This window comes from Gottfriedia sp. NPDC056225, from assembly GCF_042267765.1.
Classification (GTDB): Bacteria; Bacillota; Bacilli; order Bacillales; family Bacillaceae_G; genus Gottfriedia.
Genome location: NZ_JBHJTJ010000007.1, coordinates 57,672 through 115,342, shown reverse-complemented (window position 1 = coordinate 115,342; position 57,671 = coordinate 57,672). Strand labels below are relative to the sequence as shown.

55 protein-coding genes and 1 riboswitch (1 of these 56 only partly in view) are annotated in these 57,671 nt (G+C 32.6%); of the genes, 49 read left to right on the top strand and 6 right to left on the bottom strand.

Annotated elements, in window-relative coordinates:
* Nucleotides 1-30 precede the first annotated feature (30 nt).
* The 26 genes from ACFCYN_RS07560 (at nucleotide 31) to ACFCYN_RS07435 (ending at nucleotide 31,938) form a co-directional block, all read left to right on the top strand.
* The gene (locus tag ACFCYN_RS07560) at nucleotides 31-1,128 is read left to right on the top strand and encodes a BMP family lipoprotein (protein WP_375948546.1); all 1,098 of its coding nucleotides are present in this window, start codon (nucleotides 31-33) and stop codon (nucleotides 1,126-1,128) included.
* A 267-nt stretch (nucleotides 1,129-1,395) separates the two neighbouring features.
* Nucleotides 1,396-2,919, top strand: coding sequence for an ABC transporter ATP-binding protein (locus ACFCYN_RS07555; protein WP_172445218.1), 1,524 nt, complete (start codon nucleotides 1,396-1,398; stop codon nucleotides 2,917-2,919).
* Nucleotides 2,916-3,983, top strand: coding sequence for an ABC transporter permease (locus ACFCYN_RS07550; RefSeq protein ID WP_375948501.1), 1,068 nt, complete (start codon nucleotides 2,916-2,918; stop codon nucleotides 3,981-3,983). Before ACFCYN_RS07555 ends, ACFCYN_RS07550 begins: the two co-directional genes overlap by 4 nt.
* Nucleotides 3,984-3,986: 3 nt before the next feature.
* A complete protein-coding gene (locus ACFCYN_RS07545; protein WP_172445216.1) occupies nucleotides 3,987-4,934 on the top strand; it encodes an ABC transporter permease in 948 nt (315 codons plus the stop codon).
* 236 nt (nucleotides 4,935-5,170) lie between these two features.
* A complete protein-coding gene (yfmF, locus tag ACFCYN_RS07540) occupies nucleotides 5,171-6,442 on the top strand; it encodes an EF-P 5-aminopentanol modification-associated protein YfmF (RefSeq protein WP_375948544.1) in 1,272 nt (423 codons plus the stop codon).
* Nucleotides 6,442-7,725, top strand: a complete 1,284-nt coding sequence (gene yfmH, locus ACFCYN_RS07535; protein ID WP_172445214.1) for an EF-P 5-aminopentanol modification-associated protein YfmH — start codon at nucleotides 6,442-6,444, stop codon at nucleotides 7,723-7,725. Before yfmF ends, yfmH begins: the two co-directional genes overlap by 1 nt.
* 203 nt (nucleotides 7,726-7,928) lie before the next feature.
* Nucleotides 7,929-8,657, top strand: coding sequence for an elongation factor P 5-aminopentanone reductase (gene ymfI / locus ACFCYN_RS07530; RefSeq protein WP_172445213.1), 729 nt, complete (start codon nucleotides 7,929-7,931; stop codon nucleotides 8,655-8,657).
* 112 nt (nucleotides 8,658-8,769) lie between these two features.
* The gene (locus ACFCYN_RS07525) at nucleotides 8,770-9,561 is read left to right on the top strand and encodes a DUF3388 domain-containing protein (protein ID WP_172445212.1); all 792 of its coding nucleotides are present in this window, start codon (nucleotides 8,770-8,772) and stop codon (nucleotides 9,559-9,561) included.
* A gap of 20 nt (nucleotides 9,562-9,581) precedes the next feature.
* Complete coding sequence (locus ACFCYN_RS07520) at nucleotides 9,582-10,478, top strand: helix-turn-helix domain-containing protein (RefSeq protein WP_375948498.1); 897 nt, start codon at nucleotides 9,582-9,584, stop codon at nucleotides 10,476-10,478.
* A gap of 73 nt (nucleotides 10,479-10,551) precedes the next feature.
* Nucleotides 10,552-11,130, top strand: a complete 579-nt coding sequence (gene pgsA / locus ACFCYN_RS07515; RefSeq protein WP_172445210.1) for a CDP-diacylglycerol--glycerol-3-phosphate 3-phosphatidyltransferase — start codon at nucleotides 10,552-10,554, stop codon at nucleotides 11,128-11,130.
* Nucleotides 11,131-11,150: 20 nt separating this feature from the next.
* Nucleotides 11,151-12,413, top strand: a complete 1,263-nt coding sequence (locus tag ACFCYN_RS07510) for a competence/damage-inducible protein A (RefSeq protein WP_375948542.1) — start codon at nucleotides 11,151-11,153, stop codon at nucleotides 12,411-12,413.
* Between the two features lie 248 nt (nucleotides 12,414-12,661).
* Nucleotides 12,662-13,705 carry a recombinase RecA gene (gene recA / locus ACFCYN_RS07505; RefSeq protein ID WP_172445208.1) on the top strand — a complete coding sequence of 348 codons (1,044 nt, stop codon included), beginning with the start codon at nucleotides 12,662-12,664 and terminating at the stop codon, nucleotides 13,703-13,705.
* 577 nt (nucleotides 13,706-14,282) lie between these two features.
* A complete protein-coding gene (gene rny / locus ACFCYN_RS07500; protein ID WP_098117441.1) occupies nucleotides 14,283-15,854 on the top strand; it encodes a ribonuclease Y in 1,572 nt (523 codons plus the stop codon).
* Nucleotides 15,855-16,067: 213 nt separating this feature from the next.
* Complete coding sequence (locus tag ACFCYN_RS07495) at nucleotides 16,068-16,859, top strand: TIGR00282 family metallophosphoesterase (RefSeq protein WP_172445207.1); 792 nt, start codon at nucleotides 16,068-16,070, stop codon at nucleotides 16,857-16,859.
* 126 nt (nucleotides 16,860-16,985) lie between these two features.
* A complete protein-coding gene (gene spoVS, locus ACFCYN_RS07490) occupies nucleotides 16,986-17,246 on the top strand; it encodes a stage V sporulation protein SpoVS (protein WP_088041153.1) in 261 nt (86 codons plus the stop codon).
* A gap of 252 nt (nucleotides 17,247-17,498) precedes the next feature.
* Nucleotides 17,499-18,425, top strand: a complete 927-nt coding sequence (locus tag ACFCYN_RS07485) for a dipeptidase (RefSeq protein WP_375948494.1) — start codon at nucleotides 17,499-17,501, stop codon at nucleotides 18,423-18,425.
* 229 nt (nucleotides 18,426-18,654) lie between these two features.
* Nucleotides 18,655-20,412 carry a 2-oxoacid:acceptor oxidoreductase subunit alpha gene (locus ACFCYN_RS07480; protein ID WP_172445205.1) on the top strand — a complete coding sequence of 586 codons (1,758 nt, stop codon included), beginning with the start codon at nucleotides 18,655-18,657 and terminating at the stop codon, nucleotides 20,410-20,412.
* Nucleotides 20,399-21,265: a 2-oxoacid:ferredoxin oxidoreductase subunit beta gene (locus ACFCYN_RS07475; RefSeq protein WP_375948492.1), complete on the top strand. Its 867-nt coding sequence runs from the start codon at nucleotides 20,399-20,401 to the stop codon at nucleotides 21,263-21,265. Before ACFCYN_RS07480 ends, ACFCYN_RS07475 begins: the two co-directional genes overlap by 14 nt.
* Nucleotides 21,266-21,571: 306 nt before the next feature.
* Entirely contained in the window at nucleotides 21,572-22,117 is a 546-nt protein-coding gene (locus ACFCYN_RS07470) for a GNAT family N-acetyltransferase (protein ID WP_375948490.1), read from the top strand.
* A 198-nt stretch (nucleotides 22,118-22,315) separates the two neighbouring features.
* Nucleotides 22,316-23,266, top strand: a complete 951-nt coding sequence (mraY, locus tag ACFCYN_RS07465; RefSeq protein WP_172445202.1) for a phospho-N-acetylmuramoyl-pentapeptide-transferase — start codon at nucleotides 22,316-22,318, stop codon at nucleotides 23,264-23,266.
* A gap of 268 nt (nucleotides 23,267-23,534) precedes the next feature.
* Entirely contained in the window at nucleotides 23,535-25,064 is a 1,530-nt protein-coding gene (gene miaB / locus ACFCYN_RS07460; RefSeq protein ID WP_098117434.1) for a tRNA (N6-isopentenyl adenosine(37)-C2)-methylthiotransferase MiaB, read from the top strand.
* Complete coding sequence (locus ACFCYN_RS07455) at nucleotides 25,064-25,510, top strand: YlbF/YmcA family competence regulator (protein WP_172445201.1); 447 nt, start codon at nucleotides 25,064-25,066, stop codon at nucleotides 25,508-25,510. The genes miaB and ACFCYN_RS07455 overlap by 1 nt, the downstream gene beginning before the upstream one ends.
* A gap of 274 nt (nucleotides 25,511-25,784) precedes the next feature.
* Nucleotides 25,785-26,330 carry an outer spore coat protein CotE gene (gene cotE / locus ACFCYN_RS07450; RefSeq protein ID WP_098117432.1) on the top strand — a complete coding sequence of 182 codons (546 nt, stop codon included), beginning with the start codon at nucleotides 25,785-25,787 and terminating at the stop codon, nucleotides 26,328-26,330.
* A gap of 300 nt (nucleotides 26,331-26,630) precedes the next feature.
* Nucleotides 26,631-29,273, top strand: a complete 2,643-nt coding sequence (gene mutS, locus ACFCYN_RS07445; RefSeq protein WP_375948486.1) for a DNA mismatch repair protein MutS — start codon at nucleotides 26,631-26,633, stop codon at nucleotides 29,271-29,273.
* A 109-nt stretch (nucleotides 29,274-29,382) separates the two neighbouring features.
* Nucleotides 29,383-31,320 carry a DNA mismatch repair endonuclease MutL gene (mutL, locus tag ACFCYN_RS07440; protein ID WP_172445199.1) on the top strand — a complete coding sequence of 646 codons (1,938 nt, stop codon included), beginning with the start codon at nucleotides 29,383-29,385 and terminating at the stop codon, nucleotides 31,318-31,320.
* Between the two features lie 240 nt (nucleotides 31,321-31,560).
* The gene (locus tag ACFCYN_RS07435) at nucleotides 31,561-31,938 is read left to right on the top strand and encodes a VOC family protein (protein ID WP_098117428.1); all 378 of its coding nucleotides are present in this window, start codon (nucleotides 31,561-31,563) and stop codon (nucleotides 31,936-31,938) included.
* 52 nt (nucleotides 31,939-31,990) lie between these two features.
* Here the strand turns inward: ACFCYN_RS07435 and ACFCYN_RS07430 are convergent, their stop codons facing one another.
* Nucleotides 31,991-32,476, bottom strand: coding sequence for a QueT transporter family protein (locus ACFCYN_RS07430; RefSeq protein WP_375948483.1), 486 nt, complete (start codon nucleotides 32,474-32,476; stop codon nucleotides 31,991-31,993).
* Nucleotides 32,477-32,481: 5 nt separating this feature from the next.
* A riboswitch (PreQ1 riboswitch) is annotated at nucleotides 32,482-32,526 on the bottom strand.
* A gap of 168 nt (nucleotides 32,527-32,694) precedes the next feature.
* Here ACFCYN_RS07430 and ACFCYN_RS07425 point away from each other — a divergent pair.
* Nucleotides 32,695-33,648: a carbohydrate kinase family protein gene (locus ACFCYN_RS07425; RefSeq protein WP_172445197.1), complete on the top strand. Its 954-nt coding sequence runs from the start codon at nucleotides 32,695-32,697 to the stop codon at nucleotides 33,646-33,648.
* 321 nt (nucleotides 33,649-33,969) lie between these two features.
* On the opposite strand, the gene ACFCYN_RS07420 is transcribed toward ACFCYN_RS07425, so the two are convergent.
* Together ACFCYN_RS07420 and ACFCYN_RS07415 are read right to left on the bottom strand one after the other, a co-directional pair.
* A complete protein-coding gene (locus ACFCYN_RS07420; protein ID WP_375948481.1) occupies nucleotides 33,970-35,127 on the bottom strand; it encodes an iron-containing alcohol dehydrogenase in 1,158 nt (385 codons plus the stop codon).
* A 23-nt stretch (nucleotides 35,128-35,150) separates the two neighbouring features.
* Nucleotides 35,151-35,687, bottom strand: coding sequence for a flavodoxin family protein (locus tag ACFCYN_RS07415; protein ID WP_172445195.1), 537 nt, complete (start codon nucleotides 35,685-35,687; stop codon nucleotides 35,151-35,153).
* Between the two features lie 336 nt (nucleotides 35,688-36,023).
* Here ACFCYN_RS07415 and ACFCYN_RS07410 point away from each other — a divergent pair, with 336 nt between their 5' ends.
* The 9 genes from ACFCYN_RS07410 (at nucleotide 36,024) to ACFCYN_RS07370 (ending at nucleotide 44,040) form a co-directional block, all read left to right on the top strand.
* Nucleotides 36,024-36,344, top strand: coding sequence for a winged helix-turn-helix transcriptional regulator (locus ACFCYN_RS07410; protein WP_172445194.1), 321 nt, complete (start codon nucleotides 36,024-36,026; stop codon nucleotides 36,342-36,344).
* A gap of 330 nt (nucleotides 36,345-36,674) precedes the next feature.
* Nucleotides 36,675-37,790 carry a 4-hydroxyphenylpyruvate dioxygenase gene (hppD, locus tag ACFCYN_RS07405; protein WP_172445193.1) on the top strand — a complete coding sequence of 372 codons (1,116 nt, stop codon included), beginning with the start codon at nucleotides 36,675-36,677 and terminating at the stop codon, nucleotides 37,788-37,790.
* A gap of 12 nt (nucleotides 37,791-37,802) precedes the next feature.
* Nucleotides 37,803-38,414 carry a flavin reductase family protein gene (locus tag ACFCYN_RS07400; protein WP_098117421.1) on the top strand — a complete coding sequence of 204 codons (612 nt, stop codon included), beginning with the start codon at nucleotides 37,803-37,805 and terminating at the stop codon, nucleotides 38,412-38,414.
* Between the two features lie 4 nt (nucleotides 38,415-38,418).
* Nucleotides 38,419-39,315 (top strand): fumarylacetoacetate hydrolase family protein, encoded by an 897-nt coding sequence (locus ACFCYN_RS07395; RefSeq protein WP_375948478.1) that lies wholly within the window; start codon nucleotides 38,419-38,421, stop codon nucleotides 39,313-39,315.
* Between the two features lie 10 nt (nucleotides 39,316-39,325).
* Nucleotides 39,326-40,477 carry a homogentisate 1,2-dioxygenase gene (locus ACFCYN_RS07390; RefSeq protein ID WP_098172004.1) on the top strand — a complete coding sequence of 384 codons (1,152 nt, stop codon included), beginning with the start codon at nucleotides 39,326-39,328 and terminating at the stop codon, nucleotides 40,475-40,477.
* A 185-nt stretch (nucleotides 40,478-40,662) separates the two neighbouring features.
* Nucleotides 40,663-41,745 (top strand): histidinol-phosphate transaminase, encoded by a 1,083-nt coding sequence (gene hisC / locus ACFCYN_RS07385; protein ID WP_172445191.1) that lies wholly within the window; start codon nucleotides 40,663-40,665, stop codon nucleotides 41,743-41,745.
* 131 nt (nucleotides 41,746-41,876) lie between these two features.
* On the top strand, nucleotides 41,877-42,326 hold the full coding sequence (locus tag ACFCYN_RS07380; RefSeq protein ID WP_172445190.1) for an NUDIX hydrolase: 450 nt from the start codon (nucleotides 41,877-41,879) through the stop codon (nucleotides 42,324-42,326).
* Between the two features lie 75 nt (nucleotides 42,327-42,401).
* Nucleotides 42,402-42,671, top strand: coding sequence for a hypothetical protein (locus tag ACFCYN_RS07375; protein ID WP_172445189.1), 270 nt, complete (start codon nucleotides 42,402-42,404; stop codon nucleotides 42,669-42,671).
* A gap of 292 nt (nucleotides 42,672-42,963) precedes the next feature.
* Nucleotides 42,964-44,040: a helix-turn-helix domain-containing protein gene (locus ACFCYN_RS07370; protein ID WP_375948475.1), complete on the top strand. Its 1,077-nt coding sequence runs from the start codon at nucleotides 42,964-42,966 to the stop codon at nucleotides 44,038-44,040.
* Nucleotides 44,041-44,397: 357 nt separating this feature from the next.
* Here the strand turns inward: ACFCYN_RS07370 and ACFCYN_RS07365 are convergent, their stop codons facing one another.
* Nucleotides 44,398-44,655 carry a GNAT family N-acetyltransferase gene (locus ACFCYN_RS07365; protein WP_375948473.1) on the bottom strand — a complete coding sequence of 86 codons (258 nt, stop codon included), beginning with the start codon at nucleotides 44,653-44,655 and terminating at the stop codon, nucleotides 44,398-44,400.
* A gap of 271 nt (nucleotides 44,656-44,926) precedes the next feature.
* Between ACFCYN_RS07365 and ACFCYN_RS07360 the strand changes: the two genes are divergently transcribed.
* Entirely contained in the window at nucleotides 44,927-46,135 is a 1,209-nt protein-coding gene (locus ACFCYN_RS07360; RefSeq protein WP_375948471.1) for an FAD-dependent monooxygenase, read from the top strand.
* A gap of 142 nt (nucleotides 46,136-46,277) precedes the next feature.
* Nucleotides 46,278-46,589 (top strand): hypothetical protein, encoded by a 312-nt coding sequence (locus tag ACFCYN_RS07355; RefSeq protein ID WP_375948469.1) that lies wholly within the window; start codon nucleotides 46,278-46,280, stop codon nucleotides 46,587-46,589.
* Between the two features lie 231 nt (nucleotides 46,590-46,820).
* Here the strand turns inward: ACFCYN_RS07355 and ACFCYN_RS07350 are convergent, their stop codons facing one another.
* Nucleotides 46,821-47,378 (bottom strand): TetR/AcrR family transcriptional regulator, encoded by a 558-nt coding sequence (locus ACFCYN_RS07350; protein ID WP_098117413.1) that lies wholly within the window; start codon nucleotides 47,376-47,378, stop codon nucleotides 46,821-46,823.
* Nucleotides 47,379-47,659: 281 nt separating this feature from the next.
* On the opposite strand from ACFCYN_RS07350, the gene ACFCYN_RS07345 reads away from it, so the two are divergent.
* A complete protein-coding gene (locus ACFCYN_RS07345) occupies nucleotides 47,660-48,601 on the top strand; it encodes a ketopantoate reductase family protein (RefSeq protein ID WP_375948466.1) in 942 nt (313 codons plus the stop codon).
* Between the two features lie 107 nt (nucleotides 48,602-48,708).
* Here ACFCYN_RS07345 and ACFCYN_RS07340 read toward each other — a convergent pair whose 3' ends face one another.
* Complete coding sequence (locus tag ACFCYN_RS07340) at nucleotides 48,709-49,920, bottom strand: MFS transporter (protein WP_375948464.1); 1,212 nt, start codon at nucleotides 49,918-49,920, stop codon at nucleotides 48,709-48,711.
* Nucleotides 49,921-50,464: 544 nt separating this feature from the next.
* Here ACFCYN_RS07340 and ACFCYN_RS07335 point away from each other — a divergent pair.
* The 10 genes from ACFCYN_RS07335 to ACFCYN_RS07290 form a co-directional block, all read left to right on the top strand.
* On the top strand, nucleotides 50,465-51,382 hold the full coding sequence (locus tag ACFCYN_RS07335; RefSeq protein ID WP_375948462.1) for an ATP phosphoribosyltransferase regulatory subunit: 918 nt from the start codon (nucleotides 50,465-50,467) through the stop codon (nucleotides 51,380-51,382).
* Nucleotides 51,379-52,026, top strand: coding sequence for an ATP phosphoribosyltransferase (gene hisG / locus ACFCYN_RS07330; RefSeq protein ID WP_375948460.1), 648 nt, complete (start codon nucleotides 51,379-51,381; stop codon nucleotides 52,024-52,026). The genes ACFCYN_RS07335 and hisG overlap by 4 nt, the downstream gene beginning before the upstream one ends.
* Nucleotides 52,007-53,293, top strand: a complete 1,287-nt coding sequence (gene hisD, locus ACFCYN_RS07325) for a histidinol dehydrogenase (protein ID WP_375948540.1) — start codon at nucleotides 52,007-52,009, stop codon at nucleotides 53,291-53,293. Before hisG ends, hisD begins: the two co-directional genes overlap by 20 nt.
* Nucleotides 53,290-53,868: an imidazoleglycerol-phosphate dehydratase HisB gene (gene hisB, locus ACFCYN_RS07320; RefSeq protein ID WP_375948459.1), complete on the top strand. Its 579-nt coding sequence runs from the start codon at nucleotides 53,290-53,292 to the stop codon at nucleotides 53,866-53,868. Before hisD ends, hisB begins: the two co-directional genes overlap by 4 nt.
* A complete protein-coding gene (hisH, locus tag ACFCYN_RS07315; RefSeq protein ID WP_172445180.1) occupies nucleotides 53,869-54,492 on the top strand; it encodes an imidazole glycerol phosphate synthase subunit HisH in 624 nt (207 codons plus the stop codon).
* Nucleotides 54,470-55,201 (top strand): 1-(5-phosphoribosyl)-5-[(5-phosphoribosylamino)methylideneamino]imidazole-4-carboxamide isomerase, encoded by a 732-nt coding sequence (gene hisA / locus ACFCYN_RS07310; protein ID WP_375948456.1) that lies wholly within the window; start codon nucleotides 54,470-54,472, stop codon nucleotides 55,199-55,201. The genes hisH and hisA overlap by 23 nt, the downstream gene beginning before the upstream one ends.
* Nucleotides 55,171-55,929: an imidazole glycerol phosphate synthase subunit HisF gene (gene hisF / locus ACFCYN_RS07305; protein WP_172445178.1), complete on the top strand. Its 759-nt coding sequence runs from the start codon at nucleotides 55,171-55,173 to the stop codon at nucleotides 55,927-55,929. The genes hisA and hisF overlap by 31 nt, the downstream gene beginning before the upstream one ends.
* Nucleotides 55,930-55,940: 11 nt before the next feature.
* Nucleotides 55,941-56,582, top strand: coding sequence for a bifunctional phosphoribosyl-AMP cyclohydrolase/phosphoribosyl-ATP diphosphatase HisIE (gene hisIE, locus ACFCYN_RS07300; RefSeq protein ID WP_375948454.1), 642 nt, complete (start codon nucleotides 55,941-55,943; stop codon nucleotides 56,580-56,582).
* The gene (gene hisJ, locus ACFCYN_RS07295; RefSeq protein WP_172445176.1) at nucleotides 56,579-57,400 is read left to right on the top strand and encodes a histidinol-phosphatase HisJ; all 822 of its coding nucleotides are present in this window, start codon (nucleotides 56,579-56,581) and stop codon (nucleotides 57,398-57,400) included. Before hisIE ends, hisJ begins: the two co-directional genes overlap by 4 nt.
* 157 nt (nucleotides 57,401-57,557) lie before the next feature.
* Nucleotides 57,558-57,671, top strand: partial view of a hypothetical protein gene (locus ACFCYN_RS07290; protein ID WP_172445175.1) — the 5' portion only. 93 nt of this gene lie beyond the right edge of the window; 114 of the gene's 207 nt are visible here — the first part of the coding sequence; its start codon is at nucleotides 57,558-57,560; the stop codon falls past the right edge of the window.

Below are 57,671 nucleotides of genomic sequence, written 5' to 3'. Positions count from 1 at the left end.
AAAATTTAAGGGGGCAAAATTTTTATGAAGATGAAAAAAGCTGGTCTTGTTCTTTCAATGGCCTTAGCAGCAGGTACAATTTTAGGTGCTTGTGGAAAAGGTGGAGATACAAAAGACGCAAAAGGCGCATTTAAAGTAGGTATGGTAACTGACTCGGGTACAATTGATGATAAATCATTTAACCAAGGTACTTGGGAAGGAATCCAAGCAGGAGCTAAAGAATTAGGTTTCAATCTTAAGAATGATACTAAATACTTGAAACCTGCTGGAGAAACTGAAGCGGATTACTTAAAAGAAATCGGTAACCTAAATGACGCGGGCTTTAAATTTATCGTTACTCCAGGTTTTAAATTCGAAACAGCAATTTATAAAGCGCAAGATAAATATAAAAATGACAAATTTGTAATTATCGATGGTACTCCACACTCAGCTAAAGATATGACACCGGATGTTAAAAAGAACTCGGTTTCAATTTTCTTCGCAGAGCAAGAAGCTGGTTACCTAGCTGGTATTGCAACAGCAGTTCAATTAAAAACTGGTGATGTTGGATTTATCGGTGGTATGGAAATTCCTGCAGTTCAAAAATATAACTGGGGATTCCAACAAGGTGTTAAATATGCAAATGAAAAACTTGGAACAAGCATTTCTTTAAAAGCTAATAACGTAGTATATTCTGGAAGCTTTACAGACAAAGCAGCAGGTCAACAAATTGCAGCTCAAATGTATGACCGTGGCGTTAAAGCGATCTTCTCTGCAGCAGGTGGAGTAGGACAAGGTGCTATTACTGAAGCTAAAAACAGAGTTGCTAGTGGTAAAGAAGTATGGGTTGTTGGTGTTGACGTAGATCAATACGCTGATGGTATTTATAAAGATAACAAATCAGTAATCTTAACTTCAGCTATGAAAGGTGTAGCTAAAGCAGCTTCTGATATGGTAAAAGCTGAAAAAGATAAAAAATTCCCTGGTGGACAAACTTTAACTTATGATGCAAAAAATGACGGTATTGGTTTACCAAAAGAAAATCCAAACTTAAGCTCTGATACTTTAACAACAGTTAACGATGTATTTAACAAAATTAAGTCTGGTGAAATCGTAGTTGCAAGTGAAAGAGGAAGTTTAATTAAGTAATTAGTAAATTTCTTTTTAATAATTGGCAGAAGAAGCATAGGAAAGGAGAATCCCTTTATATGCTTCTTCTACCCTATAAATGATTTTGAATTTTCATGCCTTAATCAATTGTAAGCACTTTTATTGGTGAAGCTTCCAATTGATTAGGGCGTGAGTTTCGGGTGAGTGAGAAAAAACCTCCCTAAAAATAAAAAATTATGAAAAATATTCCGAAATCAAGTAAAACTTTGAAAATAAATGACTTCGTAATATACAAGGAGGAAAATTATGGAATATGTAGTGGAGATGCTAAATATAACAAAAGAGTTTCCTGGCATTATAGCGAACGATAATATTACACTTCGATTAAAAAAAGGGGAAGTTCATGCTTTATTAGGCGAAAACGGAGCAGGGAAATCAACTTTAATGTCCGTCCTTTTTGGAATGTACACACCTGAAAAAGGGATTATAAAGGTCAAGGGTAAAGAAGTTAAAATCGCAAACCCAAATGTTGCAAATGAACTAGGAATTGGAATGGTTCATCAACATTTTAAATTAGTTTCAAACTTTACAGTAACTGAAAATATTATTCTTGGTCTTGAGCCAAAAAAAGGGTTAGTAGTCGATATTAAGACAGCTGCAAAGCGTATTGAAGAGCTTTCTAAAACTTATGGCTTAAATGTTGATCCATATGCAAAGATTGAAGATATCTCTGTAGGGATGCAGCAAAGGGTTGAGATTTTAAAAACATTATACCGTAATGCAGAAGTATTAATATTAGACGAACCAACAGCGGTACTTACTCCACAAGAGATTCAAGATTTAATGAAAATCATTAAAAATTTAATTAATGAAGGTAAATCAATCATTATCATCACACATAAATTAAAAGAAATCAAAGCTGTTGCTGATCAATGTACAGTTATTCGTCACGGAAAATACATTGGTACAGTTGATGTTAAACAAACTTCTGAATCTGAAATGGCCTCTATGATGGTCGGACGTCAGGTGTCTTTCAAGGTAGAGAAAGAAGATTCAAAACCTGGCGAAGTTGTACTAGATGTTAATAATTTAAGTGTTAAAAATAATAAAAAAGTTTTAGGTTTAAAAAATGCTTCTCTACAAGTACGAGCAGGTGAAATTGTTGGTATTGCCGGAGTTGAAGGGAATGGACAATCTGAACTTGTTGAGGCAATAACTGGATTAAGACCGATTGAAGAAGGTTCTATTCTACTAAAAGGCAAAGATATTACAAAGGATAGTATTCGTCAGAGAATTCATAGTGGTATCGCTCATATTCCTGAGGACCGTCAAAAAAGAGGACTTGTTCTTGAATATACAATTGAAGAAAATGTAGTTTTAGAGATTTATAATCAAGAACCATTTTCTAAATATGGCGTGTTAGACAAGGCAGCAATAGCTAAACATGCCAAAAAAATTATTGAAGAATTTGATGTACGATCTGGTGAAGGTGCGAAAACGGTTGTTGAATCTATGTCTGGTGGGAATCAGCAAAAAGCAATCATTGGTCGTGAAATTGAACTTAAACCGGAATTGTTAATTGCGTGTCAGCCAACACGTGGATTGGATGTAGGTTCGATTGAGTATATTCATAAGAGATTAATAGAGCAAAGAGATAGTGGAAAAGCTGTTCTACTAATCTCGTTAGAGCTTGAAGAGGTTCTTAATTTATCTGACCGCATTGCAATTGTAAATGCTGGTGAAATCATTGATATTGTTAATGCTAAAGAAACGAATGAAGATGAATTAGGATTAATGATGGCTGGTATAAGGAGAGGTGAAGGGGCATGAAAAAAGGAGGAATCATTTCTCTAATTGCCATTTTATTAGGATTAATAGCTGGAGCAATCTTAATTTTTGTTACAGGTAGTGATCCAGTAGAAGGATTTACTTATTTATTCCAAGGTGGATTAAAGGATCCGGAGCGTATTGGTAATACATTAGCAACTGCTACTCCGTTAATTTTAACTGGACTTTCTGTTGCATTTGCATTTAGAACAGGTTTATTTAATATTGGTGCAGCTGGTCAAATGCTTTTTGCAGGGTTTTGTGCTTCTGCAGTAGGTTTAACTGTTGATTTACCTACACTAATCTTAGTTCCCTTGATGGTTATTGTAGCATTTATCGCAGGTGCAGCTTGGGCATTTATTCCAGGATTATTAAAGGCAAGATTTAATGTTCATGAAGTAGTTTCAACAATTATGATGAACTGGATTGCTTATTGGACTGTTTATTATTTAGTTCCACAATATTTTAAAGGTAGTACAGAAACTGAGTCAAAAATGCTTGCGGACTCTGCTACTTTAAAAATGCCATTTTTATCTAGTTTATTTGGAGATTCATATATAAACTTCGGGTTATTTGTTGCAGTTATTATGGTAATCGTTATTTCATTTATCATTAACCGCACAGTATTAGGTTATGAATTAAAAGCTGTAGGTTATAACCGTAGTGCAGCTGAATATGCAGGGATTTCTGTAAACAGAAATGTTATTTTATCAATGATGATCTCAGGTGGACTGGCTGGTTTAGCTGGTGTAGTTCAATTCGCTGGTAACTCTTCATTAATTCAAATTGGTGTTTTACCTACTGAAGGATTCGATGGAATTGCAGTAGCACTTTTAGGAATGAATACGCCAATTGGAGTATTTTTCTCAGCAATATTCTTTGGAATCTTGTATTCTGGTAAAGGTTTTATGAGTGCAATGACTTCAATTCCACCAGATATCGCTGATGTTATTATTGCAATCATTATCTATTTCTCTGCAACGAGTATTTTAATTAAAAAAGTTATTGATCGAATAACTAAATCACGCAAGTACAAGGACAGCAATGTAGGAGAGAAGGTGAAATAAGGCATGGATTTAATTATACAAATTTTCCCATATGCAATTGCCTATACGATTCCATTATTAATCGTAGCATTAGGTGGTTTATTTTCTGAGCGAAGCGGTGTCGTAAATATCGGTTTAGAGGGATTAATGGTTGTCGGAGGTTTTTCAAGTGCCTTAACAATTTCTAAACTTCAAGAAACTCATCAAGGAGAAACATGGGTAATCTGGGTAGGGATTCTAGTTGCAGTTCTTGCAGGTGCTTTATTTTCACTATTACATGCATTCGCAAGTATTAATTTACATGCTGATCAAGTAATTAGTGGTATTGCAATCAATATGATTGCTGGTGCTTTAACGATTTTCTTAGCTAGAAATATAACTGGATCAGGTAATATCAGTATTAATGGTATTACTCGTACAGATATTCCTTTATTAAAAGACATTCCGATACTTGGAGATTTATTCTTCAAAAATACGTATTCGACAACATGGTTAGTAATTGCGATTTTATTAATTAGCACATTTGTACTTTATAAAACTCGTCTTGGTTTACGTCTACGTGCATGTGGTGAATATCCTCAAGCAGCTGATGCAGCGGGTATTAATGTATACCGTGTTCGTTATTTAGGTGTAATTATTTCAGGTGCATTTTCTGGATTAGGTGGAGCTATTATCTTAGTAACTTACTCTGGCGAATTTACAGGAAGTGTAGCAGGTCTTGGTTTCTTAGCGATTGCTGCATTAATTTTTGGACAATGGAAACCACTTGGAATTTTAGCTGCAACATTATTCTTTGGTGTAGCTACAACAATTGCCAATGTATCTCAAGTTATTCCAAGTTTGGCTCATATACCACCATTGGCATTAAAGCTATTCCCATACGTAGTAACTTTAATTGCGCTAGTAATATTCTCAAAATCTTCACAAGCACCAAAATCTGTTGGTGTTGCTTATGAAAAAGGTAAACGATAAATAATATTTTCTTAGAAGCTTCCTATATTATATATAGGAGGCTTTTTTTTAGTCAGTTTAGATTAAATTCTTTAAAAAATGCTTTAAAAGGAGGTACTACTTTCTTTTTTATTTGAAATAAATATTTTGGGTAAACTAAGCAGTAGGTTTTATTTTGGTAAAATTAGAGATACAATGAAGATATTGGAAATAAATATGAGTAAATAATAATTGACTAAGGAGGGTTCAATTTGAATTTGTTACAATACAAAAACAGTGATATTAATGGCATTAAACTACATGTGGTTACGACAGAAAAATTTAAAACAAATTCGATTACACTAAAAGTACGTGGAAAACTTGAAGAAGATACAGTATCGTACCGTGGAATTTTACCTTATGTATTACAAAGTGGTACGAAAGATCTTCCTACTAATGGTGAAATTAGAAGAAAATTAGAAGAATTATACGGTGCAACTTTCTTTGTAGACGTATCAAAAAAAGGTGATTATCATGTCATGTCGTTTACAATTGATGTTGCAAATGAAAAATACCTTTCAAATCAAAGCTCTTTATTAAATGAAGCACTTTCGCTTATAGCGTCAATATGGCAAAATCCATTTTTAGAAAATGGTGCATTTTCAGCTAAACATGTTGAAACTCAAAAAAGAACGCAAATACAACGAATCCAGTCGATTAACGATGATAAATTGAAATTTGCAAATCAACGACTAGTAGAAGAAATGTTTAAGGATGAGCCATATGCGTTACTTGCAAATGGAAAAACTGAGGATGTTAATTCAATTACAGCTGAATCTCTTTATAAATATTATGAAAAAGCCCTGCAGCAAGATTTAATTGATCTTTATGTTGTTGGTGATGTTGAATTTGATCAATGTAAACAATTGGTTGAAGAAAACTTCCGAAATACTACAAGTGAGAAAGTCACTGTTGATACTGTAAAAGCAACTCCAATTAGTTCACCTAATGAAGTAATTGAAGAGCAAAAATTGAATCAAGCTAAACTACACATTGGTTATACAACTGAAATTTCCATCAAAGACCCAGACTATTTTGCACTTCAAGTGTTTAATGGGCTTTTTGGAGGATACTCACATTCAAAATTATTTATCAATGTACGAGAAAAAAACAGTTTAGCATACTATGCTGCTTCGCGTTTTGAAAGCCATAAATCAATCTTAATGGTAATGTCGGGTATTGCATCTGAAAACTATGAAAAAGCAACGACAATCATTGCTGAGCAGCTTGAAGAAATGAAAAAAGGAAATTTCACAGATGCAGAAATTGATCAGACAAAACTAGTTATCAAAAATAGCTTATTAGAAAGTATGGACACGGCTTATGGAATAATTGAAACTTTATTCAATGATCAAGCTGCAGGTAACGAACGTCCGATTGAAGACTGGATTCCTGCAATTGAAAAAGTTACAAAAGATGAAATGGTAGCTGTGGCTAATAAAATAAAGCTGCATACAACTTATTTCTTAAAAGGTCAGGAGGGAGCATAATGGAAAAAAAGTATTTTGAACAATTGAATGAAACTCTTTATTTCGAAGAGCTTGAGAACGGATTAAAAGTATATATTCTTCCAAAGCAGGGTTACAACAAAACATATGCGACCTTTACTACTAAATATGGTTCAATTGATTCTGAGTTTATTCCATTAGGAAAAGATGAAAAATTGGTTGTACCAGATGGAATTGCTCATTTTTTAGAGCATAAATTGTTTGAAAAGAAAGATGGAGATGTATTCCAGGTTTTTAGCAAACAAGGTGCTTCTTCAAATGCATTTACGAGTTTCACACGAACAGCTTACTTATTTTCAGCTACGAATAATGTAGAACAGAATTTAATAACATTAATTGATTTTGTTCAAGAACCTTATTTTTCTGATCAAAGTGTTGAAAAAGAAAAAGGAATCATTGGTCAAGAAATTAAAATGTACGAAGATAATCCTGATTGGAGACAGTACTTTGGGATGATTGCTAATTTATACGGTAAACATCCAGTTAGAACTGATATTGCTGGTACGGTTGAATCAATATCAAAAATAAATAAAGAATTATTATACACTTGTTACGAAACATTTTATCATCCAAGCAATATGTTATTCTTTGTTGTTGGTCCAGTAAATCCTGAAGAAACAATGAACTTAATTAGAGATAATCAAAATAAAAAGACTTTTAAAGATGCTAATGAAATTAAGAGATTTTTCCCAGAGGAAACTCCTGAATCTGCAGAAAAGAAAAAAGTATTACATATGAATGTCCAATCATCGAAAGTACTCGTTGGAATAAAGGACTTTTCTGCACCTAAAGGTGGAAGCGAATTACTAAAACATGAATTATCTATTTCCATCCTACTAGATTATTTATTCGGAAAAGGTTCAAATACTTATCAACAAATGTATGAAGATGGTTTAATAGATGATTCGTTTTCATATGATTACTCTGCCGAAAATGGTTTTGCATTCGCAATTATTGGTGGAGATTCAACTTCACCTGAGAAACTTTCTGAAAAAATAAAAGAAGTCTTATTAGACACTAAAAACCATGACTGGGAAAAAGAAATTGTTGACCGGGTAGTTAAAAAGAAAATTGGAGGTTTTTTACGTTCATTAAATTCTCCAGAATATATAGCGAATCAATTTACAAGATACGCATTTTTAGATATGCATTTATTTGACATAGTATCTGTGTTACAATCGATCTCGATAGAGGATTTAAAAGCAAGTGCAAGTCATCTAATTAATGATGACTATATGAGCGAATTTTTCGTTCTTCCGCATTAAATGAGTTTTGATCACGAAAAGCATCCTTATTAGGGTGCTTTTTATTTAAAATGGGGAAAAAACTAAATAAGCAGATTTAAGGGTATATTAAGATAATAAATGTATACTTAGTACATAATATGCGTAATAAATAGATTCTTTGTCGTAACATATCCCTAATAATGTCTAAACCCCTTAAATCTGCCTTTAATATGGAGATTAGTATGAGAAAAAGAATATTAGTAATAGGAGCTAGTGGAGACATAGGCTTGGCTATTTCAAAAAAATTAATAAACGAAAAACATGATTTAGTTGTCCACTTTAACAGTAAGAAAGAGCCACTTAACGAAATCCTAGAACTAGCTAGAGAACATGAATTAAAATGCCAATTAGTTCAAGCGGATTTATCAGAGAAAAATGGTGTTGATGTTTTAACGTCACAAATTGTTGATCAGATTGATTCAATTGTTTATGCGTCTGGATTTTCGATTTACGGACTAATTAATGATGTAAGTGATCAAGAAATAGATCAATTAACTCAATTACATATTAAAAGCTTGATAAAAGTAGTCAATTATTTTCTTCCAAATATGGTGGCGAAAAAATCTGGAAGTATTGTTGTAGTTTCTTCTATATGGGGTCAAATCGGTGCATCTTGTGAAGTGCTATACTCAACAACTAAAGGTGCTCAAAATGCATATGTAATGGCTCTAGCAAAAGAATTAGGGCCAAGCAATATAAAAGTAAATGCAGTCGCTCCAGGTGCAGTAAAAACGAATATGTTAAATTCATTTACTGAAACTGATTTAATCGAAATTGCAAATGAAATACCGATGAGTAGATTAGCACTACCAAGTGAAATCGCCAATACGGTAAATTTCCTAATTTCCGAACAATCTTCCTATATAACTGGTCAAATTCTTGGAGTAAACGGCGGTTGGCACACTTCTTAAAAAAATTTCGAGTCGAAAGTTATTTATTTCACATATTTTACCTTTTATATTATGGTGAAATCGTTTATTATTAAATAGAGTTGTAAGTAGTTAACAAATAGGGGGTATAAGTATGGAGTTAATCGAATGGTATTTTGAGTATGAAATACATAAGAATCGCCCTGGACTACTTGGAGATATTGCTTCGTTAATCGGTATGCTAGGGATTAATATTTTAACAATTAATGGTGTCGACACAATGAAACGTGGTATGCTACTTGGTTGCGACAATGATGATCAAATTACAAGATTTGAATCAATTTTAAATACTATGGACAATATAACAATAATTAAACTAAGAAAACCAACTCTTAGAGATCGTTTAGCTGTAAGACATGGTACTTATATCCAACGAGACGTAGATGATAAAAAGACTTTTCGTTTTGTTCGCGATGATTTAGGTATGCTTGTTGATTTTATGGCAGAGTTATTTAAACAGCCAGGCCATAAGCTAATCGGAATCAGGGGGATGCCTCGCGTTGGTAAAACTGAATCAGTAGTAGCAGCAAGTGTTTGTGCGAATAAACGCTGGTTATTTGTATCATCAACATTAATTAAACAAACATTAAGAAGTCAATTAATAGAAGACGAATATAATTCAGACAATGTATTTATTATTGATGGTATTCTTTCTCATAGAAGAGCAAATGAACAACATTGGCAATTAGTTCGCGAAATTATGGCAATGTCTTCTGTGAAGGTAGTAGAGCATCCAGATGTATTTGTACAGCAAACTGAATACTCTTTAGATGATTTTGATTACATAATTGAATTAAGAAATGATGAAAATGAAGAAATTAAATATGAACTTGTAGACCAAATGGACAAAAATGGACACAACTCGTTCTCTATGTTTGATTTTTAAAGTTAGTTGGGGTGTAATTTGTGACAGAAATAGGAAAATATTTAAAAGAAGCAAGAGAAGCCAAAGGCTTATCAATTGATGATGTACAAGAGTTAACGAAGATTCAAAAACGTTATCTTGAAGCAATTGAAGAAGGTAACTATGAAATATTGCCTGGGCAATTTTATGTTCGTGCATTTATTAAACAATATGCAGAAACGATTGGCGTTGATGTGTCAGGTTTTCTATCTGATAAACCTGTCATAGAAGATACTGTTGAAGCAAATACAATTGCAGAAGAAGTAAAGCATGAAGAAATTCCTAGTAGAGCATCAAAACTTAAAGAACCATTAAACAACGTTAAGTCGTCGCGTATAATGGATTATTTACCAAGAATATTAATAGCAATCCTAATCATGGGAATCTGCATTGCTATCTATATGATGCTTCCATCAAAAAATGATGAAAAGTCTGCAGATACAAACCAATCTCAAACTAATTCTAATTCTGAAATAGAAAAACCAAAAAATAATGCTCTAGATCAGGCTAAAAATGATAATAAGAAACAAACAGAGAAAGCGAAAAATGATGAGACTAAGCAAGAACCGACTCAAAAAATTACAGTTGACTCTGCTCAAGGAAAACGCACTTCAATTTCATTATCTGGTACAGATGTATTTAAATTAGAAGTGGTTGCTAATGGTGAAAGTTATGTGGATTTAAAAAATGCTGCGGGAAAAATGTTTTATAGTGGGATTTTAAAACAAGGACAAACTCAAAACTATGACTTAACAGAAGAAAATGAAGTAACTGTAAATATTGGTGCTTCAAATAATGTTGAGCTAAGAATTAATGATGAGGTATTTAAATATCCAGTTAGTCCAACAAATGCTGTTCACCAAAAGATTACGATTAAAAATTTAAAAATGAATCAATAGTCATCTTTAAGATGGCTTTTATTCATTTATTATAAATTGCTTCATTTTCTAGAAAGTTTTGGAGGGTTTTACCATGAATTTACCAAATAAGATTACAGTATCAAGGGTTTGCTTAATCCCATTATTTATGTTGGTTGTTTTAATAGATTTTGGATGGGGAAATATTACGTTAATTGGTGATTCGATACCAGTTAACCACCTAGTAGGAGCAGGAATTTTTATTATTGCCTCTGTAACTGATTTTATTGATGGCTATTATGCACGAAAATTTAATTTAGTTACAAATTTTGGAAAGTTCCTAGATCCACTAGCTGACAAATTACTAGTATCTTCAGCGTTAATAATTTTAACTGATTTTAACTACGTTCCCGCGTGGATTACAATTGTCATTATAAGTAGAGAATTCGCTGTAACTGGTTTAAGAATGATCTTAGCTGGTACAGGTGAAGTTCATGCTGCAGCAATGTTAGGTAAAATTAAAACTTGGGCTCAAATCGTTGCGATTTCAGCATATTTCCTACATGACTTCCCATTGAATTTCTTACCATTTTCAATTGCAGATGTAGCACTTTGGGTTGCGTTATTCTTTACAGTATATTCTGGTTGGGATTATTTTTATAAAAATAGAGATGTTCTTATTAAATCAATGTAAAGAATTAAAAGGGGGAACTGATTTTGAAGCGTGCTGAAATAATTGCTGTAGGGACTGAGCTACTTTTAGGTCAAATTGCAAACACGAATGCGCAATTTTTGGCTAAACATTTATCTACACTAGGATATCACCATCATTTCCAAACGGTTGTAGGAGATAACTCAGAACGACTTAAACATGCACTTGAAATCGCTTCTACTAGAAGTGATTTAATTATCTTAACTGGTGGATTAGGTCCAACTAAAGATGATTTAACAAAAGAAGTTGTTTCTGAATTTGTACAAGAAACACTTGTATACCATACTCCATCACTTGAGTACATTGAACAATATTTTATTAAAGTAAATCGACCAATGACTGAAAATAATAAAAAACAAGCATTGGTAATTAACAATGCGCACGTCTTATTAAATAAAAATGGAATGGCTCCTGGAATGGTTTTTGAATCTAGTGACAAGCAATTTGTTCTATTACCTGGACCACCAAGAGAAATGATTCCGATGGTTGAAAATGAATTAATTCCTTATTTCTTAAAAGGTAAGGAATCAAATACAATTATCTCAAAGGAACTCAAGTTTTTTGGGATCGGAGAATCAATTTTAGAAACTCAAATTCTTGATTTACTTGAAAACCAATCGAATCCAACAATTGCTCCTTTAGCAAGTGAAGGAGAAGTAATGCTCCGAATTACAGCAAGTGCTAGTAATGAACAAGAGGCAGAGAAATTAATTGGACAAGCTGAAGAAAAAATTCGCGAGCGTGTTGGGCAATTCATATACGGTACTAACGGTGATAATCTATTTACCGTTTTATCAAGAAAATTGAAGGAATTTAAACTGACTATATCTGCTGCTGAAAGTTTAACGGGTGGACTTTTCAGTAAAAGAGTGACAGACATTCCTGGTAATTCGTCCATTTTTAAAGGAAGTGTAGTTTGTTACACGAATGAAATGAAACAAAAACTAGTAAATGTACCATCAGACATCCTGGCAAATAACGGTGCAGTAAGTGCAGAATGTGCTAAATCACTAGTTGAAAATATTCAAAGTTTAACAGGTAGTAATATTTCGATTAGCTTTACTGGTGAAGCAGGACCTTCAACATTAGAAAATGTTCCAGTAGGTAAAGTATATATTGGAATAAAAATGAATGATAATGAACCGTTCATTAAAGAGTTCCAATTCAGTGGAACTAGGGAACAAATAAGATTATCGAGTGTTAAAAACGGCGCAAACATGCTGATTAAATTACTACATTCAAGTTTTGAAAGTCAAGACTTATAAAATTAGATAGGTTATTTTATAATAAAAAAGCTCGGTTATTTAGCCGAGTTTTTTAATTTTATAGTTTTCATATTAATAAAAATCTAGTTTTATAGTTTGAAAAATACGAAACAAGCGTTTCTATTCTTTAAAAATTAAGTTTAATCTCGAAAAAAATCGAATAAACGTTCTATTTTTTAGTTGGCAAACGAACAAAAAACAGTTATTATATAGTTAATAGATAAATGAATCCTTAAGGAGGAATCTTAATGAGTGATCGCCAAGCTGCTTTAGATATGGCTTTAAAACAAATTGAAAAACAATTCGGTAAAGGTTCAATTATGAAACTAGGGGAACAAACAGATCGCCAAATTTCAACTATCTCTAGTGGATCGTTAGCACTAGATGTTGCATTAGGTGTAGGTGGATATCCAAGAGGCCGAATTATTGAAGTATATGGTCCTGAAAGTTCAGGTAAAACAACTGTAGCATTACATGCAATCGCTGAAGTTCAAGCAAATGGAGGACAAGCGGCGTTTATAGATGCTGAGCATGCATTAGATCCTGTCTATGCTCAAAAATTAGGTGTAAACATTGATGAGTTATTATTATCTCAGCCTGATACAGGTGAACAAGGACTTGAAATTGCAGAAGCGTTAGTTCGTAGTGGTGCAATTGATATTATCGTTGTTGACTCAGTAGCAGCATTAGTTCCAAAAGCTGAAATTGAAGGAGACATGGGTGATGCTCACGTAGGTCTACAAGCTCGATTAATGTCTCAAGCATTACGTAAACTTTCAGGTGCAATTAACAAGTCAAAAACAATTACAATCTTCATTAACCAAATTCGTGAAAAAGTTGGGGTTATGTTCGGTAATCCTGAAACGACTCCAGGTGGACGTGCGTTAAAATTCTACTCTACAATTCGTTTAGAGGTACGTCGTGCTGAACAATTAAAACAAGGTAATGATATTGTAGGTAACAAAACGAAGATTAAAGTCGTTAAAAATAAGGTAGCACCACCATTCAGACAAGCAGATGTAGATATTATGTATGGAGAAGGTATTTCTAAAGAAGGGGAAATTCTTGATATTGGATCTGATTTAGATATCGTTCTTAAGAGTGGAGCATGGTATTCTTACAATGAAGAACGTCTTGGACAAGGCCGTGAGAATGCTAAGATATTCTTAAAAGAAAATAAAGATATACGTGATACGATTAAACAATCGATCCGTGTTCACCATGGCTTGGATAACCCTGTTATTGTTACTCAAACAGATGACGAAGATCAATTCTCTTTATTAGAAGAATAAATTTTTTCCTAAAAAAAATTTAAGAAACTAAGATTATAAAAGACAAACCAAAAATGCGGGTGCTTATTAAAAGTGCTCGCATTTTTTAAATACAGGAAAAGCAAAGTCCGAAAAGGGTAGTAGTGATGTTTCTTTAATTTTTTTTTGCTTTAATCTGAATCACTTTAAACTGTCCTCAAATCCTATGGATAACGTGGAAGCTATAGTCAAACGCTCCCTATTTCTTTTAAGGAAATATAACTAAATACATAAGAAAATAGATGTTTATTAATTGAAAAATCATTGAAATTAATTCGTGATTAAAAACAAATAAAAAAAAGTTAATGAATAAAATTTAGATTTTGATGTATGAAATCTAGTAAAAATGTAATAAATATTGATAAATCAAGTATGTAAGCAATTTACAAGGCTTGACATCATTTGGTAAGAGATTTAATATTTAAGTGTATATTCTAAAAAAATATTACTTTTTTGTAAAAAAATGAAATCGAAATGTGCTGTATGTTGATGCAATTATTTATACAATATAACAGCCGACAAAAATGAAACTAATTAAATAGCAAGAGGAGGTGAAATCATGGGTGCAAATACTATAATTTTGATCATCTTCGCATTGCTTGCCACATTCGGAGTCGGTTATGCTGTCGGATTTTTTGTCCGTAAGTCCATTGCAGAAGCTAAAATAAATGGCGCAACTAATCATGCAAATCAAATTATTGAAGATGCAAAACGTGATTCAGAAACAGTTAAAAAAGAAGCTTTATTGGAAGCAAAGGACGAAATTTACAAAATTCGTACAGATGCAGAGAACGAAATTCGAGATCGACGTAGTGAAATACAGAAATCTGAAAATCGTTTAACGCAAAAAGAAGAGAACTTAGATCGTAAAGATGATGGACTTTCAAAACGTGAGTCTGCTCTTGAAAGAAAAGAGGAATCTCTTGTTTTAAAACAACAGCAGATAGAAGATATGGAAAGCAAGATAGAAGCATTAATTGCTGCCCAACAAGAAGAGTTAGAGAGAATTTCTAGCTTAAATCGTGAAGAAGCAAGACAATTAATACTTACTAAAGTCGAAAATGAATTATCCCATGAAACAGCAATACTAGTTAAAGAAACAGAAGCTCGAGCAAAAGAAGAAGCAGATAAGAGAGCAAAAGATATTTTATCATTAGCAATCCAGCGTTGTGCTGCAGATCATGTTGCTGAAACAACTGTTTCAGTTGTAAATCTTCCAAATGATGAGATGAAAGGTCGTATTATCGGTCGTGAAGGTCGAAATATACGTACTTTAGAAACGTTAACTGGTATAGATTTAATTATTGATGATACGCCTGAAGCTGTAATATTATCAGGTTTTGACCCAATTCGTCGTGAAACTGCGAGAATTGCACTAGATAAATTAGTACAAGATGGTCGAATCCATCCTGCACGAATCGAGGAAATGGTTGAAAAATCTAGAAGAGAAGTAGATGAGTACATACGTGAAGTCGGTGAACAAACTACTTTCGAAGTGGGTGTCCATGGAATTCACCCTGACTTAATCAAAATATTAGGTCGTCTGAAATTTAGAACTAGTTATGGACAAAATGTACTAAAACATTCGATGGAAGTAGCTAACTTAGCTGGTCTTATGGCTGCTGAACTAGGTGAAGATACAAAACTTGCAAAACGAGCAGGATTACTTCACGATATTGGTAAAGCGATTGACCATGAGGTAGAAGGAAGCCACGTTGAAATCGGTGTTGAATTAGCAACAAAATATAAAGAACATCCAGTAGTAATCAATAGTATCGCATCTCACCATGGAGATGCTGCGCCAACTTCAATCATAGCAGTTCTTGTAGCTGCTGCAGATGCACTATCTGCTGCAAGACCAGGTGCTCGAAGTGAAACTTTAGAAAACTATATCCGACGTTTAGAAAAACTTGAAGAGATTTCTGAATCGTATGAAGGTGTAGAGAAGTCATTTGCTATTCAAGCTGGTCGTGAAGTCCGCATAATGGTAAAACCAGATACAATTGATGATTTACAAGCTCATAGATTAGCAAGAGATATTAGAAAACGTATTGAAGACGAACTGGATTATCCAGGTCATATAAAAGTTACGGTTATTCGAGAAACTCGTGCAGTCGAGTATGCAAAATAAAGTGGTATATGCCACTTTATTTTCTTTTTAGTAACAAAATAAAGCATTTTAAAGAATAGCTCCAACTAATACATATCTGAAGTTAATCATAGTTGATTGGCATAGATGTAAGATTCAGATTGTGCTAGTAATGGGGCTTTTCGTATTTTTGGGTAATCTAATGTAAAATCAGTGCTGTACGTTAACAGTGGCAAGTTGGAAGGATGTAACATAATGAGAATAATGTTTATAGGCGATGTAGTTGGTTCAAATGGTAGAACAATGGTAAAAGCAAATCTTCAGGCTTTAAAAAGGAAATATAATCCTTCAGTAACAATCATAAATGGTGAAAATGCAGCCCATGGTAAAGGGATAACGGAAAAAATTTATCGTGAATTTTTAGAATTAGGTGCTCAAGCAGTAACACTTGGTAATCACGCATGGGATAAAAAAGATATTTTTGAATTTATTGATCAAGCAAAATACTTAGTAAGACCAGCTAATTTCCCTGAAGGTACTCCAGGGAATGGTTTAGTATTTTTAAACTTTAATGATGTTGAAATAGCGGTTATCAATTTACAAGGTAGAACATTTCTACCGCCACTTGATTGTCCGTTTAAAAAAGCTGATGAACTAATAAAAATCGCACAAAAAAGAACGAAAATTATTTTTGTTGATTTTCATGCTGAAGCAACAAGTGAAAAGATTGCTATGGGCTGGTATTTAGATGGAAGAGTAACTGCGGTTGTTGGTACTCATACACATGTACAAACAGCTGATGAGCGAGTATTACCTGCTGGTACAGCGTTTATTACGGACGTAGGGATGACTGGTCCTTATGATGGGATTTTAGGTGTTACAAGGGAAGCCGTTATTAAAAAATTCTTAACGAACTTACCAGTGAGATTTGAAGTAGATGAAGGTAGAGGCCAGCTAAGTGGTGTTATTATCGAATTAGATAAACAAACAGGCCATGCAAAATCTATTAAAAGAATACAAATTAATGATGACCATCAAGAGCTATAAGTTTAATTAAGAGAATTGTGAAAATTTTTAAAAAACTTTTAAATATTTGCAGGAATAACTTCTTGTTATCGAGAATAGTTTTTATTGTACACAATATTAGCTTTGTAAGTACAAGGAGGATCAGGAATGGAAATATTAAAAGTTTCAGCAAAGTCAAACCCTAATTCTGTAGCAGGAGCACTTGCAGGTGTATTGAGAGAGCGTGGTACAGCAGAAATTCAAGCAATCGGTGCTGGCGCGTTAAACCAAGCTGTAAAAGCAGTTGCAATTGCGAGAGGATTCGTTGCACCAAGTGGTGTGGACCTAATTTGTATCCCTGCATTTACAGATATTCAAATCGATGGGGAAGAGCGTACAGCGATTAAATTAATCGTAGAACCTCGTTAATAAATACAACCTGTTAGCCTAAAGCGACAGGTTGTTTTATTTTTTATTAAAATTTCATAAATTGGCTACGTTGAAGAATCATCGAATAGTTTCCAATTTTAGGTATAAATAGAAATCAACTATTCCTGTGGCTTCACCTAAAGACTCGCCAATCGGCGAGTTTTCTTTATGTATAATGATTTAATTTATATTCGGTATTATTAATTATGTTAAACTAGTCTAAATAATCAAAAAAAGGAAGGGTGTAAAGGAATGAAAGTATTTGATGCGCATTGTGATGTACTGATGAAATTATTAGAAAAGCCTACGATCAATTTTGAAAATGATGATTCATTGGAGGTTTCAGTTAATCGATTAAAAGAGGGAGAAAGTAAGATACAATGTTATGCGATTTATATCCCCGAAAATGTACATAAACTAATAAAGTTTGACGCAGCACTTCAATGTGTAACTCTTTTTTATGAAAAAGTAGCAACAGAAAATAATAATATAAAAGTTATTCGAACAAAAGAAGATGAAGTTGGATTAAAAAGTCACGAAATGGGTGCTATTTTGACGCTAGAAGGCTGTGACGCACTTTTAGGTGATATTAACCGACTAAAGATATTACACCGTCTAGGAGTGCGTAGTGTCGGTCTAGTATGGAATTACGCGAATGAAACTGCTGATGGAATACTTGAAGAAAGGAATGGGGGATTAACTAATTTTGGAAGAAGTGTAGTTCATTACTTAAATGAGCATAATATGTGGTGTGATCTTTCTCATTGTAGTGAAGCCGCGTTTTGGGATGCATTCGAGCAAGCAAAATACCCAACAGCAACTCATTCAAACGCTAAAGCAATTTGTAAACACCCTAGAAATCTAAATGATGAACAGTTGAAGGCGATGTTTAATAGAGGTGCAATTGTAGGAATTAATTTTTATCCTGCATTTTTAGTCGATGAAGGTGTTGCAACGATCTCAGATATTATTAAACATATTGATTATATGTGTTCACTAGGTGGAGAAAAATATATCGCGATGGGATCAGATTTCGATGGCATCGATACACATCCAACCGATTTACATCATGTTGGACTTTATCAAAATTTAACAAATGAATTGCTAAAATATTATACCGAACAGCAAGTAAAAGGCTTTATGTATGAGAATTATTCATCATATATACATTACAAATAACACGTTACTTGTTCAGAATAATAAAAATATAAAAATTAAAGGAATAATTTCTTTCAAAATCATTGATTTTTTTGATTAATAGGTCTAGAATTGAAAGCGAATTAACTCATATCAAAAGATATGTTTTAAATCGCTTTCATTCTTTTATAAAAATGAATGAGATGCAAAAAAAATTATCCATTTATAATTTAACTTATTACGAATGAGGGCATTCAAAGGGGTGTAGGAAATGATTGAACAACTTTCATGGAAAGTTGGAGGACAACAGGGTGAAGGTATCGAAAGTACAGGTGAGATTTTTGCAATTGCGTTAAACCGTTTAGGTTACTATTTATACGGATATCGTCATTTCTCTTCTCGTATTAAAGGTGGTCACACTAATAACAAAATTCGTGTAAGTACAACTGAAGTTCGTGCAATTTCAGATGACTTAGATATTTTAGTAGCCTTTGACCAAGAAACAATCGATGTAAACTTTTATGAATTACGCAAAGGCGGTATCGTAATCGCTGATGCTAAATTTAATCCGACAATTCCAGATTCAACTGATGTAACACTTTATTCAATTCCATTTACAGAATTAGCTGCTGAACTAGGTACTTCATTAATGAAAAACATGGTTGCAGTTGGAGCTTCAAGTGCAATTTTAGGTCTTTCAATTGAAGTTTTCAGAGAAGTTGTAGATGAAATTTTCGGTAAAAAAGGTCAACAAATTGTTGAGAAAAACATAGAAGCAATCGCACGTGGAGCACAAGAAATGAGAGAAATGCTTGGCGTGAATGTAAATAAAATGCAATTATCAGAAGCAGATGGTAAAAAACGTATGTTCTTAATCGGTAATGATGCAATCGCAATGGGTGCATTAGCTGGTGGTTCACGTTTTATGGCAGCGTATCCAATTACGCCTGCATCTGAGATTATGGAATACTTAATTAAAAAATTACCACAGTATGGTGGAGCAGTTATTCAAACTGAAGACGAGATTGCTGCATGTACAATGGCAATCGGAGCTAACTATGCTGGTGTTCGTACATTAACAGCATCTGCAGGTCCTGGTCTTTCATTAATGATGGAAGCAATCGGCCTTTCTGGTATTACTGAAGTTCCTTTAGTAATCGTTGATACTCAACGTGGTGGTCCAAGTACTGGTCTTCCTACTAAACAAGAACAATCAGACTTAATGGCTATGATCTACGGTACACACGGTGAGATTCCGAAAGTAGTAATCGCTCCAAGTACAGTAGAAGAAGGATTCTACGATATGGTGGAAGCGTTTAACGTAGCTGAAGAATTCCAAGTTCCTGTTATCGTAATTACAGACTTACAGCTTTCTTTAGGTAAACAAACTGTTGAACCACTTCAATTTGAAAAAGTTCAAATTCGCCGTGGTAAGTTTGATTACAAACAAGAATTACCTGTATCTGAAAACAAAGAATACTTCAAACGTTATGAAGTGACTGAGGACGGCGTTTCTCCACGTGTAGTACCAGGTATGAAAGGTGGTATTCACCACGTAACTGGTGTTGAGCATGATGAAATGGGTAAACCATCTGAATCACCAATTAACCGTAATCAACAAATGGATAAACGTATGCGTAAGTTAAACAACTTAAAATTCCCTAACCCAGTGTTAGTGAACTCTAAACACGAAGACGCTGATGTATTATTAGTTGGTTTTAACTCAACTCGTGGTGCAATCGAAGAAGCAATGGTTCGTTTAGAGCAAGATGGTATCAAAGTTAACCACGCTCATGTACGTTTAATTCACCCATTCCCAACAAACGAATTAATGCCTGAGCTTAAAAAAGCTAAACGCGTAATCGTTGTTGAAAATAATGCTACTGGTCAATTAGCAAGCATTATTAAAATGAATTGTGGTCATGCAGAAAAGATTTCAAGCTTACTAAAATATGATGGAAATCCTTTCTTACCAAAAGAAATTTACAACACTTGCAAGGAAGGAGTTGTTCTAAATGGCAACATTTAAAGAATTTCGTAATAATATCAAACCAAACTGGTGCCCTGGATGTGGAGACTTCTCAGTACAAGCATCGATTCAACGTGCAGCAGCAAATGTTGGTTTAGAACCTGATAATCTTGCAGTAATTTCTGGTATTGGATGTTCTGGTCGTATTTCTGGATATATTAACTCTTACGGTTTACATGGTATTCACGGTCGTTCACTTCCAATTGCACAAGGTGTTAAAATGGCTAACCGTGATCTAACTGTTATCGCTTCTGGTGGTGACGGTGATGGATTCGCAATCGGTTTAGGTCATACAATCCATGCAATTCGTCGTAACATCGACGTTACTTACATCGTAATGGATAACCAAATTTACGGTTTAACAAAAGGTCAAACATCTCCTCGTAGTGATGTAGGATTCAAAACTAAGAGTACTCCACAAGGTTCTGTTGAATCTGCACTTTCAGTAATGGAAATGGCGTTAACAGCTGGTGGAACATTCGTAGCACAAAGTTTCTCAAGTGACTTAAAAGAGTTAACTTCATTAATCGAGCAAGGTATTAACCACAAAGGTTTCTCTTTAATTAACGTATTCAGCCCATGTGTAACTTACAATAAAGTAAACACATATGACTGGTTTAAAGAAAATCTTGTTAAACTTTCTGATATTGAAGGATATGATCCTTCAAACAAAGAAATGGCTATGCAAACATTAATGCAAAATAAAGGTTTAGTAACTGGTCTTATTTACCAAAATAAAGAGCAAAAATCATACCAAGAATTAATTTCTGGTTACAGTGAAGATCCATTAGTGGAATCAGATCTACAATTAGAAAAAGGTCAATTCGAAAAATTAGTTGCTGAATTCATGTAATAAAAACAAAAGCTCCTCATTTATTGAGGAGTTTTTTTATATTTGAGATGTAAAGCAGTATGTGAACGTTCATTCAGAATTTTATAATAAATTTGTTCATTTTTTTTTATAGGAATATAATAATTATCAATCTTTTCTTAATTGAGTAATGTTAACAAACACTTTATTCAATTTCACAACTATAACTTGGCGTTTAAGAACTTATATTTAGAAAAAGTTTTGTTAATCTATAATTAAAAATTTTCCAAACTAAATAGGACTATGCAAATTTTTTGTTGAATTGTTTAAAGGTTAGGAGTGATTTATATGATGAGTATTCAAATTAGAAGACCGAGAACTGAAGATGACAAAGAGTTAAATCAATTTTTTCGGGAAGTGATCATCGATACGTTTACAAAAGAAGGTATAGGGGAGAAGTTAGAAGATATTAACGATGAAATTAATACGAAAGTAAAATACTTAAAAAACGATTTTGAAAGCAATGGAGAGAGTAGATATTTTTTAATCGCCCTTGATCATGATAAAATTATCGGTTCAATTGAATACGGATCGGCGAGTGATCTTATTATGGAATGCACAAAAAATGAATTAAATGGCCTAATTGAAATAGGAACTGTTTTCGTTCATCCGGACTATCAAAAGAAAGGAGTAGGGAAATTATTACTAAATACAATGTATTCTACTTTACAGAATAGAGGAATAAATGAATTTTGTTTAGATAGTGGTTATACGAACGCACAAAAAATCTGGAAAAAGAAATTTGGCGAACCTAAATACTTATATAAGGATTTTTGGGGAAAAGGTTATGATCACATGATTTGGAAAATTAAGATTAGTAATATATTAAAATAGCATTTTGGATGGGGAATTAGAAAATGATAGAGCAATGAAGAGCGTTTTTCTCGTATTAATTCAGAAATAGAGTGGGGTACAGTAAAAGCTCAATTGGGTTAGCAAATAGGGATATTAAAACAAAAAACAGGGAAATAAAGGATATTCCACAGCATTATCGAATTTCTAAGTTAAAAGGAATTGAAAGGAGAAAAAAATTTGTTGTTCTCACTTTTACCGGCCCTTTTAACTTTTGTTTTAGTAAGTATTTTTTCACCCTTATTAATTGCTACATTAAGAAAATTGAAGTTGACACAACCTATAAGAGCTGAATTACCACCTGAACACCATAATAAAAAAGGTACACCATTAATGCTAGGAAGCATATTTTTGATTGGTATATTAGTAGCATTCCTTAATTATTCAAGCCCACTCATGCTTTTTTTAGTTGGAACCTTTATTTTATTTAGTTTTGTAGGTTTTCTTGATGACTTTTGGAAAGCATCAAAGCAGGACCCTGGAGGAATATCGGCTAAGACAAAACTAATTTTTCAATTTTCATTTACTATTTTGTTGCTTATTGTATTAATTAATTATTTTGGTATAGATACAACTTTTCGTTTTACAGATTCAATCAAAATCTTTTTACCATTATGGGTTTATTTAGCGATCGTGACTTTATTTATTGTAGGATCTGCAAATGCTATTAATTTTACTGATGGGATGGATGGACTTCTTGGTATGGTCTCAATTCCTACCTTCTTTTTCTTTTTTCTGATTTCAGATCATATAGAAGTAAAAATTTTTAGTCTAATTATGATCGCAAGTTTAGCTGGTTTTTTAATTTATAACTTATATCCCGCTAAGGCATTTATGGGCGATACAGGTTCAATGGCAATTGGTGGTTCACTATCCTTTTTAGCGATCATTGAAAAAGTAGAAATTTTGATTCCGATTTTGTTTTTAATTTATTTAGCTGAGCAGTTTTCTGTTATTTTTCAAGTTCTTTACTTTAAAAAAACAAGAGAGCGTCTGTTTCTCATGGCTCCTATCCATTTTCATTATGGAATTAAGTATGGTTGGTCGGAAAATATCATTGTTATGAATTTTACGATTATATCTTGGACATGTAGCTTATTAAGCCTTTTATATTTTTATTTATTTATGTAAACTAAGTACTTAAATAGTATAAATTTTGAATTTTGAGGATCCTTTTATGGTCCTCTTTTTATTTTGTAATTGAAGTGAAAAATAACATTCTTCTATTATTAATTAAAGCGCTCTCTATTTTAACAGAAATGATTAAAAATATTAAAAAAATTATTCAAATATACTTCTATTTTAGGCTTTCTTTTTTGCGTAACGCACATTGTATATTGTAGAATAACGTTATATACTTAATTAATGTGTGGACGTTCGATTGAAAGGAGATTGTTTTATGAATGAACAACAACGCCTTCAAGGCACTAATATAAATAATACGAAAAATAAAAACGATAAAGATTATAGTCAATATTTTGAAAAGGTTTACCAAGCTCCTTCTTTAGCTGATGCAAAGCGTAGAGGTAAAGAAGAAGTTACTTATGATCGCGGTTTCGAAATTCCTGAAGAAATGAGAAATTCGGGTGCAGGTAAGAAATTCTTAATCCGTACATATGGTTGTCAAATGAACGAGCATGACACAGAAGTTATGGCCGGTATCTTTACAACGATGGGTTATGAAGTTGCTACATCAGTTGAAGATGCTGATATTATTCTATTAAACACATGTGCAATTCGAGAAAATGCTGAAAATAAAGTATTTGGAGAAATTGGACACTTAAAACCGTTAAAGCTTCAAAGACCAGACTTGTTAATTGGTATTTGTGGTTGTATGTCCCAAGAAGAAGCTGTCGTTAATCGAATCTTACAAAAACATTCATTTATTGATATGGTATTTGGTACCCATAATATTCATAGACTACCATTTATTATTCAAGAAGCAATGTTTAGTAAAGAAATGGTTATCGAAGTATGGTCAAAAGAAGGGGATGTAATTGAAAATCTTCCAAAAGTCCGTCGTGGTGAAATTAAAGCATGGGTTAATATTATGTATGGTTGCGATAAATTCTGTACATACTGTATTGTTCCTTATACACGTGGTAAAGAGCGTAGCCGTCAACCAGAAGACATTATTAATGAAGTTCGTGAGTTAGCTAGACTAGGTTACAAGGAAGTTACTTTATTAGGTCAAAATGTTAATGCATACGGTAAAGACTTAGCTGAAGGAACTTATGGATTAGGTCATTTAATGGATGAAATCCGTAAAATTGGTATTCCGCGTGTACGTTTTACAACAAGTCATCCACGAGATTTTGATGATCATTTAATAGAAGTATTAGCAAAAGGTGGCAACTTAATGCCACATATTCATTTACCGGTTCAATCGGGTAGCTCAGAAGTTCTGAAGTTAATGTCACGTAAATATGATCGTGAACAGTATCTTGAACTTGTAAGAAAATTAAAAACGGCTATGCCACAAATTTCATTTACAACAGATATAATTGTTGGATTCCCAAATGAAACAGATGAGCAATTTGAAGAAACGATGACGTTATATGAAGAAGTAGGTTTTGATTTAGCATTTACTTTCATCTATTCACCGCGTGAAGGAACACCGGCTGCCAAAATGGTAGATAATGTACCAGAGAGTGTGAAAAAGCAAAGATTACAACGTCTAAACGAAGTTGTAAATGCAAAATCAGCTGAATTTAATAAACGTTTTGAAGGACAAATTCTTGATGTTTTAGTAGAGGGTGAAAGTAAGAAGAATCCAGATGTACTTGCTGGGTATACTCCTTATAATAAACTTGTAAACTTTAGAGGTCCTAAATCAATCGTTGGTCAAATTGTAAAAGTAAAAGTTACAAAAGCTAAAACATGGTCATTAGATGGAGAATTAGTAGAAGAAACAGTAGAGGTGCTATAATGGGAAAATATACAAAAGCTGATATCGTTGAACGTGCTAAAGAATTAGCAGTAATGATTTCTGAAACAGAAGAAGTAGACTTTTTTAAACGTGCTGAAGCGCAAATTAACGAGAGCGATTCTGTAAGATCGCATATCGAAGAAATTAAATCATTACAAAAACAAGCTGTTAATTTAGAGCACTGGGGTAAGAAAGAAGCTCTTAAAAAGGTTGAACAAGAGCTTGATGATTTAAACGAAAAATTAGAATCAATTCCAGTAGTACAAGAATTCCAATCATCTCAAGTAGAAGTGAATGATTTACTACAATTAATCGCCCACACGATCTCAAATGGTGTAACAGATGAAATTATTAAATCAACAGGTGGCAACTTACTAAGCGGAGAAACAGGATCAAAGGTAGCACATGGACCGGATGCTTGCAAAACAGATAGCTGCAGCAATTAACAAATTTAGGACTCAGGAGAAGCAATTAATTTTGCTGCCTGAGTCTTTTTTTTAAGTAAAGCTAATAAAGTAATTACTAAATAGCCTAAATATAATATTTTTCATGTTTATTTTTTAAATTCTTCAAAATAGAGTCAACTTTATTAGGCTGTCGTCATACAATTTATCATCACATGTTTTTTTAACTTGTATAAAAGAATTTTCATGTCATTAACACATTCCGCATATGTCACGCATAGAATGAAATGAAAATGGAACGAGGAGGGTCACACCTATGTCTGAACGCGAACACAGAGAGATTATAACGAAGGCAGTCGTAGGAAGAGGCAAGAAATATAACAAAGTCACTCATACACTTACACCAAATCATACACCATCAAGTATTTTAGGCTGCTGGGTTATAAACCATGTATATGATGCAAAAAAATGTAAAGATGGAGTAGAAGTATCTGGTAAATATGATATTAATATTTGGTACTCCTATGGTGACAATACGAAAACAGAAGTAGTGCCTGAGTCTGTTAAGTATACTGAAGTAGTAAGATTAAGACACAGAGATGACAATTTTACTGGTGAAGATTGTGAAGTTATTGCACGATCATTAAAACATCCAAATTGTTTAGATGCAATTATTTCTCCAAATGGGAATCGATTTATTGTAACTGTAGAAAAAGAAGTTTTAGTTGAAGTAGTAGGTGAAACGAAAGTTGTTGTACTTGTTGCGCCTCACGGTGTACATGACGATGATGATTTCTTTGATGTAGATGACGAATTTGAAGATTTAGATCCAGATTTCGTATTAGAAGGCGAAGAAGAATAAGCTAGGCTAGGAAGGTGAAACTTCCTAGCTTTTTTAATTTGGTAAGAAAGTATAAATTGGCAGCGGAGAAGAAAAAAGAAGAATTTTCCAATTTTAGGAATTTAAGTATAAGTGCAACTACGCCTCTGTCTTAACTTAAAAGCTAGCCAATCTGAGCGTTTTCTTCAAAACGTGACTGTTACTCTATTTTTATCGTTTAACCAATCGAAGAGTTTCTTGATCTTAACTTTCGAACTTTCATAAGCCTTCGTCAAAATGTGATATAATATGCGAAGAATGTTTTTTGATGGAGAGGATAAAATGGCAACATATACGCCAATGATTGAGCAATATTTAAATATAAAGAAAAATTACCAGGATGCTTTTTTATTTTTTAGACTTGGCGATTTTTATGAAATGTTTTTTGAGGATGCGATAAAAGCATCTCAAGTTTTGGAAATAACATTAACAGGGCGAGCAGGTGGTACTGAAGAGCGAATTCCAATGTGTGGTGTTCCTTTTCATGCAGCTGCTGGATATATAGAACAATTAGTAGAAAAAGGTTACAAAGTAGCAATATGTGAACAGGTTGAGGATCCAACGGTCGCTAAAGGAGTAGTAAAAAGAGAGGTTGTTCAATTAATTACTCCTGGTACGCAAATGGAAGGTAGATCAATTGATGAGAAGCAGAACCATTACATCTCAACATTAACGGAAGTTTCTAAAACTTCATATGCTTTAGTTTGGATTGATTTAACGACTGGTGAAGGGAATGCTTTATTACTTAGCGGGTCATTAGAAGAAGCGATCTTAAAAATTGCAGCAACTGGAACGAAAGAGGTTGTCGTACATGATGATTTTTCATCTAAAGCGATTCAAACTCTTGAAAAGAGCTTTTCAATTACAGTTTCTTTTGAATCAAATGATCGTTTATTAGAGGAATTTACAAATGTTGTAAAATCGATTGATCAAACAAGTTTAAAATCAACAGCTGCTAGACTATTAAATTATTTATCAAAAACGCAAAAACGAACACTTTCACATCTTCAAGAAATCGTTGTGATTAATCAACATGATTTTTTAAATATGGACATGTATTCAATGAGAAATCTTGAGTTAGTTGAAACTCAGCGTTCAAAAAACAAACAAGGTTCATTGAATTGGTTATTAGATGAAACGAAAACAGCAATGGGTGGTCGTTTGCTAAAAAAATGGATTCAACGTCCATTAGTAAATGCGAATCAAATCGATGAACGTTTAACAATCGTTGAATTGCTAATGGAAAACTATTTTATTCGAGAAGATCTTAAGGAACTTTTAAAAGATGTATATGATTTAGAACGCTTAGCTGGTAAAGTCTCATTTGGCAATGTAAATGCTAGAGATTTATTGCAATTAAAACGCTCACTTCAAACAGTCCCTTCAATTATTCATGTCTTGAAATCAATAAATCACGAAAGTATTGACGAGTTAATTACGAATATTGACCCATGTGAGGACCTTCAAATTATTTTAGAAAACGCAATTATTGAAGAGGCTCCACTATCGATTAAAGAAGGTAACATCATAAAAGATGGTTTTAATAAAACATTAGACGAGTATCGTTTCGTGAGTAAGAACGGTAAAAACTGGTTAATGGAACTTGAGCAACGAGAAAGAGAAATTACTGGGATCAAATCATTAAAAATTGGATATAATCGTATTTTTGGTTACTATATTGAAGTAACAAGATCAAATATTAGCCAAATCCCAGAAGGACGATATGAGCGTAAACAAACTTTAGCAAATGCAGAGCGATTTATAACTGAAGAGCTTAAAGAAAAAGAGACAATGATTCTTGAAGCTGAAGAAAAAATGATTGGTTTAGAATATGAGTTGTTTATTTCAATTAGAGAACAAGTAAAACAATATTTATCAAGACTTCAAACATTAGGACAAGTCATTAGTCAAATTGACGTATTACAAAGTTTTTCTGTAGTAAGTGAAAAAAATGGATATATAAGACCAACGTTTACGGCTGATCGAGAATATATTGTGCAGAATGGGAGACATCCGGTAGTTGAAAAAGTATTACATGGTTTAGAATATATTCCTAACGATACAAATTTCGATGTTGATACACATCAATTTTTAATTACTGGACCGAATATGGCCGGTAAAAGTACGTATATGAAACAAGTAGCCTTAATAAGTGTCCTGGCTCAAATAGGATGCTACGTACCTGCTGAATATGCAAAATTACCTGTATTTGATCAAATATTTACTCGAATTGGAGCAGCGGATGATTTAATCTCCGGTCAAAGTACATTTATGGTCGAAATGTTAGAAGCTAATTATGCGATTACGAATGCAACTGAAAAGAGTTTAATCTTATTTGATGAAATTGGTAGGGGTACATCGACATATGATGGAATGGCTTTAGCACAAGCGATGATTGAATATATACATGATCATATCGGAGCAAAAACTCTTTTTTCTACTCACTACCATGAATTGACGGTATTAGCTAATCAGCTTAAGTTTTTGAAAAACATTCACGTAGCAGCAAAAGAGCAGGATGGAAAGGTATTATTCCTTCATAAAATCTTTGAGGGAGCAGCTGACCAAAGCTATGGTATACATGTAGCTGAATTAGCAAATCTTCCGCAAGATGTAATCATTCGAGCAAAAGAATTATTAACTGATTTAGAATCAAATAATCATTCTTTTGTTAAAGAAGATATCGAAAATACAGAACAAGTTATTATAAAAAAGCAAGAAACTAAAAAAGAAATTGTTCAAACATCCGACAAAGAAGATTTAGGATCTCAATTAAGCTTATTTGATGATAATCAACCAAAAGTTAAAGAAGTAATTAAAAGCCATCCAGTGATTGATCAATTAAAAGGAATAAATATTCTAGAGTTAAATCCAATGGAAGCATTTAATTTATTATATGAACTACAAAAACAAGTGAAAAAATAAAAGAAGGCCAATTGGCCTTTCTTTTTATTAATAGTTAAAATTATGAAAATAGCTAAATGTACTATACCTTTTATTGTATAGTTTATTTAATTAGAGAGGAGGTTCACTAATGTCAAAGATACAGAAGTTAGATGAGATCTTAGCCAATCAAATAGCGGCAGGTGAGGTTGTAGAACGTCCTGCATCAGTTGTTAAGGAATTGCTCGAGAATGCAATTGATGCTACTAGTACACGTATTACAGTTGAAATTAACGACGGTGGACTCTCACGAATTTTTGTAAGCGATAATGGTGAGGGGATGACAAAGGAAGATAGTATTCTTGCTTTTGAGCGTCATGCAACGAGTAAAATAAAAGATGAAAATGACTTATTTCGAATCCGTACATTAGGCTTCCGTGGTGAAGCATTGCCGAGTATCGCATCTGTTAGTTATGTTACCGTGAAAACATCAACCGTAGATGGACCCGGAATTGAAACAATCTTAAAGGGTGGCGTTTTGCAATCTCAAAAAGAAATTGCCAAATCACAAGGGACTAGTATAGAAGTTTCAAATCTGTTTTTTAATACACCAGCTAGATTAAAATATATGAGAACTGTTCAAACGGAGTTAAGCAATGTGACGGACGTCGTCTATCGATTAGCATTAGCAAATCCTAAGATCGCATTTGATTTGAAACATAATGATAAACTAATGTTCCGAAGCAATGGAAATGGTGACGCAAGACAAATTCTTGCTTCATTATACGGCCTACAGATTGCTAAAAATATGGTGCATTTTAAAGGTGAATCACTAGACTTTCAGGTTGAAGGCTATTTATCAATGCCCGAATATACAAGAGCAACTAGAAATTATATTTCACTTTATGTAAATGGAAGATATGTTAAACATTACGGAGTAAATAAAGCAATAAGCGAAGGATACCATACATTACTTCCAATTGGTCGTTTTCCAATCGTAGCGCTATTTATTAAAATGGACCCACAATTAGTAGATGTAAACGTACATCCTACAAAACAAGAAGTTCGTTTCAGTAAAGAAGATCAACTATTTACATTAATTAGTGAAAGTATTAAAAAAGTTTTTAGAGGACGTTCTCTAATACCAGAAATAAAGCCAACAGCAACAAAGGAAAAAATATATAGTGAACAATCTACATTTTCATTTGAACATTCTTCGATAAAAGAAGACGTAGAAAAGAAATTACCATTTTCTCTTCAGGAGCGTTTTAATTCAAATCGATCCAATGAAACTAACGAAACAACGATAGAAGAAAGTTCAATTGAATTCGAGTCAACCGAAGAAATTGATTCATCAACACCGATCGATTACGAGAGTCTTTATTTTGAAAAACAAATCGTTAATAAAAACGAAAATTATTCGAATTTAGTGAATCAAGAAGATAAATCAAAATTAGAAGAAACTGTAATCGTTAAAGAAGAAGTATATGATGAGCAAAATATTGACCAATTACCTCCTTTATATCCAATTGGACAAATGCATGGTACTTATATTATTGCTCAAAATGAAAAAGGCTTATATTTAATCGACCAGCATGCTGCACAAGAACGTGTTTACTATGAATATTTTAAAGAAAAAATAGGTGAGGTTGCATCAGAACTACAAACTTTATTAATTCCAATTACATTTGATGTCTCGCCAGAGCAAGCTATTTTATTAGACCAATACCATGATGAACTAATGGAAGTTGGACTGTTTATCGAGAAATTCGGTTCAAATAGTTATGTCATTCGCGAGCATCCAAATTGGTTTCCAGAAGGACAAGAAGATACTTTAATCGATGAAATGATTCAAGAATTATTAAAACGTGGAACAATTAACATAAAAAAACTACGTGAAGAAAAAGCCATCATGATGAGCTGTAAAGCTTCAATAAAAGCAAATCACTATATCACAAACGATGAAATTTTTAGTTTATTAGAATCGTTAAGAAAATCAAGCAATCCATTTACATGTCCACATGGTCGTCCAATCGTCATCCATTTTAGTTCGTATGAGCTTGAAAAAATGTTTAAACGTGTAATGTAAGATGTTGGTAAATGAACGGGTCGTCTATTAAAGTGTGAAACATGAATAGACTTATATCTTGAAATACTTGAGGATAGTTAGAAAATCTAACTATCCTTTTTATTCGTTAATTAGCAAAAATTATTATTCATTAAGATTTATTCAATTCAAATTAAATAGTGCGAAATCAGTTTGTTTTATGCATTTGTGTTTGCTAAAATTAATTTGGTAGTAAAATTATCCAGTAAAGGAGATGTTATAATGATTAATAAAATCGGTAAAGTTACTGTTTATGTAGAAGATCAAGAGCAAGCAAAAGATTTTTGGATTAATAAAATGGGATTTGTTCTAAAAATTGAAATGCCAATGGGGCCAGATGCAAAATGGATTGAAGTAGGTCCAAGTGAAAGTGAATTTACTACACTAGTTCTTTACTCTAAATCTTCAATGGAACAATTTAAACCAGATAAAATATCTCATCCATCTGTTCTTTTTAGTACAACGGATATTGATGCTGCTTATGAAAAAATGAAACAAAACGGAGTAAAAGTTGATGATCTAATGAAAATGCCATACGGTTCAATGTTTAATTTCTACGATCAAGATGGTAATGATTATTTATTAAGAGAAGACAAATAATACATAATATAGAAAAAGAGTTGATTCCAAAAAGGAAACAACTCTTTTTTTCTTAAATTAAACGTTCAAATTTAATTCGTTTATTTAAATAGTACATAATTGGTATACCAATTACCATCACTAAAAATTCACCAATTGCTGTTGTTAAATAAGTCATTGGGAACGGGAATCCAAGTGCTAACTTCAATTCGAATGCAATTATGAACATAGTCACTGTAAATACAATCGTATTAATAATCATTCTTGGAATAATACCTTTAATAAATTTTGCTGTAGCAATCGTAATTAATAAAGAAATAATCGATTGGCCAACACCAAAAGTTAAATCATATACGGGAATAGTGGAAAAGAAAAAATTTGCTAAAAAAACTCCTAAAACTACCCCATAAATGTACTTTTTATTAAAAACGACTAAATGATTGAACATTTCAGATACACGAAATTGAATATTCGTAAACCCGAATGGCTGAATAAAGTATGTAACTGCAATATACAGTGCAGCAAATACTCCATTAACGGTAATTGTCTTTAACTTCATTCTGTTTCTCCTTAGTTTTTTTCCGTGGGAGGTTTTCGAACCACGTAAATTTACACGTAAGAATAAATATTAAACCGAAAATGATTTTTAGTCAATAATAAGATAAAAAGTAATTGTGAAAGAAGTTCAAAAAAATACTTTATAAAATTTATTATACTGATATAATTAGGAATGAGTATAATTATTTAATTCAACTTTAACTGAAAAGGACTGACATCATGACAATTCCTTCTAACCCATATATATTAGTATTTGGTGTTTCCATATGCGATATTATTGGTTTTACGAAAAAAAACTATCGCCCCTATGACTCAAACCCGGGGAGTGTAAAAGTATCATTTGGTGGTGTTTGCCGTAATATTGCAGAAAATATGGCAAAGGTCAATTTAAATACAAAATTTATATCAGTAATAGGCGATGACATAAATGGTATGAACATGTTAAATCATGCAAAAAATATGAACATCGATATGGAAGATACATTAATTATTAAAGGTGAATCTACCCCAACATATTTAGCCATTTTAAATGAAAGCGGAGAAATGGTCTCTGCAGTAGTAGATTTAGATATTACAAACAATTTTACAAAAGAGTTTATCGACACTAAAGAAGAAGTTATTCGAAATGCTGAATATATGGTAGTAGATGCAGATAACCCAAGTACTTTAGCTTATTTATTAACAAATTTCCATAATGAAACAAAATTTATTTTAGATCCCGTTTCTGCCTCAAAAGCTTCAAAAATTAAAGATTATATCCAATATTTTCATACGATTAAACCAAATCGCCATGAAGCTGAAGTATTGGCTGGATTTGAAATTACCTCAGTGGAAGATGTAAGAAAAGCTGGTAGATATTTTAGAGAACTAGGTGTAACAAATGTTTTCATTAGTTTAGATTCAGAAGGAATTTATTATAATAATGGAATAGAAGAAGGAATTATTCAAGCAGATGGAGTATCTGTTGTTAATGTAACAGGAGCGGGTGATGCATTAGTTGCAGGTATTGGATATGGCTATATGAATAACATGAGTATTGTCGATACAGTTAAATATTCTGTTTCAATGTCTACAATTACAATTTCACATGTAGATACGATTAATCCAAATATGTGTTGTAATGTTGTTGAACATCATATTAATGAAATAAATTGGGTAGAAATGCAATTTTAGATGAGAACCTTTTATTGGGTTCTTTTTTTGATTTAAATGTGGATATAAAAAAAGCAAGTGAGGCTGGAACTGAATATAGAGAAGTGTAAATAAGGTCAGTGAATTTGCAAATAAAATTAAATAGAGTGCAAATTAGTTCTGTGAAGCTGCAAATAAAAAAAGTATAACTGCAAATAAACCTCGTATTAATATAAAACAAGCTGAAATCAGTCAAAAAAGTTATTAAATCGAACCAAAAGGGTAATGCTTCTCAACAAAATGGATCAAATAACACCCAAATACAAATAAGAACCTCGCTTAATGCAAAGGTTCTTTTCATCATTAAAGAGATCGTACTAAAATATCTCTAGCACTTTCCTTATCTAAAATTTTGTAGCCGCCAACTACTGGTTTTACAAATGATTTTTCGACTAGTTCATCTAACCGAGAGTCATCAATTTGATAATCTGCTAAACGGCTTGGAGCACCGATTGAATTCCAAAAACTTCTTAGAGCTTGGATTCCTTCTTTTGCAATTTGTTCTGTTGTCTTACCTTCTTGAGAAATTCCAAGAACATTTGTAGCAAGCATTTTAATTCTGCTCGGATCGTAGTCTAGACAGTGACTTAACCAATTAGGGAAAATGATTGCTAATCCTCCTCCGTGAGGAATGTCGTAAATGGCAGATACTGCATGCTCGATTTGATGAGAAGCCCAGTCGCCACCATCCGTACCATTTAATAAAGTATCATTGAAGGCTGTTGTACCAGCATACATAATCGTTTCACGTAAATCATAGTTTTCTAAATCATTTACAAGCTTAGTGCCAGCTTCAATCACTGTGATTAATAAACTTTCAATAAAACGATCAATCATTGGTGTATTACTGACACGGTGGAAATATTGCTCTAATGCATGCGACATAATATCAACAATGCCATAGATTGTTTGGTCCAAAGGCACAGAGAATGTATAAGTAGGATCTAAAATTGAAAATTTAGGAAAAACTAACGGATTACTCCACCCTCTTTTTTCATTTACTTCCATATTAGAAATTACTGATGTACAGTTCATTTCCGAACCAGTTGCAGCTAATGTTAAAACAGTCCCAAAAGGAGTTGCACTAGTTGGTTGGGACTTTCTTGTAATGATATCCCAAACATTCCCTTCATATGGAACGCCAATTGCAATCGCTTTAACACAATCAATTACACTTCCGCCACCCACAGCTAAAATAAAATCAATTTTTTCATCTCGACAAATTTGAATACCTTTTTCGACTGTTGTAAGTCTCGGATTAGGTTCAACACCAGAAAGTTCAAAAATTGTTTTATTACTTAGTTGGTTTATTACATCATCGTATACACCATTACTTTTAATACTTCCGCCACCATAAACGACAAGTATACGATTATAATCTCGTACTTCATTTGCTAGTTGTTCAATTTGATTTTTCCCAAACCATAATTTAGTTGGGTTATGTTGTAAAAATGGAATCAATGCCTTACTCCTTCTAATGCTAATTACTTATTTTTTAATGTACTATTTAATAATTCCGCTTGTTGAATTGCTAAATCATCTTCTAAAATTGCTCCTGGTGAATTTCCTTCGCCAATAATATATCCTTCAAAAGTTGCTCCAACAAATTCAAAGATATGTTTAAATTGTAAAATCAATGGTAAAGCCTTTATTTTCGGCTGATCTCCACCAACAATGACAACATACATTTTTTTATTTTTAATTTTTTCACTGAAATGTAGATCTTTATTACGAAGACTTTGAGACCAACGATCGATGAAGTTTTTCATGTATCCGCTCATACCATACCAATATAATGGTGTTGAAAAAATAATCGTATCATGCTCTAGCATTTCTTTTATGATTTCCTCATAATCGTCATCAATTGTTTGGAATCCAGATGGCTCATGTCTTTGGTCGTTAATTGCCATAATATTTTTATGACGTAAATGTACTTCCGTCTTGTTCATATTTTTTGTCATTAGATTTGTAAGTTGCTCTGTATTTCCATTTTCTCTTGAACTTCCATGAATGATAAACATACTGACACACTCCTTTTTATACAAAAATAATATTTTTATTATGAATGATAACAAACTTAAAATAAAGTACGTACTAAAAAGTGCCTATAAAATGAAATGTCAATCGAGCAAATCGTACTAGGTTTAAATTCTTTAAAACTAATAAAAATTTGAACTATAAAATATTTATATGCTATATTTTATGAACAATTTAGTATTGACTGCCAAATAAGTGATAGGACTAAAGTAATATCATCTATTTAAATTGTGGAATTTTGAGTTTTCATTTGAACTAAAAAAGTTGAATAAAATAACTTAAATTATAATTAAATAGTAATTAGAAATTATGGAGGATGTATGAAAGAATATAATATGCCGATTGAAGCAGCAATAGAAGTAATAGGTGGTAAGTGGAAATGTATTATACTTTGTCACTTAGAAACTGGGAAGAAAAGAACGAATGAATTAAGAAAATTAATGCCAAAAATAACGCAGAAAATGTTAACGCAGCAATTAAGAGAATTAGAGGCGGATGGACTGATTAATCGTATTGCTTATGATCAAATTCCACCTAAAGTAGAATATGAGTTAAATGAATACGGAAAATCAATGAAACCGATTTTGGATCTTTTATGTGCGTGGGGCGGAAATCATCTAATAAAAAACAAACTGAATTAAAGTTATAGTTAAAAAATTTAGAAACAACAAAAAATTTATTTAATTATAAATTTAATGAAGGAATTTAAAAAGATGTGTAGAAATAATTAATTATAGACTACTATATAAATGTGAAATCGATTCATAAAACAGTCGATCCATTAATATAGTAGTAAAGATTGTGTGTTCGTTAAGGTATTTCTCATAGATTTCTAAAATGATTTTCTTGGCGAATTGTCATCCTTGTTAAGAATTTTTTTTATGTAGTTTATTTGTTTTGTAAGCGTTTACTTAGCGCTCTTACATAGTTTTTTTCTTTACAAATATCGTAATTTATAGGGGGAAATTAAAATGAAACAAGATGAATTAAAACAAGCAAATACTAGCTATGATGTTTTTCCAGTACAAGATGTACATCATTTAGAATTATATGTAGGTAATGCGAAACAAACAGCGTATTTCTTTGCAAACACTTTTGGATTTACACCAGTAGCTTACTCAGGTTTAGAAACAAAAGTACGTGATAAAGTTTCTTACGTATTAAAAAATGGAACAATCCGTTTAGTAATTACTGGATCTTTAAAAGAAGATACTAAAATTGCTGAGTTTATTAAAAAACATGGCGATGGCGTAAAAGATATCGCTTTATTAGTAGATGATATTGAAAAAGCATACCAAGGTGCAGTAAGCCGTGGAGCGATTAAAATTTTACCTCCAACTGAAGTTAGTGATGAACACGGTACAGTTAAAAAAGCTGTAATCGGAACATATGGCGATACAATCCACACATTAATCGAAAAAGGCGACTACAATGGTCCTTTCTTACCAGGATTTAAAGATCGTGCATTCACAATTCCTGTAAATGAAACAGGTTTAGTTGCACTTGACCATGTTGTTGGAAATGTTGAAAGTATGGATGAGTGGGTTTCTTATTATGAAAAAGTAATGGGCTTCCAGTCAATGATCCATTTTGATGATGATGATATTAGCACTGAGTATTCTGCATTAATGTCAAAAGTTATGACAAATGGTAGCAGAATTAAATTCCCAATCAATGAGCCTGCGGAAGGTAAAAAGAAATCACAAATTCAAGAGTATTTAGACTTTAACAATGGACCAGGTGTTCAACATATTGCTTTATTAACTGAGGATATTGTTGATACTGTTACTAAACTTAAAGCGTTAGGTGTAGAATTCTTAAAAACACCAGATACGTATTATGATATGTTAGCAGAGCGTGTTGGAACAATTGATGAAGATATCGCGAAATTAAGAGAATTAAAGATTTTAGTTGACCGTGATGATGAAGGGTATTTATTACAAATCTTTACTCGTCCAATCGTAGACCGTCCAACTTTATTTATTGAAATCATTCAACGTAAAGGTGCAAGAGGTTTCGGTGATGGTAACTTCAAAGCATTATTCGAGTCAATCGAGCGTGAGCAAGAACTTCGAGGAAATCTATAAGGAGTTGTAACAATGGAAATTAGACCCGATACTTTACCATGGCAAGATGCTTATAAGCTGTTAATTGGTTCAGTGTTGCCTCGTCCGATTGCATTTGTTTCAACTGTAAACTCAGAAGGTGTAGCGAATGTTGCACCTTTTAGTTTCTTTACAGCGATTTGTGCTGACCCGATGTTAGTGTGCTTTGCACCAATGATTAGAGGTACAGACGGCGAGAAAAAAGACACTTTAAAAAATATTGAACTAACAAAAAAATTCATTATTAATATTGTAAGCGAAGAAATTTGTGAGCAGGTTAATAATGCTGCTGTAGATTTTCCATACGGTGTAGATGAATTTGAACAAGTTGGACTTACAAAAGTTGAAGGGACAACTGTACAAGTTCCTCGAGTAAAAGAAAGTTTAGTAGGACTAGAATGTGAGCTTCATGAGCTATTACATTTTGGTGAGAATAAAGGCGCAGGAAGTTTAGTAATTGGTAAAGTTGTTAATGTTCATATAAATGATGAATTATATGAAAATGGCAAAATCAATTCCGAAAAGCTAAATCCAGTAGGCCGCCTTGCTGGACATTCATACACTCGTGCTATTTCTGATACTTTTGCAATTGAAAGAAAAAGGTGAAGGCATGAAATTTATTACTTTCCAATATGATGGTAAAGAGCGAGCAGGATTATTAGTTGAAGATCAAGTAATCGATTTAAATCAAGCTAGTAATGGAAGAATACCAGTTGATTTATTATCGATACTAGAAAACTACGATTTATATAAAAATGAAATTGCAGAATTAACAGGAGAAGGTATTCCACTTTCTTCTGTTCAATTGCGAGCACCATTACCAAGACCACAAAGTATCCGAGATTTTTATGCCTTTGAAGAGCATGTTAAAACTGCTCGCGGTAGAAGAGGATTAGAAATGATACCTGAATGGTATGAAGTACCAGTTTTCTATTTTACAAATCACCGTGCAGTCGTTGGACCTGATGATCTTGTTAGCATTCCAGCTAATAGCAAAAAGATGGATTTTGAACTTGAAATTGCTTGTATCATCGGAAAAGAAGGAAAAGATATCTCAGTTGAAGAAGCTGATGATTACATTCTTGGCTATACAATATTAAATGACTGGAGTGCAAGAGATATTCAAGCACATGAAGTCAAGGTAGGATTAGGTCCTTCTAAAGGTAAAGATTTTGCAACTTCAATTGGACCTTGGATTGTAACAAAAGATGAATTAGAACAATATAGAACGGATAAAAGCTATGATTTGAAGATGACTGCTTCAGTAAATGGAAACGTTATTTCTTGTGGTAATTTTACTTCAATTTATTATTCGATCCCAGAATTAATTGCCCATGCTTCAAAAAATGTAAAGCTATACCCTGGTGATGTCATCGGCTCAGGAACTGTCGGAACAGGATGTATTCTAGAACTTGGTGAGGAGAAACATCGTTGGCTAGAAGACGGAGATGAGGTTGAGCTAAGTATTACAGGATTAGGAACTTTACGAAATACTGTTAGAAAGTGAGGGGGAGCTTGTGTATTATCGTAGTTTAGGTAAGATTCCAAAGAAAAGGCATATTCAATTTCGAAAAGAAGATGGAACATTATATAGAGAACAAGTGATGGGTACAAAAGGTTTTTCAGGCACCCAATCAATTTTATATCATAACCATATGCCAACTTCAGTTAGTGAAACATCTTTTTATAAATCAATTCAAATTGAATTTGAAGAACAGTCTTCATTACAGCATCGCCATATTCGAACTAGTAATTTAGAACGTACAGGTGATGCATTAGAAGGTAGAGTTTATGTTTTAGGAAACGCTGACTTATTAATCTCAGTTGCTAATGTAACTGAAGAAAGTCGTCATTTTTATCGAAATGGTGAAGGCGATGAAATGTTTTTCGTCCATTACGGCTCTGGTGAAGTTCAAACAATGTTTGGAACAATCACATATCGTAAAGGGGATTATATCATGATCCCTATTGGGACGATTTACAAAGTAGTTCCTAATGATGATACAAAGCTATTAATTGTAGAGTCAAATAGCCAATTAACAACTCCAAAGCGTTATCGAAATGAATATGGTCAAATGCTTGAGCATAGCCCATTTTGTGAACGTGATTTTAGAGGGCCAGAAACATTAGAAACATTTGATGAAAAAGGTGAGTTTACTGTTCTAACTAGAGCAAGAGGCAATCTTTACAAACATGTTTTAACACATCATCCTTTTGATGTAGTGGGATGGGATGGGTATTTATATCCATGGGCATTTAATATTGAAGATTTCGAACCGATTACGGGAAGAATTCATCAGCCGCCACCAGTACATCAAACATTCGAAGGACATAATTTTGTAGTTTGCTCATTTGTTCCTAGAATGTATGATTATCACCCAGAAGCAATTCCTGCACCATATGTTCACAGTAATGTAAACAGTGATGAAGTACTTTACTATGTTGAAGGTAACTTTATGAGTAGAAAAGGAATTGAACAAGAATCAATTACTTTACACCCATCAGGTATTCCACATGGACCACATCCAGGTAAAGTAGAAGGTAGTATTGGTAAAAAAGAAACATTAGAACTAGCGGTTATGATTGATACTTTTAGACCTTTATATGTTGTAAAAGAAGCACACCAATATGAAGATCCGGCTTATATGGGTAGCTGGATTGAAAAGTAGAGTCTTTTGATTCTACTTTTTATTTGAATATTGAAAGCTATAAGTTTTCTGTCTCGAGTGAAGTTTAAGCTTCATCGGAAATAGATAATTTGAAATATTCTTAAATCATATTACTAGATTAATAGCTTAAATATATGATAAACTGACAACATTATACAAAAATTTGAATAAAGGGAGAAATTAGCATGTACGTGAAACCGCAAATTTTGACACTTCAAGCATACACACCAGGAAAACCAAGTGAAGTAGTCATGAGAGAATATGGTCTAGACAAAGTAGTAAAACTTGCATCAAATGAAAATCCATTCGGATGTTCTCCTAAAGTTTTTGAAGAGCTACGTAATGTAGTTAGTAAGTTTGCAATCTATCCAGATGGTGCAACAGAAGAAATCAGTAAGAAATTAGCAAATTTCTTAAATATACAACCAAATCAATTAATATTCGGAAGTGGTGCTGACGAAGTGATTCAAATCATTAGTCGCTCATTATTAACGAATGAACATAATATTGTACAAGCTTCTCAAACATTTTCACAATATGCTCACCATGCAGTTATTGAAGGAGCTGAAGTTAGAGCTGTTCCTTTAGTGAATGGTGTACACGATTTAGATGCAATGCTTGCAGAAGTAGATACGAATACTAAAATTGTTTGGATTTGTAATCCAAATAACCCAACAGGTACATATATTGGTAGTCGTAAACTAGCAGAATTTTTAGAAAAAGTACCAAGCAATACTTTTGTAGTTGTTGATGAAGCTTACGTTGAATACGTATCAGCATCAGATTTCCCTGATACAATTTCTTTACTAAATAAATTTGATAATCTTATTGTATTAAGAACATTCTCAAAAGCATACGGTCTAGCATCATTTAGAATCGGTTATGGTATCGCAAATAGTAAATTAATTGAAGAATTAAATATCGCAAGACTTCCTTTCAACACTTCAATGCTATCTCAAGTTGCAGCAATAGCAGCACTTGATGACCAAGTATTTATTAAAAACTGTGTTGAACAAAATAAAAAAGGTATGGAACAATATGAAGAATTTTTCAATAGTTATGGCGTAGAATACTATCCATCTCAAGCTAACTTTATATTCGTACCAACTGAAAATAGTCAAGAAATCTTTAAAGATCTTGAATCAAAAGGATATATTATCCGTGCTTTCCCTAATGGAATTCGAATTACAATCGGAACAGCTGCTGAAAATGAAGGACTAATATTACATTTGAAGCCAACATTAACGAAAAATACTTCTACAATCTAATTCATTAAAAAATCGTCATTTGAAAAGGTGACGATTTTTTGTTTCAACTTTTGGTAAGTTTAGTAGAATCAAAAATGATCAAATTAAATTAATAGAATCATATACCATCATCGTTTTTAAGGAGAATATGAATGGGATACATTATGGACTTAAGAAAAATTGTAGGAAGTCGTCCTCTCATAATGGCCGGTGCAAATGTTGTACTACTAGATTCAAAAAAAAGAGTGCTATTACAATTAAGAAAAGACAATCATACCTGGGGATTACCTGGTGGTTCGTTAGAGTTAGGAGAAAATTTAGAAGAAGTTGCTAAAAGAGAATTGAAAGAAGAAACTGGTTTAACAGCATTAAACCTTGAGTTTTTTAACATCTTTTCTGGAAAAGAGTTCTATTATAAATATCCTCACGGAGATGAAGTATTTAATGTAATTACGACTTATATATGTACTGAATACAAAGGTGTATTAGAAAAACAAGAAAGTGAAGTAAAAGATTTACGCTTTTTTGATTTTAATAATCTTCCATCTGATATTAGTCCACCTGAACTTCCTATAATAATGTCATTTAAGGAGAGATTGTAAGAGACGATCAGTGGAAATTCCTCTAAAAATACTATTTTGATATGCAGCAAATCACCATATTTGAGGAGTAAAACGATGAGAAAACCGACTAAATATGAAATCGTTTTTTCAATAATTCTTCTAATACTAGGATTATCTTTAATGTTTACCGAATACAAAGAATGGGCAAATCCTATTATTTTTGGGGTATTAACATTCCAGCAAATAAAAAACTATGTCTTTTTTCGAAAAAGTAATGTTCAAGAATCTAAAAAGAGAGCTAAAACTAGTTTTTATTGTACGCTAATAATAGGAAGTTCGACTTTATTCATGATCGTGTTAAATCTTACTAGTTTATTATCTTGATAGGAATTAACTAAATATAAACTCTTAACTATGTAATGTTATATGATAATCATTTACAAGGGTTAAGTGTCTGTTAAAAACGGCTTTTTAGTCGTTTTTTTGTTGCCTTGTACTTTCATAGGCTCAGTTAAAGTGTTTGTTGATTTTATTGTGCAATAAGGCTTTTTCTATGTGAGAAGGCCTTATTTATGCCTAAATGGAAATTATTCGTGGACAGTAGTATGTTATAGCACAACAATTATCAAAAGAATAAAATTGAGGTAATCTATAATTCTATTTAGGAGTGATGCAAATGAATGAATATATACAGCCGATGATTGATTGGATTGAGGAAAATATAAAAAATAAATTTTCATTAGAAGACTTAGCTAATTATATGGGATATTCCCCTTATTATTGTTCATTTAAGTTTCATCAGGTAACAGGTATAAGTATTAGACGGTACATTCTTTTTAGAAGAGTCTATTTATCTACGAAGGATTTAGCAAATAATAGGAAGATAATTGATATTGCTTTTGAATATAATTATTCCTCGCAAGAAGCCTACAGTAGAGCTTTTAAAACAGTTTTTGGTGTTAGTCCTAGAGAATTTCAACTCAATCAAATGCCAGTTCAATCATTTGCAAAACTCACTATTCATCAGAGTGAGGATGGTAGCAGAATGAATAATTCTAGAGAAACTGAGGTTGAACAATTAAAAAATAATAATATGGAATTATTTGACCGAGATGTACTGAATATTTTAAACGGTCAATTAATGTACGATGAGTTTAGTAATAAAAAACTTATGGGAAATTCTGATTATGTTCCCTTCAATGAGGCAATGTGTGTAAATGCAACTACGGAATTCATTTTCGATGAGGTATTTATTCAAACGAGAGCATCAGGACATAATGTGACTGTTGAAAATTATAGCAACATGGTAATAAAGCCCTTAAATAATCTATTTAGGAAAAACTATAACTATATTGTTTTATGGTTTGGAGAAGATATGTTTTGTCAAATGAATCTGCTAACGATCCTTGCGTATCTTGAACAATCTCATTATAAAGGTAAAGTATTTTTTAATAGCTTTAGAGAGGATGAATTTAAAGTCAGCCAAACGGAGCTTACTTTAGGTAGCTATTATTCTGTTTATGAAGAAGTATTGATCAATCATTTGAAGCCAACTACAAAACTAATGCCAGTAATGTACCAGGCAATAGAGTTATTTTTAGAAATGCAGACAGAAAATAATGCCGTCATAACATATATTTCAAAAAATAAACATTTACCTACATCCGAATTACTTAAACGATTATTCGAGGTTTTCCCAACAATAGGATATGGGGATACACAATATATGAAGCTGATTGATAAAACAAAGTGAACAAAGTAACTTAACTTCTCCCTAAAGTGAATTCATTATACAGGGAATTAAGGAATAAACTACCAAATCTAATCCAACTAACTAAAAAATAAAGGAGAGCACATATTATACATGACTAATCTATTCTCTCCTTTTATTCCGTTAAAACGCCAGATATTTGAACAAGCACTACTTAATTATTTATTTAGAATACTTGAACAGGTGACGCTAACAGTATGCTTTCTCTAATAAATCAATCTTTCTTTTACTGACTTCCATTCATCATTAATAATACTGTAAAATATATTGTCTTGAATGGTTCCGTCTGCTTTTACTCTATGTTTACGAAAAGTTCCCTCTTTTGTTGCTCCTATTCGTTCAATAGCTTTTTTTAGAGCGTATGTATTCGCCACTAACTGAAAACTGGACACGATTTACTTTTAATTCTTCAAAACAATACTTAAGTAATAAGAATTTAAATTCTGTGTTTACTTTTGTTCTCCAAACGTTTGGTGAAAGCCAAGTCCATCCTATTTCCGCATTACGGTTTACTTTATCGATGCCACAAACTTGAGTTGTCCCCAATACTTGACCTTTCAGTTTATCCTTAACAATTACTAACCTATTTTCTTTCAAAATGATTATCAACAACCTGGCCTGATTGTTGAACATGAAGGGAGCGGAGTGCTATTAGATTTTTTATAAACCGCTGCATATACAAATTCTAATTGCATCTTTTTTGTGCTCATCCATCTCCCGCTGCAACTGTTTTGGAGTGGAGTCTTGAGCGTACTTATATAAATCGAAGTTACACACTATATTTTAATACGACACATAAGTAAAAAAGCCTCGAATATACTTCTTTTATGTTTGTTAACTTAAATTAGTATAGGAGAGAAAATAAATTATGAAGCAAAAGTTAAGCGTCCTAATTTCTGGTGCGAGTATTGCTGGACCGGCACTCGCTCACTGGCTTCACCGTTTTGGTTTTGACGTAACTTTAATTGAACGTGCGCCAGCATTGCGATTAGGTGGTTATGGTGTTGATATCCGTGGTGCTGCGATTTCGGTACTAGAGCGGATGGGTATTCTTGATCAAGTTCGTACAGCTGATACTCGTATGAAAGGTGTTTATTTCGTGAACGATGAGGGCAAAATCCTAGGTAAATTAAGCGAAGCGAGTTTAGGTAATCAACAAGGGATGGACATCGAAATTATGAGAGAGGATCTAAGTAGCATTTTGTACGAGATAACTAAAGATAAAGTTGAATATATTTGGGGCGATTCTATTACATCGATACATGAGACAAAAACAGGGGTAGAAGCCCAATTTACTTATAGTCAGTCAAGGACATTCGATTTGATCATTGGAGCGGATGGGATACATTCAAATGTGCGTACCTTGACATTTGGCATCGAAGAACAGTTTAAACGTACACTTGGCTGTTATATTTCGATTTTTAACCTAGAGAATTACCTTAATCTCGACCATAGCCAGATGTTATTTACGGTACCAGGTAAAACTGTTGGTATATATAGCTCAAACGACCAAGCTGAAGCAAAGGCTATGTTTTTGTTCAAATCTGAATCGCTTAAGTTCGACCGCAATAATCAGGAGGAACAAAAGGAGCTAATTAATAAAGCTTTTGAAGAACTTACTGGTTGGGAAACTTCGAGATTACTTGAAAAATTGAATGAATCTACAGAATTTTATTTTGATGAAATTTGTCAGATTCATATGCCAACTTGGTCAAAAGGTCGAATTACATTGGTAGGTGATGCGGCATATTGTCCGTCTCCTCTTTCGGGTCAAGGCACCAGCCTAGCTCTAGTCGGGGCTTATGTATTAGCAGGGGAACTTAAAGCAGCTCATAGTGATTACACTAATGCTTTTATCTCCTATGAAAATGAAATGAGAAATTTTGTTGAGAAAAATCAAAAAATAGGACTTTTAACTGCTGGAGGTATGATTGAAAAGTCAAACTTCAAAATATTGTTACGTAATTTAATGTTACGGTTTCCCATAGTTATGAACATAATGTTTAAGATGATTACGAAAATGATTACTAAAGCTGCCAATGAGATTGAACTGAAAGATTATGAATCTGAAGATTGATGATTATAGAAATATATAATTTCTTATTTATTAGCTCTGTTAAAGCAGATTGTTGATTTTCTTGTGAAACTAAATGGAGTTTAATTACATAAGAATAGTATATTTTAGGTGAAATAGTAGAAATTCCCCCAAGGAGGTAATAATGTATTGCCCTTATTGTAAAGAAGATTTGATTGTTAAAAACGGAAATTTATATTGTAAAAATGGAGACACTTATTTTTCAGAGCATATTGAAGAAGCTTTTAATGAAAAAATAGATAAGTCTACAAAGGTAAAGTCCCAAATTTTAACATCTGAAAATAGTATAGAGGGTTTTTTCTTTTGTGTGAATTGTCGAAATAAAATGAAGAAGATTGAATCTATGCATGAAGTTTGCCAATGTTGTGGTTTTGAGATAACAAAAAGCATGTATTATGCAATTATTGAACGACACGGTCATCGTTCATTTAAGTGAGTTCCTGTATTGGAATAATAAATGATAAATTAAGATAAAGCTAAGGGACAAATTTTTAGTATATTCTACATCTAAACGCATGCTTTAGATGTTTATGATTTCCTAAAGGATATCAAATTAGATATTCTTTTTTTTGTTCGAAAATAAACATTTAAATTTTAAAGAGCCAACGTTTAAAAAAATACTGATGCCTAAGAATTTTATTAAGACATCAGTACGTAAACAGTAGCATTATTCAATAGTTGGTAAAATTTGATTTCGCTCGAGTAAAATCCATAACTGTTCAGTGATTTCTTCTGCGCTAAAGGGCATTGACTGAATGATCCACCACTCTATGACGCCAATTGCTGCAGATGACCAAAACTGAATTAAAAATTCTTTATTCATATTTTGATTTAATTCATTTAAATTTAATTGTTCTCTCATTCCATCTTTCATCACGTTTAATAACTTATTTCTAAAAGTCGGAACGCCATTATTTGTTAACAATGTGTGGTAAAAGAAAGAATTTTTCTCTAAGTATTTAAATGTCCTTAGTAAAGGGTTTTTAGATGGATAAACGCCGGAACCTTCTGGTAAACAAGAAATTAATAATTCATTTATTTCTCTCTCAATACATTGCTCTAATAAATCGTATTTATCTTTGTAATGTAAATAAATGGTCCCTCTATTAACGTCTGCTTTTTCAGCAATAGAGTTTATTGTAATACTCTCAAAATCCTCCTCTGCCATTAAACTAATTAGTGCATCTTCTATCGCTTTTTTAGATTTTCTAATTCTTTTATCCATAAAAATTCTCCCTCAAATATCGCTTCATTTAGGAATTGGTTTAGTCGATTAATTATAATGAACAAACGTCTAAAAAGAAACAAATGCTTTTTATTAAACATTTGTTAAACAAATCATTTTAATTTGTTCATTATTAAACAAAAGCGAATTTATTATCCATTGATACGGCTATAGACAGTTGTTAAAATTTTAGATAATAGACATATGTTGAATAACGAACGATTGTCCATTAACAATTCAAAAAATATTAACGATAGATTCGATAGAATAGGAGTATGAAGATGAAAATACTAATATATGGCGCTGGCGTATTGGGAAGCTATCTTGCACACGCATTAGTACGCGCAGGGAATGATGTTACTGTTTTAGCTAGAGGTAGAAGGTATGAGCAACTGAAAAAAGATGGAATTGTTATTCGTCATCATTTCCAACGAAAAAATACTGTTGACCAAGTTAATGTTATTAATAGACTTGAACAAGAAGATTATTATGACCTTATATTTGTTGTTATGAAATACAATCAATTCACTTCAGTTTTACCGATACTAGCACAAAATAATAGTAATAATATTGTAATTGTCGGAAATAATGCTGATTCAGCTAATATGCAAAACTTCTTAGTGGAAAATAGCGAAATTAAAAAGAATATTGCGTTTGGGTTCCAACTGAGTGGAGGGAAAAGGGAAGAAAGTGGTCGCATTATTTCGGTTCGCGGAGGAGGACAAATGGTTATTGGAAGCCTTGATGGTGACATATCATTTAAATCTACTTTGGAAAATGCTTTTAAGCAATCAAAGTATAAACTTATTTATAATGATCACATTGATGGCTGGCTTAAAAGTCATGCCATTGCAATTGTTGCGATGAACTCAATTCACTACTTGAATAACTTTGACTTTAAAAAAATCTCTAAGAATAAGGAAGCACTAACGCAGATGATTTCTGCAATGGATGAGGGTTTTATGATTTTAGAAAAATTAGGCTACAAAATTGACCCAGCATTCCAATTGAAAATCGTGCGAAATTATCGAAAGATTGGATACTACGGCATGAAAATTTTTCATAAACTTCCAGTGAATAAATTAATTGAGGGATCTTTTAGTGAGATTGAAGCCGTATATAGAACATTTGATGAGTTACAAAAAGAAGCGAATAGTTCAACTCCTGTTTGGGATGATCTTAAAAAGAAATCATTAGAAAAGTATAAGGATGAGGTAATATAGCCACTGTTTTCAAAAGTGCAAACCACCCGTTTAAATGGGTGGTTTGTTTATTCTAAATGACCGTTTTTTTAGTCAATTTTAATAAAAATAGTGAACAATGAAATAAATTAAATAGTACCCTTTTTCCGATATCCTTTCACTGTAATTGTACTTATAAGGGAAATAGCAATAAGTATATACGCGATTCCACCAATCAATCCTAACGATCGAGGGGAAAAATATTGGAGGGCTAAGCCAGAAATGAACATAGAGATACCTAAAACAGAGCTTGTGATGGTTGCTAATAGACCAAATATTGTACCCTGGTGTTGGAGTTCTATTTCATTCATGAGAAGCGTATCAAAACAAACATTACAAATACCTGACATAAATGCAGCTCCGCAAAACATGAGAAGTGCAAAAACCACAAAATGTGTTCGACTTAATAACAGTTGAAAAATTCCTTCAAGCAATAGACACGCGAAACCTGAAATAAGTAAATGATTTCGTAGACGGTTTGCAACCGAAAAACTTAATATTAGCCCAATCCCTAAAGCACTATAAAAGAGACCAACTCCAAAATCTCCTAGTCGATACTCTGAAATTGCATAAACGCTAATTAATACATTATCAATTCCATTAATAGATGCAATTACAATCTCACATAGAATTAGTATTTGAAGCGGCATAGAAATGAAAATAATCTTTTTAAAAGCGGAGAGGACGTTTTCTTTTTTATGAAATTCCAATTTTTTATTCACATTTTGATCAGGAAATTTAATTGTAAAATTGATAATAGCAGCCCCTAAAAATGAGGCGGCATTAATCCAAAATGTCACGCTTGGACCAAAAATAGAAGAGACTATTCCTCCTGAAAGTGCACCAATTACTAAGACAATTCCAATCATTACTTGCTCTAAGCTATTCACTTTTACAAGATTTTCATTGTTAACTAGTTGAGGAATAGCAGATTTTCTAGTCGGTGCATAGATTGCTTCTCCAGCTGCAAGTACAAATGAACTAAAATAAACAATCCAAATATCATTTTTATCGTGAACTAATAAGAAGGAGAGGGCAAATAAGATTCTTATCAGGTCAGTAGTTATTAAAATTGTTTTCCTAGAAAATTGATCAGCGAGTCTTCCACCTATTGGTCCAAACAATAAAAAAGGTATCAAACGAATTGCTAATGTCATACCTACAGCAAGGCCTGAACCTGATATATGTAAAAGCATTGCTAGCACAGCAACAGAACTAAAACGGTCACCAATCCCATTCACAATTCCGGCTAGAAATAATTTAAAATATTGTTCTTCTTGTTTAATAAATGAAGTCTTCATTTTTAAATATCCCCTTTGTTATGTTTACTTATATTTTCATCTAATTTGATATATATCTAATTTGGTAGGTAAAAAAAATAATAGAGTCAAGTGGACACTATATAAAATAAGCTAATTAAACATTTATCTAATTAGATAATAATCGAATTTGTTTTAAAGTTCAATGATATAATCAAAAGATCATTCATTTATAAGGAAAAATGTATGGGAAAATACATTTTAGTATAATAGATTTAAAAATTAAAAATTTGTAATGTAAACCCTTCCAAAATTTTTATTATTCAAAAGGGATTGACAACTTATACCAAATTCATTAAGATGAATAAAAATAAAACTTAAAAAGGAGACATGAACATGTTTTTTGCACGCACGAATAATGGGCTACAACATCATCATCCACCCAGGGTTTGAATCTATGGACAAAAATTGACCATAGATGCAAGCCCTATTCGTGTATCGAAGAAGGTGCTTGTGTCGTGCCAGAAGGCCATACAGGCATTAACCTGTATGGCCTTTTTATTTTTCTAGAAGGGAGTTATTTCGATTGGATCAGAAATTAATGCAGTCCTTAATTAATTATCGATATAAAAGAAAAATGGAAGATTATGCACTAGAGCGGGGATATATCCCGTTTCATCCACAGCTATTTGAAGAGTATGATTCATTTTCTAGTCGAAACCCAAGATTAGCAAAAGAAGACTTAGTTGTCGTTTTAACACGCCTGCAACAAATTTTATTGTTAAGGCCTGATATAACAAGTACATTGATGAAAGAAATTTATCCGATTGCACAAAAAGATGAGAAGTGCAAAGTATTTTATCAATCAACAATTTATCGAAATAATGGTGTAGAAATTGATGAAATTAAGCAGTTCGGTATTGAAAATTTAGGTCAAATTACAGAAGCGTCAGAAATTGAAGTAGTTATTATGGCAATTGATTTACTAAGTAATGTTCCATTTATTTTAGAAATTGGCCATACAGGTTTTATAGAAGGATTATTTAAAGAATGTAACTTTACAAAATCTCAAAAAACAAAATTGAAAAAGCTAATTTATTTAAAAAACATAGATGAGTTAGAACGATTTATTCAGTCAATCCATCTTCCTCCTCAAGCTAGAAATGTTTTTAAACAATTATTTAGTTTGCAAGGTAAGGGAGAAAAACTTCATTCAGTACTGAGAAGCTTAATCTTAAACGAAGAAATGGAAATTGCTGTTGAAAAGTTAATCAAGTTTCAAGAAATTAGCCCAAATATACTGATTGATTTATCAATCGTAAATGAATTTGATTATTATGACGGCATCGTCTTTAAAGGTTATTATGATCAGTTAAATAAAGAGGTTTTAAGTGGTGGGCGCTATCTTCTAGTGTCTGAAGATTCGGAAAACAATATTGATGCAATCGGCTTTTCGATTGATACAAATGCTTGGATAACATGTCAAATGAGGGATGAACAATGAGTTGGCTAACTGTTGCAGTTGCAAAAGGAAGACTTGAAGATGAGGTTATTAATATATTAAATCAAGCAGGGTTTCAAAAAGTAATTGATTCTAAAACTAGAAAACTAATATTTGCAGACGAATTACATAAAATTAAATATTTGGTAGTTAAACCAGTAGATGTTGCTACTTATGTTGAACGAGGAGTTTGTGATCTTGGTTTTGTTGGAAAGGATATTTTGCTAGAACAAGAGAAGGATGTATATGAACTAATGGATTTAGAACTTGGAAAATGCGTCTTTGCAGCAGCTGGTTTTCCAGGAACACTACTCGATCGAGGTGAAGAAACTTTAAGGATCGCAACAAAGTATCCAAATATTACTTCAAAATATTTTCAGTTGAGGCAAAATATAGAATTAATTTACTTAAATGGGTCAGTTGAATTAGCACCCATTGTAGGAATGTCAGATATCATAGTTGATTTAGTTGAAACAGGGAGTACTTTAAAAGCGAATGGATTAGTGATCTTAGAAGAAATGATTCCGATTAGTGCTAGAGTCATTTCAAATCGTGTAAGTTACAGATTTAACCACTTACGAATTACCGAGTTTCTCGAAAAAATTAAGAAGGGAAAGATTGTATATGCTGGAAATATTATCGATTAATCAAAAAAGCGATAAACTTGAAAGTATTATAAACCGAACTAATTTACCTACTGTTGAGATCACAAAAAGCGTAGAAAAAATTTTATTAAATGTGAAAGAAAATGGTGATGAAGCTGTACGTCAATATTCTTTAATTTACGACGAAGTCAAACTAAAAGACTTTGAAGTAAGTGAAGTAGAATTTAATGAAGCGTTAGAACAAACTGATGAAAAACTAGTTACTGCATTAGCTGAAGCTAAGAAGAACATAGAAAGATACCATGAAAAACAACTTCAAGATGGCTATAAAATAAACGATAAAAATTCTTATGTACAACAATTAATTCATCCAATTGAAAGAGTTGGTGTGTATATACCAGCAGGTAAAGCGGCATATCCATCTACTGTTTTAATGAATGTAATTCCCGCAAAAATAGCAGGGGTAAAAGAGATTGTCATTGTAACACCTCCGAATAAAGAAGGGAAAATCAAGCCCTCAATTCTAGTAGCTGCGAAATTAGCTGGCGTTTCAAAAGTCTATAAAGTTGGTGGAGCACAAGCAATTGGTGCACTAGCATATGGAACGGAAACAATTGAAAAGGTAGACAAAATAGTTGGTCCAGGAAATCTTTATGTTGCACTTGCTAAGAAAAGTGTTTCAGGAATAGTTGGAATTGATATGGTTGCAGGTCCAACAGAAGTTGTTATATTAGCAGATGAAACAGCTAATCCAAGATTTATTGCTGCCGATTTAATGGCGCAAGCAGAGCATGATGAAATGGCATCTAGTATTGTTATTACAAATTCAGAAGAGTTTGCTCTAAAAATTCAGCAACAAATACCAAATTTATTAGAAGAACAACCAAGAAAAGAAATTATTAAAAGTTCATTCGAACAGTATGGAGCAATACTAGTTGTTAAAACAATTGAAGAAGGAATTGAGCTGGTTAATAAGCTAGCGCCTGAACATCTTGAAATCATGATCAAAAACCCGGAATCAATCGTTCATCAAATTAAAAACGCTGGTGCTATTTTTTTAGGTGACTACACGCCTGAGCCAGTTGGCGATTATTTTGCTGGTACGAATCATACTTTACCAACAAGTGGAACTGCAAGATTTACATCACCTTTAAATGTGAATGATTTTCAAAAGAAAACGTCGGTTGTTTATTACAATAAGAAAGCTTTAAAGGAAGCAAGAAAGCACATTGAAGTTATTGCAGAAGAAGAAGGACTATTTGGACATGGAAAAGCAATAAGTATTCGATTTGAGGAGGATTCAGAGTGAGAACTGCAGTAATTTCAAGACAAACAAAAGAAACAAAAATTAGTTTATCATTAAATTTAGATGGTGATGGGGAAAGTAATATTCAGACTGGAATTGGATTTTTAGACCATATGTTAACTTTATTTTCATTCCATAGTGGGATCGATTTAGAAGTATTTTGTGAAGGTGATCTGGAAGTTGATGACCATCACACGACAGAAGATGTTGGAATTGCATTAGGTAAAGCATTGGTAGATGCATTAGGAGAAAAAATTGGCATTAATCGTTACGGCTCTTGCTATATTCCAATGGATGAGACATTAGCAAGAGTAGTAGTAGATTTTAGTAATAGACCATATCTTGTTTATAATGATGGAACAGTAAGAGAGCGAATTGGAATGATTGATACACAAAACTTCAAAGAATTTTTTAAGGCACTTAGCTCTGAAGCTAAAATGAATTGCCATATGGAAGTTTTATACGGGGAAAATGATCATCACAAAATTGAAGCTTTATTTAAAGCGTTCGGTAGAGCAGTTAAACAAGCGGTAGAAGTGACCTCGTCTAAGTTACCTTCCACGAAAGGAATGTTATAAGTGAATATTATTATTGATTATGGTGTAGGTAATTTGGACTCTTTAAAAAGAGCGTGTGAAGAAATTGGTTTTCCAGTATTGATCAGTAATGAAATTGAAGTGATAAAGCAAGCTTCATCTATTATTCTACCAGGCGTTGGCGCATATGAAGCAGCGATGAATGAATTAGAAAGTCTTAGTCTAATAGAGATTATAAAGTCTAAAGCAAAAAGTGGCACGCCGATTTTAGGGATTTGCTTAGGAATGCAATTACTATATGAATTTAGTGAAGAAAACTTAGGAACGAATGGTCTTGGCTTAATTCAAGGTCAGGTCAAACAGATACCGGATATTGTAAAAGTTCCACATATGGGATGGAATAAATTAAATTTTACGAAAGAGGAATCATTAGTTAAGTATGTAAATGAAGGTGAGTATGTCTATTTTGTACACTCATTTTATGTTAGTTCTTCAAATAATGAACTGCTAGCTTACTCTGAATATGGGGTCAAAATCCCAGCAGTCATTAAATCCGGTAATATTTACGGTATGCAATTTCATCCTGAAAAAAGCGCAGAAACAGGTCTTAATCTATTAAAAGCATTTAAGGAGTTGTGTTTATATGATTCTATATCCAGCAATTGATTTAAAGGATGGTAATTGTGTTCGCCTCGAGCAAGGAGATTTTAATAAGAAAGTAATCTATCAAAATTCACCACTAGAGGTTGCGTTAGATTTTGAAAAATCTGGCGCAAAAGTATTACATATAGTTGATTTAGATGGTGCAAGAACTGGTGAACGAAAAAATGCTTCAATTATTAAAGAAATCGTTCAAAATACGAAGTTGAAAATTCAGATTGGTGGAGGAATCAGATCGCTTAAATCAATTTCGTTCTGGTTAGAACTAGGAGTTGAACGTGTAATTTTAGGAACAGCTGCGATTAAAGATAGACAGCTATTAGAACAAGCTATCTCTACATACGGAAATCGAATCATTGTAGGCGTAGACGCAAAAAACAGTTATGTTGCTATAAATGGTTGGGAGGAGTCAACTAATCAAGACAGCTTTGAATTTTGTAAGCAGTTAGAACTACTAGGTGTGAAAACAGTCGTATACACTGATATATCAAAGGATGGCATGCTAAGTGGACCAAATATTGAAGCATATAAAAGATTAGCTGAAGAAACGAATTTAAATATTATTGCTTCAGGTGGAGTAAGTACGTTAAATGATCTTGAAACACTCAGTCAATTAAATATTTATGGTGCGATCTCTGGTAAAGCATTGTATGAAGGAAAATTTACTGTAGAGGAGGCACTTAAATGCTTGCAAGAAGAATTATACCGTGCTTAGATGTTCGAAATGGACGTGTCGTAAAAGGAAAACAATTTTCAAGCATTCAAGATGTTGATTCACCTACTAAACTTGGAAAATATTATAGTGATAATGGTGCTGATGAATTAGTATTTTATGATATTACAGCTTCAAATGAAGAAAGAGATATATCATTGCAATTTGTTTCAGAGGTAGCAAAAGAATTACGTATTCCTTTCAGCGTTGGTGGGGGGGTACGCTCAATAGATGATTTTACTAAACTTTTAAGAAATGGTGCAGATAAAGTATCCGTTAATTCTGCTGCAATCTTAAATCCGAATTTAATCAATGAAGCATCTGCTCGCTTTGGATCACAGTGTGTTGTCCTTTCAATTGATGCAAAGTTAAATAGTGATGGTCAATATAAAGTGTTTATAAATGGTGGGCGCAAAGAAACAGAGTGGGACGCAATTGAATGGGCTAAGACGGGTGTAGAACTCGGAGCGGGTGAAATTGTTCTAAATAGTATTAACGAAGATGGTATGAAAAGAGGATTTGATATTGGATTACTCCAAAAAGTTACGAATGCAGTGAATGTTCCTGTCATTGCATCTGGAGGAGCTGGTAAATTAGAACATTTTTACGACGCGATTGAATACGCAAATGTGGATGGTGTATTAGCTGCCTCAGTATTCCATTTTGGCGAAATCGAGATTAAAGACCTAAAAAACTATTTAAATGAAAAAAATATTCCAGTTCGACTATAGGAGGAGCAAACATGTTTGATTTAGAAAAGATTCGATTTAATGAACAAGGTTTAGTACCAGCAATCGTTCAAGATGTAGATACAAAGGAAGTATTAATGCTAGCGTATATGAATTATGAATCAATTAATCTCACAATTGAAAGAGGATTTGCAACCTTTTATAGTAGGAGTCGCCAAGAAATATGGAAAAAAGGTGAAACATCAGGGAATTTACAATATGTAAAATCAGTATCGTATGACTGCGACCAAGATTCAATTTTACTGCAAGTTGAGCAAGTAGGTGTTGCATGCCATACAGGAAGCTATAGTTGTTTTTTAGAAAAATTATTATTAAATAAAGAAAATGATACTCAAAACGAAGTTCCATCCTATTTACCAAATCTTTATGAAACAATTCTTGATCGAAAAAAGAATCCAATTGAAGGATCTTATACTACATATTTATTTAATCAAGGAATTGATAAGATATTGAAAAAAATAGGTGAAGAAACAAGTGAAGTGATCATCGGAGCTAAAAATGAAGGAACAGAGGAATTAATTTATGAAATTAGTGATCTTGTCTATCACACAATGGTCTTAATGGTAGAAAAGGGAATAAAACTTGAAGAAATAAACAATAGTTTAATCAACAGAAAGGAGAAAGTAAAATCTTGAAGATTGATGGACACACTCATACACAATATTGTCCACACGGAAGTGGAGACGATGTACAATTAATGATTGAGAAAGCTATTGAACTTGGTTTCGATGAATACCATATCACTGAGCATACTCCAATACCGTCATCATTTCAAAATGTTTTAAAGCCAGATGAAGCAGTTGCATCACTTTCAATGTCTGAAAATGATGTAGACGATTATATAAAAGAAATGACTAAAGTAAGAGATCAATACAAAGATCGAATTCGAATCAAAATCGGCTTTGAATACGATTATTTACCTAGCGAATCGGTATGGTTTAAACAATTTTTAAAAGAATACGGTAAATATTGTGATACGGGTCTATTATCTATTCATTATTTGGAAGGGAAAGATGGATGGCAATGTATAGATTATAAAGCTGAAGATACACTGAGCGGCCTAGTAAATTACTATGGTAGTGTAGAAGCGTTTCAACTTGCTTACTACGATAATGTGAAACAATCGATTTTAGATGATCTAGGCCCACTTAAACCAACACGAATCGGACATATGACTTTATGTAATAAGTTTATGCAATTTTTAAAGTGTGAAGATACCGAAAAAATAATAAATAAACAAATTGAAGTATTAAAGCTAGTAAAAGAAAAAAATTATATTTTAGACTATAATACCGCGGGACTATTTAAAGAATATTGTGGTGAAACTTATCCACCAAATCACGTAGTTGAAATTGCAAATTCATTAAATATCCAATTTATGTATGGTTCAGATTCTCATAGTGTAAAGGATATTGGAAGAGGATATGAGGTTTATTCTTCAACTATTAAATGATCTTGTTCTGACGATAAAGTGATAATTTATCGTCTTTTTTACGTTTGTAGAAGAGTTTTATTTGAAAAACCATGAAATTCCCCCAAATTACAACTAATAATCGTTGAAGTATAATTAATTAAAAGTTAGAAACTATTTATACTAAGGGAGAAATTAAATGTCACATATTTTATGGATTATTTTAGGAGCTTTAATAATGAGTACAATTGATTATTTGATGTATTTTCAATTTGGAAATGTTAACGAAGAGAATAATAGATGGAAATGGTTT

Excerpts from the sequence above, each read along its gene's own strand:
- ACFCYN_RS07370 (WP_375948475.1), top strand. The coding sequence starts at position 42,964 with ATGAATGAATATATACAGCCGATGATTGATTGGATTGAGGAAAATATA.
- yfmH (WP_172445214.1), top strand. The coding sequence starts at position 6,442 with ATGGAAAAAAAGTATTTTGAACAATTGAATGAAACTCTTTATTTCGAA.
- ACFCYN_RS07435 (WP_098117428.1), top strand. The coding sequence starts at position 31,561 with ATGATTAATAAAATCGGTAAAGTTACTGTTTATGTAGAAGATCAAGAG.
- ACFCYN_RS07395 (WP_375948478.1), top strand. The coding sequence starts at position 38,419 with ATGAAATTTATTACTTTCCAATATGATGGTAAAGAGCGAGCAGGATTA.
- rny (WP_098117441.1), top strand. The coding sequence starts at position 14,283 with ATGGGTGCAAATACTATAATTTTGATCATCTTCGCATTGCTTGCCACA.
- ACFCYN_RS07430 (WP_375948483.1), bottom strand. The coding sequence starts at position 32,476 with ATGAAGTTAAAGACAATTACCGTTAATGGAGTATTTGCTGCACTGTAT.
- hisIE (WP_375948454.1), top strand. The coding sequence starts at position 55,941 with ATGTTTGATTTAGAAAAGATTCGATTTAATGAACAAGGTTTAGTACCA.
- ymfI (WP_172445213.1), top strand. The coding sequence starts at position 7,929 with ATGAGAAAAAGAATATTAGTAATAGGAGCTAGTGGAGACATAGGCTTG.
- ACFCYN_RS07380 (WP_172445190.1), top strand. The coding sequence starts at position 41,877 with ATGGGATACATTATGGACTTAAGAAAAATTGTAGGAAGTCGTCCTCTC.
- hisF (WP_172445178.1), top strand. The coding sequence starts at position 55,171 with ATGCTTGCAAGAAGAATTATACCGTGCTTAGATGTTCGAAATGGACGT.
- ACFCYN_RS07495 (WP_172445207.1), top strand. The coding sequence starts at position 16,068 with ATGAGAATAATGTTTATAGGCGATGTAGTTGGTTCAAATGGTAGAACA.
- ACFCYN_RS07555 (WP_172445218.1), top strand. The coding sequence starts at position 1,396 with ATGGAATATGTAGTGGAGATGCTAAATATAACAAAAGAGTTTCCTGGC.
- ACFCYN_RS07355 (WP_375948469.1), top strand. The coding sequence starts at position 46,278 with ATGTATTGCCCTTATTGTAAAGAAGATTTGATTGTTAAAAACGGAAAT.
- mutL (WP_172445199.1), top strand. The coding sequence starts at position 29,383 with ATGTCAAAGATACAGAAGTTAGATGAGATCTTAGCCAATCAAATAGCG.
- hisG (WP_375948460.1), top strand. The coding sequence starts at position 51,379 with ATGAGTTGGCTAACTGTTGCAGTTGCAAAAGGAAGACTTGAAGATGAG.
- ACFCYN_RS07375 (WP_172445189.1), top strand. The coding sequence starts at position 42,402 with ATGAGAAAACCGACTAAATATGAAATCGTTTTTTCAATAATTCTTCTA.
- ACFCYN_RS07485 (WP_375948494.1), top strand. The coding sequence starts at position 17,499 with ATGAAAGTATTTGATGCGCATTGTGATGTACTGATGAAATTATTAGAA.
- mutS (WP_375948486.1), top strand. The coding sequence starts at position 26,631 with ATGGCAACATATACGCCAATGATTGAGCAATATTTAAATATAAAGAAA.
- ACFCYN_RS07410 (WP_172445194.1), top strand. The coding sequence starts at position 36,024 with ATGAAAGAATATAATATGCCGATTGAAGCAGCAATAGAAGTAATAGGT.
- ACFCYN_RS07350 (WP_098117413.1), bottom strand. The coding sequence starts at position 47,378 with ATGGATAAAAGAATTAGAAAATCTAAAAAAGCGATAGAAGATGCACTA.
- ACFCYN_RS07340 (WP_375948464.1), bottom strand. The coding sequence starts at position 49,920 with ATGAAGACTTCATTTATTAAACAAGAAGAACAATATTTTAAATTATTT.
- ACFCYN_RS07455 (WP_172445201.1), top strand. The coding sequence starts at position 25,064 with ATGGGAAAATATACAAAAGCTGATATCGTTGAACGTGCTAAAGAATTA.
- ACFCYN_RS07470 (WP_375948490.1), top strand. The coding sequence starts at position 21,572 with ATGATGAGTATTCAAATTAGAAGACCGAGAACTGAAGATGACAAAGAG.
- ACFCYN_RS07400 (WP_098117421.1), top strand. The coding sequence starts at position 37,803 with ATGGAAATTAGACCCGATACTTTACCATGGCAAGATGCTTATAAGCTG.
- ACFCYN_RS07550 (WP_375948501.1), top strand. The coding sequence starts at position 2,916 with ATGAAAAAAGGAGGAATCATTTCTCTAATTGCCATTTTATTAGGATTA.
- ACFCYN_RS07425 (WP_172445197.1), top strand. The coding sequence starts at position 32,695 with ATGACAATTCCTTCTAACCCATATATATTAGTATTTGGTGTTTCCATA.
- hisC (WP_172445191.1), top strand. The coding sequence starts at position 40,663 with ATGTACGTGAAACCGCAAATTTTGACACTTCAAGCATACACACCAGGA.
- hisA (WP_375948456.1), top strand. The coding sequence starts at position 54,470 with ATGATTCTATATCCAGCAATTGATTTAAAGGATGGTAATTGTGTTCGC.
- cotE (WP_098117432.1), top strand. The coding sequence starts at position 25,785 with ATGTCTGAACGCGAACACAGAGAGATTATAACGAAGGCAGTCGTAGGA.
- ACFCYN_RS07545 (WP_172445216.1), top strand. The coding sequence starts at position 3,987 with ATGGATTTAATTATACAAATTTTCCCATATGCAATTGCCTATACGATT.
- ACFCYN_RS07480 (WP_172445205.1), top strand. The coding sequence starts at position 18,655 with ATGATTGAACAACTTTCATGGAAAGTTGGAGGACAACAGGGTGAAGGT.
- ACFCYN_RS07560 (WP_375948546.1), top strand. The coding sequence starts at position 31 with ATGAAAAAAGCTGGTCTTGTTCTTTCAATGGCCTTAGCAGCAGGTACA.
- miaB (WP_098117434.1), top strand. The coding sequence starts at position 23,535 with ATGAATGAACAACAACGCCTTCAAGGCACTAATATAAATAATACGAAA.
- spoVS (WP_088041153.1), top strand. The coding sequence starts at position 16,986 with ATGGAAATATTAAAAGTTTCAGCAAAGTCAAACCCTAATTCTGTAGCA.
- ACFCYN_RS07415 (WP_172445195.1), bottom strand. The coding sequence starts at position 35,687 with ATGTTTATCATTCATGGAAGTTCAAGAGAAAATGGAAATACAGAGCAA.
- recA (WP_172445208.1), top strand. The coding sequence starts at position 12,662 with ATGAGTGATCGCCAAGCTGCTTTAGATATGGCTTTAAAACAAATTGAA.
- pgsA (WP_172445210.1), top strand. The coding sequence starts at position 10,552 with ATGAATTTACCAAATAAGATTACAGTATCAAGGGTTTGCTTAATCCCA.
- ACFCYN_RS07345 (WP_375948466.1), top strand. The coding sequence starts at position 47,660 with ATGAAAATACTAATATATGGCGCTGGCGTATTGGGAAGCTATCTTGCA.
- ACFCYN_RS07360 (WP_375948471.1), top strand. The coding sequence starts at position 44,927 with ATGAAGCAAAAGTTAAGCGTCCTAATTTCTGGTGCGAGTATTGCTGGA.
- hppD (WP_172445193.1), top strand. The coding sequence starts at position 36,675 with ATGAAACAAGATGAATTAAAACAAGCAAATACTAGCTATGATGTTTTT.
- ACFCYN_RS07475 (WP_375948492.1), top strand. The coding sequence starts at position 20,399 with ATGGCAACATTTAAAGAATTTCGTAATAATATCAAACCAAACTGGTGC.
- ACFCYN_RS07525 (WP_172445212.1), top strand. The coding sequence starts at position 8,770 with ATGGAGTTAATCGAATGGTATTTTGAGTATGAAATACATAAGAATCGC.